General features: G+C 67.7%; 51 protein-coding genes, 1 tRNA gene, 1 pseudogene and 1 riboswitch (1 of these 54 running past the window's edge). Of the genes and pseudogenes, 33 read left to right on the top strand and 20 right to left on the bottom strand.

The window, feature by feature from the left end:
• Nucleotides 1-36: part of an ISL3 family transposase coding region (locus RIE08_06110; GenBank protein ID MEQ8717166.1), annotated on the bottom strand (this coding region is incomplete at its 3' end). The annotated region extends 1,205 nt beyond the left edge of the window; the window shows 36 of its 1,241 annotated nt.
• Nucleotides 37-955: 919 nt separating this feature from the next.
• Here RIE08_06110 and RIE08_06105 point away from each other — a divergent pair.
• Nucleotides 956-2,095 carry an AAA family ATPase gene (locus RIE08_06105; GenBank protein MEQ8717165.1) on the top strand — a complete coding sequence of 380 codons (1,140 nt, stop codon included), beginning with the start codon at nucleotides 956-958 and terminating at the stop codon, nucleotides 2,093-2,095.
• A gap of 125 nt (nucleotides 2,096-2,220) precedes the next feature.
• On the opposite strand, the gene RIE08_06100 is transcribed toward RIE08_06105, so the two are convergent.
• The 3 genes from RIE08_06100 to RIE08_06090 all read right to left on the bottom strand — a co-directional run bounded on the left by RIE08_06100 (nucleotide 2,221) and on the right by RIE08_06090 (nucleotide 6,233).
• Nucleotides 2,221-3,225: a hypothetical protein gene (locus RIE08_06100; protein ID MEQ8717164.1), complete on the bottom strand. Its 1,005-nt coding sequence runs from the start codon at nucleotides 3,223-3,225 to the stop codon at nucleotides 2,221-2,223.
• 3 nt (nucleotides 3,226-3,228) lie between these two features.
• Nucleotides 3,229-3,789 (bottom strand): hypothetical protein, encoded by a 561-nt coding sequence (locus RIE08_06095; protein ID MEQ8717163.1) that lies wholly within the window; start codon nucleotides 3,787-3,789, stop codon nucleotides 3,229-3,231.
• Between the two features lie 2,198 nt (nucleotides 3,790-5,987).
• Entirely contained in the window at nucleotides 5,988-6,233 is a 246-nt protein-coding gene (locus RIE08_06090; GenBank protein ID MEQ8717162.1) for a hypothetical protein, read from the bottom strand.
• A gap of 776 nt (nucleotides 6,234-7,009) precedes the next feature.
• Between RIE08_06090 and RIE08_06085 the strand changes: the two genes are divergently transcribed.
• On the top strand, nucleotides 7,010-7,450 hold the full coding sequence (locus RIE08_06085) for a hypothetical protein (protein ID MEQ8717161.1): 441 nt from the start codon (nucleotides 7,010-7,012) through the stop codon (nucleotides 7,448-7,450).
• Between the two features lie 155 nt (nucleotides 7,451-7,605).
• Here RIE08_06085 and RIE08_06080 read toward each other — a convergent pair whose 3' ends face one another.
• From RIE08_06080 to RIE08_06070, 3 genes are all read right to left on the bottom strand, one after another.
• Nucleotides 7,606-7,980 carry a hypothetical protein gene (locus tag RIE08_06080; protein MEQ8717160.1) on the bottom strand — a complete coding sequence of 125 codons (375 nt, stop codon included), beginning with the start codon at nucleotides 7,978-7,980 and terminating at the stop codon, nucleotides 7,606-7,608.
• Nucleotides 7,980-8,144: a hypothetical protein gene (locus RIE08_06075; protein MEQ8717159.1), complete on the bottom strand. Its 165-nt coding sequence runs from the start codon at nucleotides 8,142-8,144 to the stop codon at nucleotides 7,980-7,982. Before RIE08_06075 ends, RIE08_06080 begins: the two co-directional genes overlap by 1 nt.
• 1,127 nt (nucleotides 8,145-9,271) lie before the next feature.
• A complete protein-coding gene (locus tag RIE08_06070; GenBank protein MEQ8717158.1) occupies nucleotides 9,272-9,799 on the bottom strand; it encodes a hypothetical protein in 528 nt (175 codons plus the stop codon).
• A gap of 107 nt (nucleotides 9,800-9,906) precedes the next feature.
• Between RIE08_06070 and RIE08_06065 the strand changes: the two genes are divergently transcribed.
• Both RIE08_06065 and RIE08_06060 read left to right on the top strand, forming a co-directional pair.
• The gene (locus tag RIE08_06065) at nucleotides 9,907-11,346 is read left to right on the top strand and encodes a hypothetical protein (GenBank protein MEQ8717157.1); all 1,440 of its coding nucleotides are present in this window, start codon (nucleotides 9,907-9,909) and stop codon (nucleotides 11,344-11,346) included.
• Nucleotides 11,343-11,663, top strand: coding sequence for a hypothetical protein (locus RIE08_06060; GenBank protein MEQ8717156.1), 321 nt, complete (start codon nucleotides 11,343-11,345; stop codon nucleotides 11,661-11,663). The genes RIE08_06065 and RIE08_06060 overlap by 4 nt, the downstream gene beginning before the upstream one ends.
• Before the next feature lie 131 nt (nucleotides 11,664-11,794).
• Here RIE08_06060 and RIE08_06055 read toward each other — a convergent pair whose 3' ends face one another.
• The 3 genes from RIE08_06055 to RIE08_06045 form a co-directional block, all read right to left on the bottom strand.
• Nucleotides 11,795-12,217 (bottom strand): hypothetical protein, encoded by a 423-nt coding sequence (locus tag RIE08_06055; protein MEQ8717155.1) that lies wholly within the window; start codon nucleotides 12,215-12,217, stop codon nucleotides 11,795-11,797.
• A gap of 204 nt (nucleotides 12,218-12,421) precedes the next feature.
• Nucleotides 12,422-13,288 (bottom strand): hypothetical protein, encoded by an 867-nt coding sequence (locus RIE08_06050; GenBank protein ID MEQ8717154.1) that lies wholly within the window; start codon nucleotides 13,286-13,288, stop codon nucleotides 12,422-12,424.
• A 162-nt stretch (nucleotides 13,289-13,450) separates the two neighbouring features.
• Nucleotides 13,451-13,525 (bottom strand) — tRNA-Gly (locus RIE08_06045).
• 83 nt (nucleotides 13,526-13,608) lie between these two features.
• On the opposite strand from RIE08_06045, the gene tig reads away from it, so the two are divergent.
• The 15 genes and pseudogenes from tig to rpmA all read left to right on the top strand — a co-directional run bounded on the left by tig (nucleotide 13,609) and on the right by rpmA (nucleotide 30,020).
• Nucleotides 13,609-15,078 (top strand): trigger factor, encoded by a 1,470-nt coding sequence (gene tig / locus RIE08_06040; GenBank protein MEQ8717153.1) that lies wholly within the window; start codon nucleotides 13,609-13,611, stop codon nucleotides 15,076-15,078.
• Nucleotides 15,075-15,710 carry an ATP-dependent Clp protease proteolytic subunit gene (locus RIE08_06035; protein ID MEQ8717152.1) on the top strand — a complete coding sequence of 212 codons (636 nt, stop codon included), beginning with the start codon at nucleotides 15,075-15,077 and terminating at the stop codon, nucleotides 15,708-15,710. The genes tig and RIE08_06035 overlap by 4 nt, the downstream gene beginning before the upstream one ends.
• 30 nt (nucleotides 15,711-15,740) lie before the next feature.
• Nucleotides 15,741-17,012: an ATP-dependent Clp protease ATP-binding subunit ClpX gene (clpX, locus tag RIE08_06030; protein ID MEQ8717151.1), complete on the top strand. Its 1,272-nt coding sequence runs from the start codon at nucleotides 15,741-15,743 to the stop codon at nucleotides 17,010-17,012.
• Between the two features lie 13 nt (nucleotides 17,013-17,025).
• Entirely contained in the window at nucleotides 17,026-18,336 is a 1,311-nt protein-coding gene (locus RIE08_06025; protein MEQ8717150.1) for a Mur ligase family protein, read from the top strand.
• A gap of 83 nt (nucleotides 18,337-18,419) precedes the next feature.
• Nucleotides 18,420-18,830 (top strand): nucleoside-diphosphate kinase, encoded by a 411-nt coding sequence (gene ndk / locus RIE08_06020; GenBank protein ID MEQ8717149.1) that lies wholly within the window; start codon nucleotides 18,420-18,422, stop codon nucleotides 18,828-18,830.
• Nucleotides 18,831-19,036: 206 nt separating this feature from the next.
• Complete coding sequence (locus RIE08_06015) at nucleotides 19,037-20,080, top strand: rod shape-determining protein (protein ID MEQ8717148.1); 1,044 nt, start codon at nucleotides 19,037-19,039, stop codon at nucleotides 20,078-20,080.
• A gap of 14 nt (nucleotides 20,081-20,094) precedes the next feature.
• Entirely contained in the window at nucleotides 20,095-20,925 is an 831-nt protein-coding gene (gene mreC / locus RIE08_06010; GenBank protein MEQ8717147.1) for a rod shape-determining protein MreC, read from the top strand.
• A gap of 1 nt (nucleotide 20,926) precedes the next feature.
• A complete protein-coding gene (mreD, locus tag RIE08_06005) occupies nucleotides 20,927-21,466 on the top strand; it encodes a rod shape-determining protein MreD (GenBank protein MEQ8717146.1) in 540 nt (179 codons plus the stop codon).
• Between the two features lie 42 nt (nucleotides 21,467-21,508).
• The gene (gene mrdA, locus RIE08_06000; protein MEQ8717145.1) at nucleotides 21,509-23,599 is read left to right on the top strand and encodes a penicillin-binding protein 2; all 2,091 of its coding nucleotides are present in this window, start codon (nucleotides 21,509-21,511) and stop codon (nucleotides 23,597-23,599) included.
• Nucleotides 23,599-24,768 (top strand): rod shape-determining protein RodA, encoded by a 1,170-nt coding sequence (gene rodA / locus RIE08_05995; GenBank protein ID MEQ8717144.1) that lies wholly within the window; start codon nucleotides 23,599-23,601, stop codon nucleotides 24,766-24,768. The genes mrdA and rodA overlap by 1 nt, the downstream gene beginning before the upstream one ends.
• Nucleotides 24,769-24,828: 60 nt before the next feature.
• Nucleotides 24,829-26,769, top strand: a complete 1,941-nt coding sequence (locus tag RIE08_05990) for a TIGR03960 family B12-binding radical SAM protein (protein ID MEQ8717143.1) — start codon at nucleotides 24,829-24,831, stop codon at nucleotides 26,767-26,769.
• Complete coding sequence (locus RIE08_05985; protein MEQ8717142.1) at nucleotides 26,766-27,548, top strand: TIGR03936 family radical SAM-associated protein; 783 nt, start codon at nucleotides 26,766-26,768, stop codon at nucleotides 27,546-27,548. The genes RIE08_05990 and RIE08_05985 overlap by 4 nt, the downstream gene beginning before the upstream one ends.
• 15 nt (nucleotides 27,549-27,563) lie before the next feature.
• Nucleotides 27,564-29,369, top strand: a pseudogene (locus RIE08_05980) (Rne/Rng family ribonuclease).
• Nucleotides 29,370-29,446: 77 nt separating this feature from the next.
• Nucleotides 29,447-29,758, top strand: a complete 312-nt coding sequence (rplU, locus tag RIE08_05975) for a 50S ribosomal protein L21 (GenBank protein ID MEQ8717141.1) — start codon at nucleotides 29,447-29,449, stop codon at nucleotides 29,756-29,758.
• A 4-nt stretch (nucleotides 29,759-29,762) separates the two neighbouring features.
• Nucleotides 29,763-30,020, top strand: coding sequence for a 50S ribosomal protein L27 (rpmA, locus tag RIE08_05970; protein MEQ8717140.1), 258 nt, complete (start codon nucleotides 29,763-29,765; stop codon nucleotides 30,018-30,020).
• 63 nt (nucleotides 30,021-30,083) lie between these two features.
• Here rpmA and RIE08_05965 read toward each other — a convergent pair whose 3' ends face one another.
• Nucleotides 30,084-31,187: an HD domain-containing protein gene (locus RIE08_05965; GenBank protein ID MEQ8717139.1), complete on the bottom strand. Its 1,104-nt coding sequence runs from the start codon at nucleotides 31,185-31,187 to the stop codon at nucleotides 30,084-30,086.
• Between the two features lie 106 nt (nucleotides 31,188-31,293).
• Between RIE08_05965 and obgE the strand changes: the two genes are divergently transcribed.
• Nucleotides 31,294-32,589: a GTPase ObgE gene (gene obgE, locus RIE08_05960; GenBank protein ID MEQ8717138.1), complete on the top strand. Its 1,296-nt coding sequence runs from the start codon at nucleotides 31,294-31,296 to the stop codon at nucleotides 32,587-32,589.
• Nucleotides 32,586-33,665, top strand: a complete 1,080-nt coding sequence (gene proB, locus RIE08_05955) for a glutamate 5-kinase (GenBank protein MEQ8717137.1) — start codon at nucleotides 32,586-32,588, stop codon at nucleotides 33,663-33,665. The genes obgE and proB overlap by 4 nt, the downstream gene beginning before the upstream one ends.
• 34 nt (nucleotides 33,666-33,699) lie before the next feature.
• On the opposite strand, the gene murJ is transcribed toward proB, so the two are convergent.
• On the bottom strand, nucleotides 33,700-35,400 hold the full coding sequence (murJ, locus tag RIE08_05950) for a murein biosynthesis integral membrane protein MurJ (protein ID MEQ8717136.1): 1,701 nt from the start codon (nucleotides 35,398-35,400) through the stop codon (nucleotides 33,700-33,702).
• Nucleotides 35,401-35,467: 67 nt separating this feature from the next.
• On the opposite strand from murJ, the gene RIE08_05945 reads away from it, so the two are divergent.
• From RIE08_05945 to RIE08_05935, 3 genes are all read left to right on the top strand, one after another.
• Nucleotides 35,468-36,751: a glutamate-5-semialdehyde dehydrogenase gene (locus tag RIE08_05945; protein ID MEQ8717135.1), complete on the top strand. Its 1,284-nt coding sequence runs from the start codon at nucleotides 35,468-35,470 to the stop codon at nucleotides 36,749-36,751.
• Nucleotides 36,752-36,817: 66 nt separating this feature from the next.
• Nucleotides 36,818-37,720 carry a MoxR family ATPase gene (locus RIE08_05940; protein ID MEQ8717134.1) on the top strand — a complete coding sequence of 301 codons (903 nt, stop codon included), beginning with the start codon at nucleotides 36,818-36,820 and terminating at the stop codon, nucleotides 37,718-37,720.
• Nucleotides 37,721-37,730: 10 nt separating this feature from the next.
• Nucleotides 37,731-39,227, top strand: a complete 1,497-nt coding sequence (locus RIE08_05935; GenBank protein MEQ8717133.1) for a VWA domain-containing protein — start codon at nucleotides 37,731-37,733, stop codon at nucleotides 39,225-39,227.
• 15 nt (nucleotides 39,228-39,242) lie between these two features.
• Here RIE08_05935 and RIE08_05930 read toward each other — a convergent pair whose 3' ends face one another.
• A complete protein-coding gene (locus tag RIE08_05930; protein ID MEQ8717132.1) occupies nucleotides 39,243-39,695 on the bottom strand; it encodes an anti-sigma factor in 453 nt (150 codons plus the stop codon).
• A 136-nt stretch (nucleotides 39,696-39,831) separates the two neighbouring features.
• Here RIE08_05930 and RIE08_05925 point away from each other — a divergent pair, with 136 nt between their 5' ends.
• Nucleotides 39,832-41,301 (top strand): potassium/proton antiporter, encoded by a 1,470-nt coding sequence (locus RIE08_05925; protein ID MEQ8717131.1) that lies wholly within the window; start codon nucleotides 39,832-39,834, stop codon nucleotides 41,299-41,301.
• A gap of 12 nt (nucleotides 41,302-41,313) precedes the next feature.
• Here RIE08_05925 and RIE08_05920 read toward each other — a convergent pair whose 3' ends face one another.
• From RIE08_05920 to RIE08_05900, 5 genes are all read right to left on the bottom strand, one after another.
• The gene (locus RIE08_05920) at nucleotides 41,314-42,003 is read right to left on the bottom strand and encodes a phosphoadenylyl-sulfate reductase (protein ID MEQ8717130.1); all 690 of its coding nucleotides are present in this window, start codon (nucleotides 42,001-42,003) and stop codon (nucleotides 41,314-41,316) included.
• The gene (locus RIE08_05915; protein MEQ8717129.1) at nucleotides 42,000-43,787 is read right to left on the bottom strand and encodes a nitrite/sulfite reductase; all 1,788 of its coding nucleotides are present in this window, start codon (nucleotides 43,785-43,787) and stop codon (nucleotides 42,000-42,002) included. The genes RIE08_05920 and RIE08_05915 overlap by 4 nt, the downstream gene beginning before the upstream one ends.
• A gap of 180 nt (nucleotides 43,788-43,967) precedes the next feature.
• Entirely contained in the window at nucleotides 43,968-45,107 is a 1,140-nt protein-coding gene (locus RIE08_05910; protein ID MEQ8717128.1) for an ATP-binding protein, read from the bottom strand.
• 78 nt (nucleotides 45,108-45,185) lie between these two features.
• Complete coding sequence (locus RIE08_05905) at nucleotides 45,186-46,538, bottom strand: 3-deoxy-7-phosphoheptulonate synthase class II (GenBank protein MEQ8717127.1); 1,353 nt, start codon at nucleotides 46,536-46,538, stop codon at nucleotides 45,186-45,188.
• A gap of 126 nt (nucleotides 46,539-46,664) precedes the next feature.
• On the bottom strand, nucleotides 46,665-47,495 hold the full coding sequence (locus tag RIE08_05900) for a sigma-70 family RNA polymerase sigma factor (GenBank protein MEQ8717126.1): 831 nt from the start codon (nucleotides 47,493-47,495) through the stop codon (nucleotides 46,665-46,667).
• Between the two features lie 323 nt (nucleotides 47,496-47,818).
• On the opposite strand from RIE08_05900, the gene nadD reads away from it, so the two are divergent.
• From nadD to rsfS, 3 genes are read left to right on the top strand one after another with little or no spacing between them, the layout of a single operon-like run.
• Nucleotides 47,819-48,421: a nicotinate-nucleotide adenylyltransferase gene (gene nadD, locus RIE08_05895; protein ID MEQ8717125.1), complete on the top strand. Its 603-nt coding sequence runs from the start codon at nucleotides 47,819-47,821 to the stop codon at nucleotides 48,419-48,421.
• On the top strand, nucleotides 48,415-49,665 hold the full coding sequence (locus tag RIE08_05890) for a LytR C-terminal domain-containing protein (protein MEQ8717124.1): 1,251 nt from the start codon (nucleotides 48,415-48,417) through the stop codon (nucleotides 49,663-49,665). Before nadD ends, RIE08_05890 begins: the two co-directional genes overlap by 7 nt.
• Complete coding sequence (gene rsfS / locus RIE08_05885) at nucleotides 49,665-50,045, top strand: ribosome silencing factor (protein ID MEQ8717123.1); 381 nt, start codon at nucleotides 49,665-49,667, stop codon at nucleotides 50,043-50,045. Before RIE08_05890 ends, rsfS begins: the two co-directional genes overlap by 1 nt.
• A 27-nt stretch (nucleotides 50,046-50,072) precedes the next feature.
• On the opposite strand, the gene RIE08_05880 is transcribed toward rsfS, so the two are convergent.
• Nucleotides 50,073-50,603: a helix-turn-helix transcriptional regulator gene (locus tag RIE08_05880; protein ID MEQ8717122.1), complete on the bottom strand. Its 531-nt coding sequence runs from the start codon at nucleotides 50,601-50,603 to the stop codon at nucleotides 50,073-50,075.
• A 176-nt stretch (nucleotides 50,604-50,779) separates the two neighbouring features.
• Nucleotides 50,780-50,929, top strand: a riboswitch (adenosylcobalamin (AdoCbl) riboswitch).
• A 55-nt stretch (nucleotides 50,930-50,984) separates the two neighbouring features.
• Between RIE08_05880 and RIE08_05875 the strand changes: the two genes are divergently transcribed.
• The 5 genes from RIE08_05875 to RIE08_05855 all read left to right on the top strand — a co-directional run bounded on the left by RIE08_05875 (nucleotide 50,985) and on the right by RIE08_05855 (nucleotide 56,324).
• The gene (locus tag RIE08_05875; GenBank protein MEQ8717121.1) at nucleotides 50,985-52,055 is read left to right on the top strand and encodes an ABC transporter substrate-binding protein; all 1,071 of its coding nucleotides are present in this window, start codon (nucleotides 50,985-50,987) and stop codon (nucleotides 52,053-52,055) included.
• A gap of 3 nt (nucleotides 52,056-52,058) precedes the next feature.
• The gene (locus RIE08_05870) at nucleotides 52,059-53,126 is read left to right on the top strand and encodes an iron ABC transporter permease (protein ID MEQ8717120.1); all 1,068 of its coding nucleotides are present in this window, start codon (nucleotides 52,059-52,061) and stop codon (nucleotides 53,124-53,126) included.
• Nucleotides 53,123-53,998, top strand: coding sequence for an ABC transporter ATP-binding protein (locus RIE08_05865; protein MEQ8717119.1), 876 nt, complete (start codon nucleotides 53,123-53,125; stop codon nucleotides 53,996-53,998). The genes RIE08_05870 and RIE08_05865 overlap by 4 nt, the downstream gene beginning before the upstream one ends.
• Nucleotides 53,999-54,387: 389 nt before the next feature.
• Complete coding sequence (locus RIE08_05860; protein ID MEQ8717118.1) at nucleotides 54,388-55,467, top strand: hypothetical protein; 1,080 nt, start codon at nucleotides 54,388-54,390, stop codon at nucleotides 55,465-55,467.
• A 293-nt stretch (nucleotides 55,468-55,760) separates the two neighbouring features.
• On the top strand, nucleotides 55,761-56,324 hold the full coding sequence (locus RIE08_05855; GenBank protein MEQ8717117.1) for a DUF2510 domain-containing protein: 564 nt from the start codon (nucleotides 55,761-55,763) through the stop codon (nucleotides 56,322-56,324).
• 697 nt (nucleotides 56,325-57,021) lie between these two features.
• Here RIE08_05855 and RIE08_05850 read toward each other — a convergent pair.
• On the bottom strand, nucleotides 57,022-57,671 hold a 650-nt coding region (locus tag RIE08_05850), incomplete at its 5' end, for a hypothetical protein (protein ID MEQ8717116.1).

Genomic DNA, 57,671 nt, shown 5'->3' with positions numbered 1-57,671 from the left:
AAGCGACGACACAGCGCCGCTATCGTCAATCCCCATCAGGGGCCTCCTCTGTTGATGTGCCTTCGAACAGCAACATCAATAGCGAGGCCCCTGACCGCGCCCGGGGACCCTCAAACCCGAACCCCGGCGTCGATCACCACCCCAGCTTCAACGCGGAGAGCCAGTTAACGCAGCGAGCGGCGGCGGGCCTGCGCCACTGCTCACAGTTGATCAACTGGCGGAGCGATGGCACACGACCCGTGGCGCCATCTACATGCTCAGGTACCGGAGCGACTCGCCGCGTGCCGTCAGGATCGGCCGCAGGCTTCTCTTCCCGGTTGACGAGGTCGTCGCGTGGGAGAGGCAAAGGACTACGTAGGGATGAGGGGCTCGGATCGATGGTGGACGACTTCACCCAAACCGCTGCAAGTCCAATCTGTTGGATTGGCCCCATGGTCCTCGGTGACCTCTGCTGCGCGGGTTCACCGCGTGGCCGCCGAAACATTGAGTCACCTGGACGAGGGTAAGAAGCTGATGGTGCCGAGTGTTCGAGAGTGTCCTGCCGGTTGTCCTCGGGTCCCCGGAGGCGGGGTCTTGCGTCCTTTGTGCAGCGCAACTGCTTGTCCTACTAGCAAACGCGGCAGCGGCCCCTTGTAGGGGCCGCTGCCTGGTTAGGGGTAACTACATTGTACAGTAAGAGTGCAGTACGAATCACGCTGTCCGGGTCTCCAAGCGAGATTGGACGGCAGTTGTCGCTTCACCTTGGCGCGAAGGCTCTTGGTATCGCCGGTGAGATGGCAGTCATGCTCGGTGATCGGGCGTCGCCGTTGGTGATCCCAGAGAAGTCCGCCCCGCGCGCCATCTTCACGACAGACCGAACAGATGAGATTGCACGCGCTGTCGTCAGGCGTCTGGGTCCTGAGGCCTGGCAGGTCGTCGACTCGATCGACTTCTGGATGAACCTGGGGAGGTCGGCGTGACCCGGTCGATGCGTGACGTCGGGGTCGATGCCGCCGCCGAGGCCTGGTTCGACGACCCGGTGTCTGTCGAGGGGACCGCACCGGCCGAAGAGTGCCGATATGAGCGTTTGCAGTCGACGGGCGCGTCTGTCATTCGTCTCGGTGACGTGGAGCCCGAAGTTGTTCGATGGATGTGGCCGGGGCGGATGCCGTTCGGCAAGCTGACGATGCTCGACGGTGACCCCGGGGTGGGGAAGTCGACGCTCGCGCTCGACATCGCTGCCCGTGTCACGACCGGCGGCGTGATGCCGGGCTGCGGTGTTGATGGACGCCGTCAACCGGCGGCTGTGGTCCTTCTGTCTGCGGAGGACGGAGTCGCTGACACGATCCGGCCTCGCGTCGACGCGGCGGGGGGTGACCCGGATCTCGTCTACGTGGTCGAGGCCGTGAGGGGTGAGTCGCCCGACTCGCTCACCGAGCTTTCCCTTCCCGTGCACGTCGAACAGGTCCGGGCCGTCGTCGACGAGGTTGGAGCTGTCCTTGTGATCATTGATGTGTTGAACGCCTACCTCCACACGACCCTCGACGTCCACAAGGACCAGGCCGTGAGGGCCGGGCTGCGTCCCCTCGCCGACATGGCAGCCGCGACGGGCGCGGCTGTGTTGGCCCTCCGGCACCTGAACAAGTCCGGAGGTCCCAAGGCGCTGTACCGCGGTGGCGGGTCCATCGGGATCGCCGGGGCGGCGAGATCGGTCCTCGTCGCGGGTGATCACCCCGACGACGCGGGTCTGCGGGTGCTGGCTTCGGTGAAGTCGAACCTGGCCGAGCGGCCTCCTGCGCTCGGTTACCGCTTAGTCCCCGTCGATGAGCACGGGTGCAGCCGCATCGAGTGGGCGGGGGCTGTCGACCTCGACGCTGACGCGCTGATGGGCGGCTCCGACGACGTCCCGGCCCGCGAGGTCGACGAGTTCCTGAGGGCCGAGTTGGCCGAGGGGGCGGTCCCGGCGAAGGAGATGCTCCGGCGGGGACGGGAGGCCGGGTTCTCCGACAAGCAGCTCAACTCGGCGAAGAAGCGAGTCGGGGTCCTGAGTAGCCGCCAGGGGTTCGCGGGCGACGGATCGTGGTCATGGCGCCTGTCCGACGATCAGCCCTCATAGATGCCTTAGAGGCCCCGGCTCAGACGTGGGCGCCTATGGCATCTATGAGCGGCGCTGAGTGGGTGAGGGTGGCGATCTCGGCCGAGGGCTCGGCCGCGCGGAGGTGACCTTCGCACGACCGGTGCTTAGCCGACCGTCGTTCGGGTTCCGTCCGGGGTGATGCGAAGGAGATGGCCTGGCTCGGTTCCGACGACGTAGACGTTCCCCGCGGAGTCGACATCGAGATCTTGCACCCCGAAGATCTCGCCGCCCACGCACGGGCCAGCGACTTCGCGGATCGAGGACTCCTCAACACCGATCCACAAGATCGACCCGATCCGACTGTCAGCCACGACCAGGGCCTTCCCGTCGTTGGTGGTCTCCACGGCGCTCGGCTTCTCGATCGGGACGTCCTCATCGAGACGGTCCCGCAGGCAGTCGCCGATCGCCTCGAATTCGGTCAGGTTGAGGGTGCGCAGGGTGCCGTCGGCGAGCAGTGCGAGGCGACCTGCGTCCATCTCGGCGATCACGACCTCGTCGCCCAGGACGTCGATACCGGACGGAAAGGCGATGTCGGACGTGGTGGGGACCAGGCCTGTTCGAGGCTGAGGCCCAACGTCGAACACCGAGTCTCGACCGGCCTCGACTCTCACCGAGCCGTCTGGGCTGACAGAAAGGACGTGGCTGTTAGCGACATCGGCGACCAACAGCGTCTCGTTGTTCCACTCCACGTCGTGGGGTGTCGGAGTCCTGGTGCGCTCACCGGCGGGATCGAGCGGCAAAGTCACGACGACACCTTCTTCGGGTGATATGAGCCAGATCGTTCCGTCGACCGCGGAACTCACGGCGGCGATCCCGTCGTCGCGGATCGCGACGCCGAAGGGGATCTCGACCTGCCACCACGTCTCGGTCTCGCCGGGGCAGACACCGGGCTCGAACCACTGGCCCCCGCGCTCGTGGAAGATGAGACCGGACTGATCGACGACCCATTTCTCGGAGGCATCCGGTGAGACGGCGACCCCGTTGGGGAACCGGAGGTCGGGCGACGAGACCTGGACCCAACACCCTTCCGCGGCCGCGCTGCTGGAACCTGACCCGCACGCGGCGAGCGTCACGAGCCCCAACAACACGCACCCGACGACTCGATTCACGGTTCAGTCGACCTGGCCGTCGGCCACGAATCCGCAGGGATCAACGGCGTAGGCCACCAGAGCTGAGACGGCCTCGCGAGCCGACTCGATGTCGGCCTCCGACGCCGATGGGTACAACTCGTGGATCCGCAGGATCTCAGCCGCCGACGTGCGGACCTCATCCGGTCCGATCGTGGCGAGTCGGTCCAGATCAGCCTCGAAATGGGGCACGACTATTCGTAGGCCCTCGGACATGACGAGTGGGGAACTCCTGTCGTCCCCCACGACGAGAACAGCGGGGTCGTCATCGAACCTCGACTGGACACGCTCTAAGGCCTCGTCGCCGCTCACGCGCATCCGAACTGACGGGGGTATCGACTCCGCGGTGTAAGGCCCGAACGTGCCATCGATTGACGTCTCGATCAGCCCTGTGATGGTCGGGTCGACTTCGAAGAGCTCGATATCGGTGACCCCTTCGATCTCGGACAGCTCATCCATGATTTCTCGGATCTGGCCCTCTGAGCCGGGTTCGGGATAGATGACGACTTCGGCAGGTTCGCCGCCGAGGGAGCCTACGAACGCCACCTGGATCACCTCTGCCAGTGCGACCGGGTCTTGGGAGATCGGTACAGACCGGGGCGTGACCAGCAACTCGCAGGCGGTTTCGTCCCCGGCGGTGCCATCAGGCCCCTGGGGAGGAGTGGGGGGTGGAGTCGGCGACGGGCTCGGCTCGGTGCCGGGAGACCCGGCACTCGGGGGTGCCGGAGCTTCGGTCGCAGTTGATGACGGTCTCGGATCGGCCGTCTCTCCATCGTCCTGAGTCGACCCAGACCCCCCGCAGGAACCCAACACCACCGCGGCCAGCAACACGACTACTGAACGCCGCGCCGCCAACGACCAGGGACGCCGCCCGGATTCGGAGACTCGCCAGGCCCATCGATCCACGTCGGCAGACTACTGCCGGTCTTCACCGACGGCTCGAAGCGAAGCGCTACCGAGGTACGAAGCAGGACTCGACCCGGGCCGGAGCGGCCATGCCCGTACTCATAGATGCCATAGATGCCCCGATTCTTAGGTGGGCATCAAAGGCATCTATCGGCCAGCCGATGGGCAGGCCACAGCCAGGCAGGGCCGGGGGGAAGGTGATGGGACAGGACCCGCGCCCAAGAATCCCACCAGCAGGTATTCGCATGGAGTCCATATTCCGGCGTAGGTCGTCGATGGCAAGATTCTGCCGAGGTTCACTTCCCGGGGAAGTCAACCTCGGCAAGATCTTGCGGGTATTGCCACCTCAGCTGAGTTAGCCATACGCGTTGCTGGGCCGTGTTGAGGCCAATGGTCAACGCCGAGAAACGGCACGGGAGCGGTGATCGCGAGAGCCGCCACGTCGGCGGACTGGTGCTGGTGTCAGTCGACGGGGAGCGACCGATCTAGTGCGGATTCTGCACTTCACCGAATGTCCTGCGCTGACCTGTGATCAGTCTGTGGCGCGGCGAGCGACTTCGGTTCGACCGGCTCGTGGGCGAGGTGGGCCCTCGGCCTTTCCATCGGTCGAGATGGTTGGGAGGGGATCGCGTGCCTTCGCGAGGATGTTCGCGACCTGCTCGACGGATGACGCCATCTCGTGTCCGCCGATGAAGATACGTCGGCGGGGCACAAGGCCGAAGTTCCGCGGCCAGCCCGCCACGTAGATGATCAGGAAGGGCTCTCGGAGGAGCCTCTTGCGAGGCAGTATCGCTACGCGAATGACCCGCACGAGGGGGAACGTCACGCAGACAGTTGGGGTGTGGACCGTGACTCTGCCATCGCGCAGGGCTAGCGCAGGGCCGCCGCTCACTAGTCGGAGTAACCCACCGACAGCCATCAATCCCGCCATGATTCCGAAGCCGATGCCCAGTGGGAGGGCAACTCTCCATTCGAGGGCGTAGGTCTCGGGCCCACGCGGGTTGGGCAGGAGTTGATCCGACGAGGGGGAGAGCCACCAGGCCGTCGCAAGGATCATGACGATGCCGAAGAGCGCGATGGCCCATGCGTGGTAGGTCGGTCGCCTGGGAACCTCGATTCCAGTCGGAATCCGCCTCGCACGGTTCACATTGGCAGGTTACTGCTGGTGTCAGTCCGACATGTGCGGCGTGACGTAGTGCGGATTCTGTTCAGGTCTGACGTCCACCTGCCGGGCTGGGGTCTCAGCCCAGCGAGAAGCGGCTCCTGAGCGCCGAACAGGCGTTCGGATAGGATCTCTCAGCACCGATCGAGGTCTGCGGCGCTCACAGAGCTTGCCCGTCCGGTTTCCGGCGACCTGGTGAACAAGGAGGTCGAAGAGTGGGTCGACTCGCGACAACAAGCCATGGCGCGGCGCCGAATTCGGGCACCCCATGGCGCGACAGGTCCGTCGAGGACTCCTATCGAGGCCACCTCGGACCTGAACTGGGTGGCGAGTTGCGGGCTGCGCGGCGACGTGCGGGGCTCATGACTACTGCTCGGGGAGCCGAGGCCGTCGGGATCTCTGAGTCGCATCTGAGGGCGATGGAGAACGGCTCACGGCGGCCGTCGCTATCGGTGGCCGAGTGTCTGATCGACGCATTCGGTATTGCGCCTGACGTCGCGAGCGAGTTGCGAGCGGTGGCGGCGATTGATGCGGGGCGTGACTTCCGGTCGCGGTAATGACCGTCTCTGATCTAAGTACCAGCAGTCGAGGATTGACTTTGGCGGTGAGCGGCGCGGTGGGAGAGGCGGTCAGGACGTTCGCTGGGCCTCCACTCCTGTCGTGGCCCGGCGTATGCCTACTCAGGCTTCTGATCTTGCCGCCACCCCGCAAGTCTGAGAATGCCGAGGGGTAGCAACGCTCCGGCGGCCATCCCGACGACCATCGTGGGCAGCGCCAGGACTGGGATGCATTCGGGGTCGTTGGCGTCGCCGATCACGTCGCAGTGGAGCCAAATCCCGAGAACGAGACCTCCAACGGCTCCGGCGACGGCTAGCACAACCTGGGCGAATCGGACCACGACGACGTCTGCCTGAAACCTCACGAGGAGCAATGCTGCCAGGAGGAGCTGGGGAAGGCGAGGCTGGCGCCGGGTGGGCGGTTGGCGGGAGAGGGTAGGAAGGGCACTATCGGTGGCGGCAACCGATAGGAAGGTCGGGTGTCTGATCCTGAGCCCCCGACGGGGACTGGAAACCAGCGGCCCGAGTGTCTGCCGAACCCAGCGCAGGCCAAAGCTCGCGTGAAACCCGGGAGGTTCACGGGGCGGTTCACTGAGGAGTTGGAACTTTGACCCGATTTGCTCCGACCAATCGTTGGGAATTCGGCGTCTTTGCTGTGGGGGTCGGGCTGATAGCGGGCCTTGGTGCAGCGCTCGACACCGGTGAATGGATCGTTATTCCCGCGGGCGGTGTCATCATGGGGACTTGTGCGTTTGTGGTGCTTTCAGTTACCTCGGTGATTCGACGCGTGAGTGACCGCGGCAAGTAGGGCACGCCGTTCTGCTCGTTTGCGCCGACGAAGCTGCCTTCGTCGCGGCTGGCCACAGTCCATTCATGGATCGCGGCTGCTCCTGCCCGACACGGGCGACTGGACTGCCCTGGGGGCTCAGTTGCGATGAGCGGCTCCGCGGGCTGGCCGGGGACGCAGCCGATGGCAGAGGGTCTGATCGAAGCGTTCGTGGTCGCGCCTGACGTCGCGAGCGAGTTGCGAGCACCGGCGGTGATCGGTGCGGGGCGGGACTTTCGGATAGCTCAGGGTTGACGCTGTTCATGTCGCGCCTTCCCGGTGCGTTGCTTGGGCGAACCGTGCCAGTGTGGCTGTGTGCACGGTCGCCATGTTGAGTTCCAGCCGCGGCGCGGTCGGGTCGCGCTGACCGCGCTTCTGTCGATCGGTCAGGGCGCCGTCGTCGTGATGGCTGCTATCACATCGGGGCTCTTCGACGACGAACTCCTCCGCTGGTTCGTGGGCGTGGCCGTCGGGCTCTACGCGCTATTCGCGGTGGGTCAGGCGGCCCGGGCCGTGAGACGAGCGGCGGTCAGCGAGCCAGCGGTTTCCGTGCATGACGATGTCGTCCAGCTCCATGTTCTCGGGTTCAAGGGCAGGATCTCCGGCCAGGACATCACGCGAGCTGACCTCGAAGGGCGTGGCTACTGGTGGGTCTTCTGGAACCCGGCCCCGTCGGCTCCTTGCCTGACGACCGCCTCAGGATCAAGCTCGCGCACTCGCCTCCGCGAAGGGCTCTCCGCGACGGTCGCATCCTGATCCGTCAAAGTGACGTCCGGGAGCCGCTACAGAGGGTGGCGGCGACCATAGGAACCACAGGGGAACACATCGGAGGGCGACGGACCTGAACCAGAGCCAGCGCCCATGGCTAGCCCCGAGCCGAGGACATGAAGTCGCGCTCATCGCCGCTGCCCTCAGCGGACCGATGGCCGAAAAGGCCGCTGCGCGGTCAGATACGCAGCCAGTCCCACGCCGAGGACGCAGAGGGCCGCGCATGCCAGCACTGAGAGCCCTAGCGCCGCACCCGCCTGAGGGTCATCGCCGACCCCGGCTCCGCCGTAGGTGAGCCAGCCCACCCCCAGGACCGCCGAGAAGATGAACCCGGTGGCTCCGATCGTCGAGGCGAGCCAACCCCGGAGCCGTACGTACGCCACACCGACGAGGATCTCGGCGACGCCTGCAAGTAGCCCTAGGGCGAAGGACTCTGTGCTCACGCCCACGCCGAGAAGCGCCGCCCCGACGGTTGGAACCGATGCCTGGATGAGCCGGGCCGGGGACTGTCCCGACATCAGCGCCGGGAGGTCCAGACGAGAGCGGCGAGGCTCCCCCAGCCCACGACCACCACCACACCGATGAGAACGCCTGCAACGCCCCCGACCCTGATGGCCACGCCAACGACGCCCAGGACCAGCCAGATCTCCTCTACCTCGTCGCCACAGCCAGGAAGGGACATATCGTCGGTGGGGGGACTGGATGTACTGGTGGGCGTTACTGGGATCCAGCCGGACCGTAATCTAAACGGAACTAGATCGGTGACGAGCGCGCGCGGGGGTTTCTTCTTTGACGATGCTGTATCTGCCTATTCTGCGGCAGGAAGTCTGGCGATCGATATACTAACGTTTTGCTTGGCAGATGACGCCACCGGTGGCGTCCCTACTCCTCCTGGAACTCCAAATTCGAGCACATGGTCACCTGCGCGATGCTTCCCATAGCGTGGTCGGTTTGTAGGCCACCGGTGATTCGTCTGACGGGCTTGTTAAGCCTAGCCCTTATCGCGGTTGTCGCGCGGGCTCGCTACTCAGGCCTTGGAGACCTCGCCCTCATTCTTGGCGGAGTGGGCGTTCTTCTCACCCTTGCTACTGGGGCATCTATGGTCTGGAAGGCTTGGCGGTTCGTAGCAAGCGCCGGTGCTTTCACATCTGGTTCGGGACGATTGCCCAGGCACATTGTTTCACTATTTGTCATGTGTGACGACCGGAACGATACGGACCGCGATTCGGTTGGGGAGGAGCCCGCAGCATCACCTAGTTCTGCCCTTTCTCCCCCCGAGGTTACGATCTTGTGGCGCGTGACCCTGGGGCCGCATGTGGATGACAACGATCCTCACGCCAGCGGCATCTTAGAGATCGCGACGCCAACGGCATCGGGCCTTGTGGAGCTCGTTCATATCGCACTTCGGGAGCCCTTTAACCCAGACGTCCATACAGTTGCCCATGGTCATGTTTGTGGGCCTACGGACCCACAACGTGGTCCCCTACGGACTTGGCTATTCGCCCGCGCCCTCGCTGCCGAGGGTGTGAGTTCGTATCTTGACGCCAAAGGACAACTGCGCCCCGAGGTGGCAGGCCGAGAGATCGACCTACCGATAAGCGTAAGTTCAGTCGGTGCCACATCCTGCTGAGTGCGTGTCTCCTCTGGCGGGCCTCACGATGACACTCGGATGAACGGTGTGGCCCGTCCGACCCATGCACCGCGTTGACAGGCCGTGGACCCCATGCAACGTGCGGTCCGGAGGAGGGGAGCGGGTCCGCCGACGCCGGGCTGCCCAAAGGAACCGGAGCTTAGGTACGCCCGGCACCGTCACCGGGATCTCCGCCGCAATCTCCAACGCTGCGGCACGATCTCGCGCCGGGCGACGTCGGCGAACCGTGCCGCTTCGGGGTGGGCCTGCTCCTCGACCTTCCGGGGGCTCTGCCGGGCCTCGGGTCCCCACTCGGCTGGGGGCGCGTTCGGGTGTAGGGGTGGGACGTTGCGCAGGTTCGCCCGGATGTAGTCGTCTAGGCGCTCCGCCTCGCCGAGGGTGGCGTCGGTAGCGACGAGCAGGACACGGCCGCGGGCCGCTTCGTACCCACGGAGGCGCTCATCCCACTGTCCCCACAGGTGACGGAGGCGGTCGTCCTCTCGGGTGTCGCGTACCCGGTCGCCGAGCGCGAGCGCGGCCGACTGCAGGCCCGCCCCGGCAGCACACACGGCCAGGAAGGCACTGACGAGGCTGTCGTAGGTGTCGAGGCGGCGGTCCCGGCGGAACTCGAAGGAGCGCACGAAGTAGCCCACCACGACGCCCACGACGAGGGTGGCGGCGGCGGTGATGATCGTCTCGGTGTCCAACCGCCGTCCTCCGCATACTCATGGCAGGCCGTCCCGCACGGCCGTCGTGACCGACCACCCTAGAAGCCGCAGCCGGTGACGTACCGGAGTCGTCCTACTACTGTCAGTTGTCCGGCGACGGGGAGGCGAAGGCGATGGCGGCGACGTGGCAGCGGGCACGGTTGATTCCGACGAGCGGGATCGGCTCCGCGATCGAGGCGGAGCGGCGGGCGACCTCGGCGTTGTTGGCGGTGGTGGAGGCGGTGCGGGCGTTCTCGGTTGAGGTGTTCTCGCCGCTGGGCGCGTCGAAGGCGCAGCGGGCGACGGTCGAGTGCTTCATCGAGGTGCCGTTCGCGGTGGGGAAGTCGACGGTGCGCCCTGACGGGCTCGTGCGGGTCACCTACGGGAACAAGGCGTGGGTGGCGCTGGTCGAGGTGAAGACCGGCGAGAACACCTTGGACACCGACCAGATCAACGCCTACTGGGACATCGCCCGCGAACACGGCTTCGACACGGTCGTGACGATCTCGAACGAGATTTCCCCGGCTCCGGGAGTGCACCCCACTGCGGGGTTGAAGGTTCGTTCCAACTCGAAGGTGTCGGTGCATCACCTGTCGTGGACCGCGGTGTTGGCGACAGCGGTGATGGTGAAGGTCCACCAGGGCGTCGACGACCCTGATCAGGCGTGGATCCTCGGCGAGTTGATCCGCTACCTCGAACACCCCGCGTCGGGGGCGATGGCCTTCGACGACATGGGACCGCACTGGGTCGCAGTCCGCGACGCGGCCCGCGACGACAACCTCCGCAAGAACGACGAGGCCGTTCTCGACGTCGCCGCCCGCTGGGACCAGCTCCTGCGGTTCGCCGCGCTGCGCCTCGGTTCGGAGATCGGCGACGACGTCACCCCGACCCTGTCCCGCGCCGAACGTGACAACCCCACACGGCGCATGACCCACCTCGTCGAGGCCCTGTGCGGCGCGGGGACCCTCGACGGCGGCCTGCGGATCCCCAACACCGTCGGGGACCTTCACCTCGCCGCAGACCTGCGCGCACGGCGCATCTCCGCCGCGGTCGACGTCGACGCCCCCAGCGACAAGGGGGCACGCGGTCGCTGCTCGTGGCTGATCAACCAGCTCGGAGACGTCGACGGCCGCCTCGTCATCGAGGCCTACCCGAAGAACGCCCGCACCCCCCACACCGCGACTCTCGCCGACGCCCGCTACGACAAGGACCTGTTGATCGGCGACGACAAGAAGGAACCGCACCGGTTCCGCCTCGTGTTGACCCGCGAGATGGGTGTCGCCCGCAAGACCGGCAAGAAGACCGCCGGATTCATCGACTCGGTCCTCGACCTCATCACCGACTTCTACGGCACCGTCGTCCAGAACCTCACCCCCTGGACGCCGCCCGCTCCCAGGATCACACGCCCGAAGCCCATCCCCGAACCCGACGCCCGCGCTGACGACGACACCCCCACCGGCACCCCGGACCCCGACGAAGCCCCCGGAGATGTCGCGGAGGCTCCACGGCCGTCTACGAGCAGCTACTGGGACCTCGGGTCACCGTGACCCGTGCGCCAGATCGCGCTGCGCCCGAAGAGGGGCAGTTCGACCCGCCACCCGTGGGCGGACCCGCGTCGGCTGCCTTCGTCACGTGGTTCGTGTTGTCCGCGCTCTCGATCTGGTTGGAGTGTCGGCACGCGGCGGGTGGTGACTGTCTCCCTGCTGCACCGCTCGTGACGCTCCCCGCGGCGGCAGGTTGGGGTTGGGTGGTGTGGCGGTGGTTTCGGAACCGGCCGGTCCGCGGGTTGATGATCGGTGTCGTGGCCTTGACGGTCGTAACCCTCGGATTCGAGGCGTGGGTCGGTGCGACGCAGTTCGACTAGAGGTCTCAGGCCGCGATGAGGCCGCGAGAGGCCGAAAACCAGAGCGAAACGACGACTGCCGATGGTGGTGTTCCCGGGTCGGGGTGAGTCCCTCGACGTTGCGCGGGCTCTGGGCCGAAGAAGCATCGCCCTCACTGCTCGCCGCGGCAGGGCTGCGCTCCTTCTTCAACGTGCTCGGTCCAGCACGGTCCGATGTCAACCCGGCTCTGGGAGCACCACGAGTCGGGGACGAGCACCGTCGAACCGTCAGGCCGGACGAGTTCGAGCCCGTACTCGGCTCTGCAATTCCACTCGATCTCGATGCCGGGCGCGAGGGTCTGCTGTTCGGTCGGACCGTCTCCGAAGCTGTTGTACTCCCGAAGGGAGATGGTGACGTCAGTCTCGTTGACGAATCGAGTACGGCCCGAGCCCGGCAGGTCAGGTAGCCACCACCAGATGAGCACGCCGACGAGTACGACGCAGACTGCGAGAACCGCCACCGTGAACGCCAGCGGCGACCATGGAGGGCGATCGAAGCCGTCATCCCAGGTTCGGGGAGCACGGTTGCGGACCACGCGTCCATTGTGGCTGCTTGGTGCACGCCTCCGCGAGGGGCGGAGCGGCAGGTAGCTGGCTGCTGGTCACAGGTTGGTCACAGACGCGTGATCACGCGGTGCGACGGGATGTCACGGTTGCCGCCCGATGGGGGCCTCTGACCTGCGAGTTTGCCGACACGGGTACACGCTGCGATACGGGCTGATCTGGGATCGGACGGACTTCTAATCCTCACGCGCGGGATGGAACTGACGAGGCTCACCGAGAGGGTGGTGAAGCAGCTCCCAACGTGAGTCGGATTGTGCCGTTCGCCAGAGCCGGTAGGTGCACTTTGCGTCGTAGTAGTCCAGCATCACCCAGAGGACGTCAACCGAGTCGGGCAGCCTCGGAGGCGGTGTCTGAGAAGGGTCTGCACTGACGCTTCGTCCCGGCCACACGACGAGGTGTGTCTCCCGGGGTCGGGCCTCGCGGAGCTTCTCGGCATTCTCGTTGAGCGCAGCTCTCAACGGCACGTGGAAGCCGCCGACCGTGCCAGTCTGGGAGATCGGAGGCTCGACGGTTATGCCCGGCTGGTCGAAGCGAAGCGCGAGTTCGAGGCCGAGGTCGAGCGCATCGGATAGAAGCGACAGGCTTGTCGCATCCAGATCTGTGGGTGCCTCCCGAGTTGAGAACAGCGCCGGTGCATCACGGCTCGACTGACTTCGGAGGAAGTCCTCCAATGGTCTGCCTAGGGCTGCGAGGTCGGAGCCCTGCCGGATCCCGATGTGCCAGCCCTCGAACGCGTTGCGACGAGCTTTCTCGTCGAGTGCGCTTCCGAACTTCCTCAGCTCGGCGGCGAAGGCTGCCGCCGCTGGCAGCGTTAGCGAAGTGACCTCCAACGCGACCGGTTGATCCGTCGACTCATAGGTGAAGTCGACACGCAACGCGTCGGGCGTCGCGGCATCGCACCGGGTTCGCGGACCAAGCAATCGACCGTCGACGTGTTCGAGGGTCAGCTCGATGTACCCGGCAACCTGTTCCTCGGTCTCTCGTGCGGATGGTCCCGGCAGGAACTTGAAGAACTGATCATCTCGTGACGCGGCATCGGTCACAACCTTTCTCCTCGCTCCCTTGCAGCCCGCACCTCGGAGGGTCGGCCCTGGTCCGCGTCTGGTCCGCGACTCACGCCAGATCGGGGGAGATCTGGTGAGGCGGCGTGAGATTCGCCGTGCAGCGAAAATCGCCTCTGACCTGCGACAACGCTGCCCTCTCAATGGAGCGGGTGACCGGAATCGAACCGGCATCATCAGCTTGGAAGGCTGAGGTTCTGGCCGTTGAACTACACCCGCAGAACCCACAACGTTACCCAGACAAGACCCGAGCCGGAACAGCCCGGGGCACAGCGCGACCCAGCCCGTACACTCATGGGCCGATGAAGACTTCCGTCGAGCCCCTCGAGGGCAACAAGGTCAAGCTCAGCATCGGCATCGACGACGACGAGTTCGAAACAGCTCTCAACGATGCCTACCGGAAGATCGCGCGGGAGGTGAGACTCCCCGGGTTCCGCCCCGGCAAGGCCCCGCGTCGCGTGCTCGAGGCCAGGATGGGCAGCGGCTACGCGCGCTCCCAGGCGCTGCAGGACGCCATTCCCGACGCCTACGCCCGGGCCATCCGTGAACACGACGTGGACGCGATCGCCCCGCCCGAGATCGACATCACCGAGGGCGCCGAAGAGGGCCCGATCGTCTTCGACGCCGTCGTGGAGATCCGGCCCGAGATCCTCGTGGCCGGCTACAACGGGCTGCGCGTCGAGATCGACTCGCCCGTCCCCACCGACGAAGAGGTGGAGCAGGCCGTCGAACGCCTCCGCGCGCAGCATTCGGAGCTCGCACCGGTCGACCGTCCCGCGATGAACGGCGACCACGTGACCGTCGACATCGCCGGCACCATCGACGGCGAAGAGGTCGACGGCCTCACCGCCGACGACTACGCCTACGAGATCACCGAAGACGGGGCAATCCCCGAAATCGACAAGAACCTGCGCGGCGCCAAGCCCGGCGACATCTTCGAGTTCACCGCGGCCCACCCCGACGAGAACGTCGACGACGAGATCGACTTCCGCATCCTCGTCAAAGAGGTGCAGGAGCGGGTCCTCCCCGACGCCGACGACGAGTTCGTCGCCGGCTTCACCGAGTTCGCGACCATCGAGGACTTCCGTGCGTCCACCCGCCGTGACCTGCGGGCTCAGAAGGTCGCCGGTGCCGAGGATCAGCTGCGCGGCAAGGTCGCCGAGGCGCTGGCCCAGCTCGTGCCCGAGGAGCCGCCCAAGGCCATGGTCGACGCCGAGATCCAGAACCGCATCCAGGACCTCGCCATGCGCCTGCGCTCCGCCGGGATGGAGATGGAGCAGTACTTCCAGATGACGGGTCAGGACCCTCAGAAGATGGTCGAGGACATGCGAGAGGGGGCCACCACAGCGGTGAAGGTGGACCTCGCCCTGCGCGCGGTCGCCCTCGCCGAGGGGATCGAGGTCGGTGACGAAGAGATCGACGCCGAGATCGCCAAGCTCGCCGAGCAGTTCGGCCAGCCTGCCGATGCCGTCCGTGAAGCCCTCGAGGAGGGCGACCGCCTCGGCGACATCCGCATCGACGTCCGCAAGCGGCTCGCCCTCGACATGCTCGTCGAGTCGAGCGAGATCGTGGACCACGAGGGTCAGCCCATCGACCGTGCCGACCTCGTCCCCGACGAGGACGAAGACGACGCGGACGAAACAGGGGAACACGACGAGGCCTCGGCGGTGTTGGACGACGGTGACACCGACGACACCATCGATACTGACGACGAAGACGACGCCGACGACGAATCATCCGCCTCTGGCGGCGAGGACAAGGAGCAAGCGTGACGCAGGCCTGGAACTACCTCGTTCCCACGGTCGTCGAGCAGACGAACCGCGGCGAGCGGGCCTTCGATCTCTACTCGCGGCTGCTGAAGGAGAACATCATCTTCCTCGGCACGCCCATCGACGACACCATCGCCAACCTCATCTCGGCGCAGTTCCTGCACCTCGAGTCCGAGAACCCCGACAAGGACATCTCGCTTTACATCAACTCGCCGGGCGGCGACATCAACGCGCTGTTCGCCATCTACGACACGATGCAGTACATCAAGCCCGACATCGTCACGTTGTGCTTCGGCCAGGCCGCGTCGGCCGCAGCGGTGCTGCTCGCGGCGGGTACACCGGGCAAGCGTCTCGCTCTGCCACACTCACGTGTGCTGATCCACCAGCCCTACGCCGGGGCCCAGGGTCAGGTGTCGGACCTCGAGATCGCATCCAGGGAGATCCAGCGGTTGAAGAAGCAACTCGAAGAGCTCCTCTCCCACCACACGGGCCAACCCCTGGAGCGCATCGAAAAGGACACCGACCGCGACTACGTCATGACAGCGGCGGAGGCCAAGGAGTACGGCATCATCGACGAGGTCATCAGCACCCGCGATTCCGCCGACACCTCCGGCCCCATTTCCGCGGTCAGCTGAACCGGACGACACGGGGGAGACGGACCTGACATGGCCAAGTTCGGCGACAGCGGAGAACTGCTGAAGTGTTCCTTCTGCGGGAAGTCGCAGAAACAGGTCAAGAAGCTCATCGCCGGCCCCGGCGTCTACATCTGCGACGAGTGCATCGATCTCTGCAACGAGATCATCGAAGAGGAACTCACCGAGACCGCCGACCTCGGCCTCGGTGAGCTACCCAAGCCGGCGGAGATCTTCGAGTTCCTGAACGACTACATCATCGGTCAGGACCAGGCCAAGCGGATCATGTCCGTCGCGGTCTACAACCACTACAAGCGCATCCAGCTCGGCACCAACGACAACGAGGTCGAGCTGTCGAAGTCGAACATCCTGCTCATCGGCCCCACCGGCTGTGGCAAGACGCTCATGGCCCAGACCCTGGCCCGGATGCTCAACGTGCCCTTCGCCATCGCGGATGCCACCGCACTGACCGAGGCCGGCTACGTCGGCGAGGACGTCGAGAACATCCTCCTCAAGTTGATCCAGGCCGCCGACTACGACGTCAAGCGGGCCGAGACCGGGATCATCTACATCGACGAGATCGACAAGATCGCCCGCAAGAGCGAGAACCCGTCCATCACCCGTGACGTCTCCGGTGAGGGCGTCCAGCAGGCGCTGCTCAAGATCCTCGAGGGGACCACCGCCGCCGTGCCGCCCCAGGGCGGACGCAAGCACCCCCACCAGGAATTCATCCAGATCGACACCACGAACATCCTGTTCGTGTGCGGCGGCGCCTTCGCCGGGATCGACCGGATCATCGAGAACCGGATCGGGCGCAAGGGCGTCGGTTTCGGCGCCGACGTGCGCCGCCAGGACGACAAGGACCTCGGCGAGCTCTACACCCAGCTGCGGCCCGAAGACCTCATGGGATTCGGCCTCATTCCCGAGTTCATCGGCCGTCTCCCGGTCATCGGCGCCGTGTCCAACCTGGACCAGGAGGCGCTGGTGCGGATCCTCACGGAGCCCAAGAACGCCCTCGTGCGCCAGTACGAACGGTTCTTCAGCTTCGAGGACGTCGAGTTGTCCTTCACCGACGACGCGCTCGAGGCGGTCGCCGATCTCGCCCTGGTCCGTTCGACTGGTGCACGTGGCCTCCGGGCGATCCTCGAAGAGGTCCTCCTGAACGTCATGTACGAGTTGCCGTCCCGCACGGATGTGGGACAGTGCATCATCGACGCCGACGTCGTCCGGGAGAACGCGAACCCGACTCTCGTCCCACGCGACGAGACCGAGCAGCGCGACCGCCCCAGCCGCGCCGCGTCCTGACCCCGCCGCCCCGGTGCCACCACTCGATCACGCGCTCGCGTGGCTCGACACCCACATCAACCTCGAGGCCACGGCCGGGAAGGTCGAAGGGCTGAGCCTCGAGCGGATGCGTCGCCTCGTCGAACTCCTCGGCGACCCCCAGGGCGACTACCGCGTCGTGCACGTGACCGGCACGAACGGCAAGGGCTCCACCTCTCACCTCATCACGCGCCTGCTGACCGCCTCGGGCCTACGGGTCGGCACATACGCCAGTCCCCACCTCGAACACGTCAGCGAGCGGATCCGGGTGGACGGTGAGGCGATCGACCACGACGTCCTGGCCGACACCCTCGACCACCTCCGTGTCGTCGAGGCGCACCTCTCCGACACGCCGTCGTGGTTCGAGCTGTTGACGGCCGCCGCGCTGCGTTACTTCGCCGACGCGGCTGTCGACGTCGCCGTCGTGGAGGTCGGCAAGCTCGGCCGCTACGACGCGACCAACGTCGTGCACGCCGACGTCGCAGTGTGCACCAACATCGCCCGCGACCACACGGACGGCGCCCCCGGGTGGCGGCGGGCCATCGCCTGGGAGAAGTCCGGGATCGTCGAACCCGACAGCATCGTCGTGCTGGGTGACACCAACCCCGAGGTGGTGGAGGTGTTCGCCGACACCGAACACGCCGAGCTCCTGTTGCGGGGCCGGGACTGGGGCTGTGACCGCAACGAGTTGGCCGTCGGCGGTCGGCTGGTGGACATCCGCACGCCCCTGGGAGCGATCGACGAGGTCTTCGTCTCGATGCACGGCGCCTGGCAGGGCGACAACGCCGCGGCGGCGCTCGTCGCGGCCGAGGCACTACTCGGCGCCCTCCCCGGCGAGGACCTCGTCACCGAGGCGTTCGGTGGCGCGAATCTGCACGGTCGATTCGAGGTCGTCGGACACGAGCCGCTCGTCGTCATCGACGCAGCCCACAACCCCGACGGCGCAGCGGCCGCGGCCGAGACGCTCGCAACCGACTTCTCCGCGACGGGACGGACCACGCTCGTCGTCGGGATGACCACCGAGCGCGATCCGGTCGCCATGCTCGAATCGCTGGGGGCGTCATCGGCCGAACTCGTGATTGCCACCACGGCGCCGTCGCCCCGCGGTCTGGCGGCGACAGAGATCGCGAAGGCTGCGGCCGACGGTGTCGACGTCGAGGTGATCGCCTCGGTCCCGGAGGCCGTGGACCGGGCGCTCGCACTGAGCGGACCGGGAGATGTCGTGTTCATCGCTGGCTCCATGTACGTGGCCGGCGCGGCGCGGATGTCCCTGCGGGGCGTCGTGGACGCCCTGAGCGCCGACTGAGCTTCGTGGCGGGCTGCCACGGGCGCCGAAACAGGTCCGACGGTGTCGTCGCCGGCAGCGGGTCGGGGTAGGGTTCCGCCCCGATGAACAGGACCCTCGTACTCGCAAAGCCCGACGCCGTCGAACGTGGCCTCGTCGGAGAAATCACCGCCCGCTTCGAATCGAAGGGGCTGCGGATCGTCGCCATGCGCATGGTCACGATTGACGCGGACCTCGCCTCGCGGCACTACGAGGAGCACGTCGGCAAGGGCTTCTACGACGACCTCGTCGAGTTCATCGGCCGGAGCCCGTCGGTGGCGATGGTCCTACAGGGACCTGATGACACCTGGGAGATCGTGCGGACGCTGATGGGTCCGACGAACCCCGCGACGGCACCTCCGGGGACCATCCGCGGCGACTTCGGCACCGTGATGACCGAGAACCTCGTCCACGGCAGCGACGGCCCGGAGTCCGCCGCCCGTGAGATCCGACTCTTTTTCCCCGACCTCGTCTGAGGCCCGGGACCGCCTGTCGCCGCCCCGCAGTAGCGCTCGACAGCGCACCCGGCGCGTGGACCATTGCGAATCCGTGACGATGCGGGTCTACACTCGCGCGGATATCGGAGGAGGGGCCGTGCGCGCACGGGAAACCTCTGCACCTCCGGTCCGGGCGTAGCGGACGCCGAATCGACCCTCCGACAGTGTGGGGAGAGCGAGACGACATGGCGAGCCTATTGCGCAACATGGGTTCCTTCATGGGCCGCGACATGGCCGTGGACCTAGGGACCGCCAACACGCTCGTGTACGTCCGGGGGGAGGGCATCGTTCTCGACGAGCCGTCCGTGGTCGCCGTGAACGTCCGTGACGGGCGTCCGCTGGCAGTCGGCGTCGAAGCCAAGCGGATGATCGGCCGGACCCCGGATCACATCCGTGCCATCCGTCCGCTCAAGGACGGTGTCATCGCAGACTTCGACGTCTGCGAGAAGATGCTGCGGTACTTCATCCAGAAGGTCCACCACAGCCGTTTCGCCAAGCCCCGCATGGTGATCTGCGTGCCGTCGGGAATCACCGGCGTCGAACAGCGTGCCGTGCAGGAGGCCGCCGAGTACGCGGGCGCCCGCAAGCCGGCCTACATCATCGAAGAGCCCATGGCCGCCGCCATCGGGGCGGGCCTGCCCGTCCAGGAGCCCTCGGGCAACATGATCGTCGACATCGGTGGTGGTACGACCGAGGTCGCCGTCATCTCCCTCGGCGGGGTGGTCGCCAGCCAGTCCGTGCGTGTCGGCGGCGACGAACTCGACGACGCCATCGTCCAGTTCATCAAGAAGGAGTACAGCCTCGCCCTCGGTGAGCGCACCGCGGAGGAGGTCAAGTTGGCGTTGGCTTCCGCGTGGGAACTCGAAGAGGAGCTCTACGCCGAGCTCCGCGGTCGTGACCTCGTCTCGGGGCTCCCGAAGACGATCGTGACCTCGACCACCGAGATCCGCGAAGCCATCGAGGAACCGGTCGCTGCCATAGTGGACGCCGTGAAGGTGACCCTCGACAAGACGCCGCCCGAGCTCGCCGCCGACATCATGGAGCGCGGCATCTGCCTCGCGGGCGGCGGAGCTCTGCTCACCGGCCTCCCCCAACGCCTCGAGCACGAGACCGGTATGCCCATCATCGTCGCGCCCGACCCCCTGTACGCCGTGGCACTCGGTTCGGGTCAGTCCCTCGAAGAGTTCGAGGCGCTGCGTGGCGTCCTGTTCTCTGACGGGGACAGCTAGCCCGCAGGCCGGCGATGGCCGTCGCCAACCGCACGGGGCGTTCCCGCGCCACCATCGTCCTTCTGATCATCACGTCGATCTTCCTGTTGACGCTGGACTTCCGGGACTTCGGGCCGCTCGAGAGTGCCCAGTCGTCGATCCGCAGCGTCTTCTCGCCGGTCCAGGACGCGGCAGACGGTGTCTTCTCGCCCGTGGGCGACGCGTGGAGTTCCATCACCGAGTACGACGACCTGGCATCCGAGAACGAGAGACTCCGCCTCGAGCTCGAGGCGCTGCAGGGCCAGGCGCTCGCCGACGAGTCCGCCTCGGCGCGCCTCACCGAGGCGCTCGCGCAGCTCGAGATCGAGTACGTGGCCGACATCCCGAAGGTCACCGCCCAGGTGGTCGGCTCGGTGACCAACTTCGACGACTTCACGATCGTCCTCGACAAGGGTTCCGACAGCGGCATCGCGGTCGGGATGCCGGCGGTGACCGACCTCGGCCTCGTCGGCAGGGTCAGCGAGGTCGACGGTGACCAGGCCCGCATCCAGCTGATCACCGAGCCGGACTTCCAACTCGGCATCAGGGTCGTCGGCATCGACGACGTCGCGCTCGCGCGTGGCACCGGCGAGAACCAGCCGTTGTTGATCACCGAGGGTCTCGAGGCGGCCGAGGAGGTCGTGGTCGGCGACCTCGTCGAGACGTCCGGGCTGGAGCGTTCCGTGTACCCCGCGGGTGTGCCCGTCGGCATCGTCAGCGATGTCACGGTGGACGAGGGAACCCTCGAGCGGATCATCTCGGTCCTGCCCACCGCCGACGTGGAGAACCTTTCCCTGGTCTCGATCCTCCTCTACGAGACCGAGTGACGTGAACATCCACGTGCATCCCCTCGTCGTGCTCCGGGCGGCGCTCGTCATCTTCACGGTGGCCATCGTGCACACCGAACTGTTCGTCGAGCTGCGGGTCTTCGACGTCGCGCCGGACCCGTTCGTGCTCATCGCTGTCGCTGCCGGGCTGACGGCGGGCCCGGACCGGGGTGCCGCCATGGGGTTCGCCGCCGGGCTGACCTTCGACCTGTTCCTCCCCACCCCCTTCGGGCTGAGCGCCCTCGTCTACTGCATCACGGGCTACCTCGTGGGCCAGGTCGAGAACACCCTCGTGCGGCCCGCGTGGTGGATCTCCGGTGTGTTCGCAGCCGGGGGAACGGCGTTCGGTGTCACCGGCTACGTCCTGGTGGGCGAACTGCTCGGCCAGAAGCACCTACTGTCGGATCTCCCTGACGTTCTCGGCGTCACGGTCCTGTACAACGCGGTCCTCGCACCGTTGGTCGTGAGGGTCATTGCGTGGGTCTGGCGGGCCGCCGAGGACGCACCGCGCCCACTGCGGGTCGATCGGGTGCTGAACTGATCAGTCGACGATGCGACCCTTCCCCGGCCCCCACGCGCCCACGTGAACAGTGACACGCCGACCGCCCGGATCACGCTCCTCGGCGTGGTCGCGCTCGGGCTCTTCGGCGCGCTCTTCGCACGGTTGTGGTTCCTGCAGGTCCTGACCGAACAGGAGTTCCAGCTCCAGGCGACCGCCAACTCGGTCCGCACCGTCTTCGAGCCCGCGCCCCGGGGGCGCATTCTCGACTCACAGGGACGCGTGCTCGTCGGCAACCGGGAGGTGAACGTCGTCGTGATGGACGGCCTGGTGCTCACGGAGGGCTTCTCGGACACCGACCGGGCGGCCTTCTCGCTGCGCCTCGCGACGGAACTGTCGGCCACCGGGAGCCTCACGAAGGCCGCCGAGATCGCAGAACGCCTCGATGTCGCCGAGGTGCGCCCCTTCGACGAGATCGTCCTCGCAACCGACGTCGACGAACTCCTGACCGTGTTCCTCGCCGAACGGCCTGAGCAGTTCCCCGGCGTCTCGCTCGTGCGCCGCACCGTCCGTGAGTACCCCTACGGGAGCACCGCGGCCCACGTCCTGGGCTACGTCGGACCGATCACCGAGGAGGAGTACCTCGCCCGCGCGGACCGCGACGGCGGCTACCGCCTCGACGACGAGATCGGCAAGGCCGGCGTCGAGGCGGCCTTCGAGGAGTTCCTCCGGGGCACGCCCGGCCAGCGTCGTATCGAGGTCGATGCGCGTGGCGACGTCATCCGCGAGGTCGCCGAGGCGTACGTGCCCCCCCGACCGGGGAACGACGTGGTCCTGTCCATCGACATCGACCTGCAGGCTCTCGTGGAGGACGAGCTGGCCTCGACCCTCGCGGCGCGCCGGCTCGAACAGGATCAGAGCTACGAGATCGGGTTCCGCACGCTCGCCGCGCCCGCCGGCGCCGCGGTGGTGCTCGACCCCTCCAACGGCGACATCCTGGCCATGGCGTCGTACCCCACCTTCGATCCCGCCGAGTTCGTCGGCGGTATCAGTCAGGACGCCTTCGACGAACTCAACGACCCCGACAACGACTTCCCGCTCAACAACCGGGCCATCCAGGGCACCTACGCCGCGGCCTCCACGTTCAAGCTCATCACCTCCTACGCGGCGATCGACACGGGCCTGCTGGGCCCCCGGGGCTTCCTCGACGTGAACCAGTTCACACCCGACCCCGGCTTCTACACGCTGGACAGCTGCCAGGGTGAGGAGTCCCAGTGCACCTTCACCAACGCCGGTGAGGCGCCCAGCGGCGACGTGGACCTGAGACTCGCGCTGGCCGTCTCGAGCGACGTCTACTACTACCGGCTCGCCGAGCAGTTCTCGATCCGCTCCGGCTATCAGGACGAGGACATCGCCGAGGCGGCCCGGGCGTTCGGGTACGGCGCCCGTACCGGCGTGGCGCTGCCGTTCGAGTCGCCCGGACTGATCCTCGATCCGGAGTCGTTCGAGCAGCGCAGCCTGGAGAACCCCGACGCGTTCCCGCGTTCGCAGTGGCTTACAGGTGACACGATCAACCTCTCGATCGGACAGGGCGACGTGCGGGTCACGCCTCTGCAGCTGGTCAACTCCTATGCGGCCCTGGCGAACGGGGGCACGCTCTACTCGCCGAACATCGCCGTGGCGGTCGTGGACCCTCTGAGCTCCGAGGAGGTCCGCAGCTACGGACCGCGGGTGCTCGGCGAGCTGTGGATGCCCGACGAGATCCGCGATCCGATCGTCGAGGGACTCGTCGGTGCCGTGCAGTTCAACGAGGGGACCGGGGCCTTCCGGAAGGGAACGGCCTTCGATGTCTTCGAGGGATTCCCGTTCGCGTCGTTCTCCGTGGCCGGCAAGACCGGAACCGCCGAGGTTCCGCCACTCGCCGACTTCTCGCTGTTCGCAGCGTTCGGGCCGGTGGAGGACGCCCGGTACGCGATGGCGGTCGTGATGGAGGAGTCCGGATTCGGCTCGGAGGCCGCCGCACCCATGACGCGCAACGTGTTCGAGGCCATCGCGACGGACTCGATCCCCGAGGCGCTCACCCTCGCCGAACGGGCGCGCCTGCGGGCCGAGGCGCTCGCCGCGGCGAACGCTCCGGACCAACCGGATGCCGCTGCCGCGGAGGGAAGTTCCTGATGGCGGTCGCGACCTCGAACCGACGTGAGTACCGCCGCCTCAACCCGCGCACCGACCCGCTCGCTCCGTGGTGGCACGTCGACATCGTCGTCGTGCTCGCCGCGATGGCCATCGCCGCGCTCGGCATCGCGGTGATCTATTCCGCCACCCGCGGTGCGGACCCGGAGAGCTTCGACACGTTCTTCCTCCAGCGTCAGACGCTGTTCGTCGTGCTGGGTGTGGGGTTGATGGTGGGTGCGGCGGCGTTCGACTACCGCCACCTGAGGCCACTCGCGCCCGTCGTCTACGGCGGGTCGGTCCTGTTGCTGCTCGCGGTGCTCTCGCCACTGGGGGTCGAGCGGAACCAGGCTCAGTCGTGGTTCGAGTTCGGGTCTCTGCAGCTCCAGCCCTCGGAGTTCGCCAAGCTCGGCCTGATCATCGGTCTCGCCGCATTCCTGTCGCGCTACGGCGGCCGACTCACCTTCGGACAGACCCTCGGGGCCCTGGGCCTCGCGGGCGTTCCGCTGATGCTGATCCTGGGCCAGCCCGACGTCGGCACGGTCCTCGTGATGTCGTCGATCACCGCGGGGATGCTGATCGTCGCCGGAATCCGCATCCGCGACCTGCTGCTGTTGACCACCACCGGCGCGCTCGGCGTGGCGAGCCTGCTCGGCTCGTCGCTGCTCGCGGAGTACCAGCGGGACCGCCTGCTGGTGTTCATCGACCCCGACGGGGCGTCCGAGGCGGCCCGCTACAACCTCGAGCAGGCCCAGATCGCCATCGGCAACGGCGGTCTGTGGGGGCAGGGCTACGGGCAGGGCAGCCAGACCCGGGGCGGTCTGGTACCCGAGCAACAGACGGACTTCATCTTCACCGTGGTCGGTGAGGAACTCGGCTTCGTCGGTGCGGCGGTGCTACTCGGACTGTTCGCTCTGCTGCTGTGGCGGCTCTACCGCACCGCTCGGATCGCGGGCGACCTGTTCGGTTCGCTGCTCGCCGTCGGCGTCTTCACCATGGTGTTGTTCCAGCTGTTCCAGGCGGCGGGGATGACCATGGGCATCATGCCCGTCACGGGTATCCCGTTGCCGCTGGTGTCCTACGGCGGATCCTCCGCCCTCACGACGCTCCTGTCGATCGGCATCGTGGTGAGCGTCCACATGCGCCGGTACGGGGTCGCCGCCACCCATTGAGTGACCCCACGGGGAGGGATCGCGTCCGGCGAGCCCGCAGCGGGTACCATCACCCTCGTAATGAGCTCGCTCTGGCCCCAGCTGGAGCCGTTGCTCAGCGAAGTCGAGAAACCCGCCCGCTACATCGGGTGCGAGGACGGGGCGCAACGGCCACCCCACGACCCAGACTCGGTCGCATGGCTGCTCTGCTACCCCGACACCTACGAGATCGGCTTGCCGAACCAAGGGCTCCAGATCCTCTACGAAATCCTGAACGAACGCTCCGACGCAGAGGCGGAGCGCTCCTACGCGCCCTGGACCGACCTCGAAGCCCAGCTGCGCAGCCGCCGGATGCCGCTGTTCTCGGTCGACACCCACCGGCCCGCCTCCGAGTTCGACGTGGTCGCCTTCAACCTCTCCGCGGAACTCGTCTACACGAACGTCCTGAATCTCGTCGATCTGTCGGGAGCACCGGTGCGCTCGGCCGACCGCACCGAGGCACACCCGCTGATCGCCGCGGGTGGGCACTGCACCTACAACCCCGAGCCCCTGGCCGATTTCGTCGACTTCTTCGTCATCGGTGACGGCGAGGAGGTCGTCGGGGACATCACCGACGTCCTGCACCGCTGGAAGCGCGACGGCCGCCCCCGGGGATCCCGTCACGCCGTTCTGCGTGAACTCGCATCGGTGCCGGGCGTCTACGTCCCGTCGATGTACGAGGTCACCTACGACGGCGCAGACCTCGTCTCGGTCGAGCCCCGCTACAGCGACGTGCCCGCCACGGTCGAGAAGCGCACCGTGGCCGATCTCGCCGAGTGGCCCTACCCGCGCAACCAGCTCGTCCCGCTCACCGAGGTCGTCCACGACCGGCTGAACGTGGAGGTCTTCCGTGGGTGTACCCGGGGTTGCCGCTTCTGTCAGGCGGGCATGATCACCCGACCGGTGCGCGAGCGTCCCTCCGATCAGGTCCGCCAGATGATCAGCGACGGGCTCCGCCGTACCGGTTACGACGAGGTCGCCCTGACCTCGCTGTCGACGGCCGACTACTCCGGGATCGGCGACGTGGTCGCCTCCACGGTGGACGACCCGTCGATGTGTGGCCGGGTGTCCGTGTCGCTTCCCAGCCTGCGCGTCGACGCCTTCACCGTCGGCATCGCCACCGAGATCCAACGGGCGCGCCGCACCGGTCTCACCTTCGCGCCCGAGGCGGGTTCGTGGCGCCTGCGTCAGGTCATCAACAAGTTGATCACGGCGGAGGACCTCTACGCCGCCGTCGAGTCGGCCTACAGCCAGGGCTGGCGGCGCATGAAGCTCTACTTCCTCACCGGGCTGCCCACCGAGACCGACGAGGACACCGCGGCCATCGCCGAACTCGGCCGCAACTGCGTCGAGATCGGCCGCCGCTACAACAACGGGGCATCGGTGACGGTGTCGGTCGGGGGATTCGTCCCCAAGCCGTTCACCCCGTTCCAGTGGTTCGGTCAGAACACGGTGACCGAACTGAACCGCAAGATCTCGCTGCTGCGCGACGACCTCCGGCGTGACCGCAGCGTGCGCCTCAAGTGGCACGATCCGGCCGCCACTCTCGCCGAGGGAATCATGTCGCGCGGCGACCGCCGCCTCGGTCCCGTCATCGAAGACGTATGGCGCGCCGGCGGAACGTTCCAGGAGTGGTCCGAGCACTTCGACCTCGGACGCTGGACCGAGTCCATGGCCCGGCACGGACTCGACCCGGACTGGTACGCCCACCGCCACCGCACCCTCGACGAGGTCCTTCCCTGGGATCACATCTCCGCAGGTCTGCACAAGGACTTCCTCTGGCAGGACTGGCGCGACGCCCTCGAGGGCCTCGGCCTCGAGGACTGCCGCTGGACGCCGTGCTACGACTGCGGCGCCTGCACCGGCTACGGCATCGAACACATCGTCGCCTCGGCGACGCCGCCGGCCGGCGGAAGCCAGGGAACGGGCCAGGACCTCAGTACGGGACACGAGGTGCGCGTTTCGCTCGGAGTCCGGCCGTGACCAACGCCGACACGCCCGCCGGGCGCATCCGGATCGCGTACTCCAAGACGGGCAAGATCCGCTTCACCAGCCACCGTGACCTCGCCCGGATCTGGGAACGGGCCCTACGCCGAGCAGAGGTCCCCGTGAGTTACAGCCAGGGTTTCTCGCCGCGGCCGCGCCTGTCGTTCGGCCTCGCACTGCCCACCAGCTTCGAGTCGGCGTCGGAGTACCTCGACGTCGACGTGGACGCCGACTTCGAGGATCCGGCGGAGATCGTCGACACGGCGGCGCTGTCGCAGTGCCTTCCCGTCGGGATGGACACCATCGCGGTGTGGGAGATCCCACGGTCGTCGATGTCGCTGCAGGAAGCCGTCACCAGTTGCACGTGGTTCGTCGAGATCGACGCCGCGTCCAGCGAGGTCCCCACGGGCCCCGCGGACATGGACGCACTCCGCACGGAGATCCTCGACGCGGACACGATCGAGATCACACGAAAGAGAAAGGGGCGCGACGTCATCGACGACGTCCGCCCGATGGTGGGTGACATCGTTTCGGGAGAGCCCGGCGAGACCGGGCCCACCCTCGTCACCGAACTAGGAACGAAGCCCCGGGCATTGCGGCCCACGGACCTGCTCGCCGGTGTGCGGCCGGGACTCGTGGTGCGCAGGGTCCGAAGGTTGCACCAGTGGATCAACGTCGACGGCGAGCGGGTCGAACCTCTCGACAGCGCCCCCGTCGCAGCGCGTGGGCAGTCCCACGCGCCACAAACGACGCGCGGAGAGCTCTGCGCGACATGAGAAGGGAACTTTCAGATGGCCGACTCGCCGGTTTCGGATCGTCCAGATCCGGCGAAGAACACAGGATCGTCGACGGCTGACGCCGGCCGACGCTCCGACTCCGGCGGCACCAACGGTGCCGCCGACACACCGCCGAAGCCCAAGATCGGCGACACCCGCCCCGCTCCACCGAGTGCGGATGGCGCAGGCGATTCCCGTCGAGACGGCGACGCCGACCGGTCCCGCTCCGGCGACTCGCGTCGCCGGTCCGGCCGGTCCCGCAGCAGGGGAGGCTCCGGGGGAGGCGGCGACCGCTCCTCGTCAGGGGACGGTCAACGCTCGCAGCGACAGACCAACTCCGGTGGAGGTTCCGACTCGGGATCCGGCGGTGGCTCCGGCTCAGGCGGTGGCCGACGACGACGCCGACGCGGTGGCCGTGGTCGGCGCCGCTCCGGCGGTGGATCCGGCGGTGGCGGACGAAAGCCGGTGGAGGCGCTCACGGGCGACCCGGTGGAACTCGACGAGGAGACCATGGCGGCGCGCCGCGGGCGCGAGCGCAAGGGAAAGCCCGTGGGCCGCTACCTCATGGCCGTCCACGTCCAACCAGAGGCGACGCACATAGCGATCCTCGAGGGTCGCCGTCTGATCGAGTACTACGTCAGCCGCCCGGCCGACGACGTCTCGGAGATCCACGGCAACATCTACCTGGGCAAGGTGCAGAACGTCCTGCCCGGGATGGAAGCCGCTTTCATCGACATCGGTACCCCGAAGAACGCGGTGCTGTACCGCGGCGACGTCACCTATGACGCCGACGACTTCGAGAAGAAGTCCACGCCGAAGATCGAGCAGATCCTCAAGCCCCGGCAGTCGATCCTGTGCCAGGTGACCAAGAACCCGATCGCCCACAAGGGCGCCCGTCTCACCCAGGAGGTGTCGCTGCCGGGTCGCTTCGTCGTGCTGGTCCCCAACAGCTCCACCTACGGGATCTCCAAGCGGCTGCCCGACAAGGAACGCAAGCGGCTCCGCAAGATCCTCGACGGCGCCAAGCCCAAACAGCACGGCGTCATCGTCCGCACGGCCGCCGAGGGCATCACCGCCCCCGAGATCGAGGCCGACGTGAAGCGACTGCTGTCGCAGTGGGACGAGATCGAGAAGCTGGCGAAGTCATCGGGTGCCCCGTCGCTGCTCTATCGGGAGCCGGAGATGTCGGTGCGGGTGATCCGCGAGGAGTTCACCAAGGACTACCGGTCGATCGTCATCGACGACCGCACGTTGTTCGGTCAGATCGACGACTACGTCTCGTCGATCACCCCCGCGCTCGCCGAACGCGTCGAGTACTTCGACGTGGGGGAGGAGGCCATCGACCTCTTCGAGCGCTACCACGTTCACGAACAGCTCCACAAGGCCCTCGACTCGAAGGTGTGGCTGCCCTCGGGCGGCTCGCTGGTCATCGAGCACACAGAGGCACTGACGGTCATCGACGTGAACACAGGCAAGAACGTCGGCAAGTAGAGCCTCGAGGAGACCGTCTACCAGAACAACCTGGAGGCCGCCAACGAGGTGGCCCGCCAGCTGCGCCTGCGTGACATCGGCGGCATCATCGTCATCGACTTCGTCGACATGGAGTCCAAGAGCAACCGGGCGAAGGTGATCAAGGAGTTCCGCGAGGCCCTCTCGCACGACAAGACGCGCACGCAGGTCTTCGACATCTCCGACCTCGGGCTCGTGGAGATGACCCGCAAGCGCATCGGCGAGGGACTCATCGAGTCCTTCTCCCGGACGTGTCCGGTCTGCGAGGGACGTGGCTACGGTCTCGACGAGGCCCTCACCGAGGGCATCTGACCCCCCATGACGTCCCGTAGAACCCGTGGGTCCGTGAGGTTGGTCACCGCCCCCCCGACTTGTAGCGTGGTGAAGCCATGTATGCCGTGATCTCATCAGGTGGAAAGCAGTACCGCGTCGCCGAGGGCGAGACGGTCGACGTCGAACTTCTCGGCGTCGACGTCGGCTCGACGGTGGAACTGTCGCCGGTTCTGCTCGTCGACGACGACACCGTGCTCGCCACCCCGGACCAACTCGCCGGCTCGTCGGTCACCGCCACCGTGCTCGACGAGGTGCGGGGCCCGAAGATCAACGGCTTCACGTACAAGAACAAGTCGAACCAGCGCCGTCGGTGGGGTCACCGCCAGACGTACGCGCGGCTCGAGATCACCGGCATCACCAGGGGCTGACGACATGTCGAAGACCAAGGGCGCAGGCTCAACCCGCAACGGGCGTGACTCACAGGCGCAGCGCCTCGGCGTGAAGGTCTACGACGGCACGCACGTGACCGCCGGATCCATCATCGTGCGCCAGCGGGGAACCCGCATCCACCCCGGCGAGAACGTCGGACGCGGTGGCGACGACACGCTGTTCGCCAAGAGCGACGGCAAGATCAAGTTCGGTTCGCGTCGCGGGCGCAAGCTCGTCGACGTCCTCCCCGACACCGAGTAGTCACGGATCGGGCCGCCCGTCGGCCTCAGATGGTGACGGGCAGGTCGGGATAGCCGGTGCGTCTCAGATGGTGACGGGCAGGTCGTCGTGGCGCCACCCGAGGTTCTCCGTGGCGAGGCGCATCGCGAACCTGTCGGTCATCCCGCTCACGTACCGGACGGCGTCCGCCACGGCTCCATCGCTCGAGGGTGGGTGCACCGAACCCGTTCCGATGGCAGCAGGCTCGGTGGCCAGCCACTCCACCAGTTGGCGCAGCATCGAGATAACGAGTTCCGCCTGACGGCGTGACTCGGGTCGCAGGTAGATGTTCTCGTAGTTGAACGCGCGGAACGCGCCGAGCGCCTCGGCCTCCGCGGGGCGCATCGTCACCCGTCCGGTGGACGAGACGGCGTCGACCATCGCCGTGATGAATCCCCCGAGTTGGCTGCGCCGGTCCCGCCCGACCGTGTCGCTCACCATGTCGGGGAGGTCGGCGGGGGTGACGATCGCGGCGTCGACGGCGTCCTCGAAGTCGTGACAGCAGTACGCGATGCGGTCCGCCCAGGCGACCACCTCACCCTCCGGCGTCGCCGGTGTCGGCCGGTTCCACGAGTGGTTGCGGACCGCGTCGAGGGTCTGGGCGCAGAGGTTCAACGGCTCCAGGATCACGTCGGCGCCGTACACCGCGTGGTGGTAGCCGCCCTCGACGAAGGGACTGAGGGCCTCTTCGGACGCGTGGCCGGCGGGGCCGTGTCCACAGTCGTGGGCCAGTGCCGCGGCTGCCGTGAGCGCCACGTTGAGTCCAAGTGGACGAGCGATCGACACGGCCACCTGGGCGACCTCGATCGCGTGGGTGAGGCGCGTGCGGAGGTGGTCGTCGTCGGGGGCGATCACCACCTGGCATTTTCCGGCGAGGCGCCGGAACGGCCGACTGTGCTGGATCCGGTCCAGGTCGCGCTCGAAACAGGTCCGCAGGGCATCGGGTTCCTCAGGGAGAGCCCTGTCACCGGCGCCCACCGCCCGGGTGGCGTGACGGGCCAGGAGGCCGTCCTCGAGTTCCTCGCGAGCCTCGCGACTCGGCGGGGGTGTCGGCCCGTCGCCGACGGCCATGGCGTCGTGGGCGACAGCGAACCCCGTCGTCGGATCGATGCGGCTGCGGTGTCGCGGCGGTATCGCGGCGTCGTCCATGCCCGCAAGGTTAGGAGCTACCGACGCCGTCGCAGGGCCCGCCGGTGATGCCGCGCCACAGGCCGCCGGGGGGCGTGGGCCCGGTGTTCTCGTAGGCTCGGGAGCCGTGTCACAGTTCGTCGACGAGTGCGACCTCAACGTGAGGGGAGGCGACGGGGGAGCGGGCTGCGTGTCCTTCCGCCGTGAGGCCCACGTCGCGCGGGGTGGCCCCGACGGCGGCGACGGCGGCAACGGTGGCCACGTCTGGCTCGAGGCGGACCACAACGTGGCGTCGCTGCTCGCGTTCCGTGACCACCCGCACCGCCGGGCCGACAGCGGCACCCACGGTTCGAGCAAGCGCAAGCACGGGTCGTCGGGCGACGACCTCGTCGTGAAGGTTCCCGTCGGCACCTCTGTCCGGCTCAAGGACGGCCCGGTCGTCGCCGACCTCACCGCTCACGGCGACCGCTGGCTCGCCGCCCACGCCGGAGACGGTGGGCGGGGCAACGCGCGGTTCCTCTCGAACCGGCACCGGGCCCCCTCCTTCGCCGAGCAGGGAGAGCACGGAGAAGAGCGGTGGCTCACGCTCGAGCTCAAGCTCCTGGCGGACGTGGCACTCGTCGGTTTCCCCAACGCGGGCAAGTCCACCCTGATCTCGCGGATCTCCGCGGCCAAGCCGAAGATCGCGGACTATCCGTTCACCACCCTCGAGCCGAACCTCGGAGTCGTGACCGTCGACGCCGACACCAGCATCATCGTCGCGGACATTCCCGGACTGATCGAGGGCGCCGCGCAGGGGCGGGGCCTCGGTCACCAGTTCCTGCGCCACGTCGAGCGCGCCCGTGTCCTCGTGGTGATGATCGACCTGGCGCCGGTCGACGGTGCAGAACCGGCCCACCAGCTCTCGGTCCTGCTCGACGAGCTCGGCTCGTACCGTGCCGAGCTGTTGGATCGACCCCGGATCGTGGTGGGGTCCCGCGCCGACGTGGCCGTCACGACCGTGGCGCCCGATCACCTCGAGATCAGCGCGGTGACCGGTCAGGGCCTCGACGACCTGGTCGGCGCGATGGCCAGGGCCGTCGGCGAGAGCCGACGCAGCGACGAGACGCCGACATCGGCCCCTGTCGTGCACCGGCCCGTCGGTGACGACGACGTGACCGTCGAGCGTGACCTCGACGGCGCCTGGCTCGTACGTGGACGCGCCGCAGCCCGCGCGGTCGCTCTCTCGGACCTCACCAACCCCGAAGCGCTCGCCTACGCGCAGAAGCGCCTGAAGTCCCTCGGCGTGGACAAGCGTCTCGAGCGGGCGGGCGCCCGCCACGGCGAGACCGTCCGCATCGGCGCCTTCGAGTTCACCTGGGCCGACGACGACCTCGTCGACGGGCTCGGCGGTGATCTCGACAGCGACGAGGTCGGCTCATGATCGTCGTCGCGAAGATCGGAACCACGTCCCTCACCGACGATCACGGCGAGGTGGACCGTTCCGCCATCGCCAGGCTCGGTGCACAGGTGGCCGCCGTACGTGCCCTGGGTCACACGGTCGTCCTCGTCACCTCCGGCGCGATCGCCGCCGGCATGCCCCGTCTCGCCATGACCGAACGTCCTGAGGACCCTGTCACCCTCCAGGCCCTCTCCGCCGTCGGGCAGAGCCACCTGATGGGTGTCTACGACGAGGTTCTGGGAGGCCACGGCATCGTCGGTGGTCAGGTCCTGTTGGCACCTGACGACTTCTTCGACCGCGCCCGGTACCTGCGGGCGCGGGGCACCCTCGAGCGACTTCTGGAACTCGGGGTCGTGCCGATCATCAACGAGAACGACGCCGTCGCCGACGATGCCATCCGCTTCGGTGACAACGACAGGATCGCTGCGCTGTTGGCGCACCTCGTCGGTGCCGAGATGCTGGTCCTGCTGACCGACATGGCCGGTGTGTTCACCGTGGACCCCCGCCGCGACCCCGACGCGTCGTTGATCGCCGAGATCGCCGAGGTGGACGACCAGTTGGAGGCCGTGGCCGGCGGTGGTTCACGGCTCGGATCGGGCGGAATGGCCTCGAAACTGTCGGCCGCCAAGATCGCCTCGTGGTCCGGGGTGACGACCGTCATCGCAGCGGCGGACCGGCCGAACGTCCTGGTGGACGCCGTCACCGGCCGCGACGATGTGGGAACGACGGTGCGGGCGCGGGCCGCCCAGCTTCCGGCGCGCAGGCTGTGGATCGCCTTCGCCGTGCGCGCCGCGGGCCGGGTGGCAGTCGATGCCGGAGCGCGCCGGGCACTGGTCGAACGCGGCACGTCCCTGTTGCCGGTGGGTGTCACCTCCGTCGAAGGTGACTTCGGGGTCGGCGACGCAGTGGAGGTGGTCGGCCCCGACGGGTCGGTCTTCGCTAAGGGTCTCGTCGCGGTCACGTCCGTCGAGATGCGCGCCATCGCCGGGCAGCACAGCGACGAGAACCTCCTGCCCGACGAGGTGATCCACCGCGACGACCTCGTCGTCCTGCCCTGAGCAGGACGACGGGACGGGAACTCCGCGTCGGAGCTCAGCGCAGCGGCTGACCCCACAGGACGCGGCGCAGCGGACGCAGCAGTGATCGTGCGGCGATGTTGCCGGCCTTGTTCGCCACTATGAGGAAGACGACGCCCGCAGCACCGACCGCGACGACGGTGGCGAGCAGGGCCGGTGCGCTCCAGACGAGCGCGCCGAGCACGATCATCGTCACGGTGGCTGCCGCTGTGGCCGGCAGGAGCCTCGTCAGCGCCCGTCGGAACGGGGCGGCGTGTCCGATGTGGCGCCGAAGGCGGGCCTGGAGCATGGACAGCTCGATCCAGGCCCCCAGCATCGACCCGACGGCGAGGCCGACAGCACCCAGTCGGGCGAAGTCGCCCGAACTGCGGGCCTCCGAGGCGACCGGTCCGAAGGCCGGGAGGTCTCCCACGCTCAGCAGGTCGCTGCCGATGACGGCGAAGCGATCGAACTGGAACATCAACACGAGCCCGGCGCCGGCGGCGAAGGCCACCCGGAACGCGGCGATCCGGGCCGGCCCGGAAACGTCGCCCACCACGTAGCACGCGTTCTGCAGCAGGCGCGAGAGTCCCGACGGCACCAGCCCCAGGCTGTAGGTGGCCAGGACGACCCACGCGACGATGGCGTCGTCGCGCAGGAACTCCTCCCCGTTCTCGAAGAGGGCGGACACGATGAGGCGCCCACCGAAGACGAATGCCACCGCCGAGAAAACGAGGAAGAGGGCGACCCGCTCGGCGCCGATGGCGAGGCGCCGTGTCATCAGCGCCGACTGTCCGAGCTCCCGGGACAACTCGGGGAGATCGGCCGCGGCGATGGAGAGGGCGAAGACGCTGATCGGCAGGAGGTACAGCACCTGGACCCGGTCGAGGGTGGCGACGGCTCCGGTGGCCAGAAAGGACGCGAGCAGCAGGTCCACGTAGCTCGACAACGTGACGACGCCGCGCCCCGCGACGGCCGGGCCGAAGCGCCGGGTCACCTCGACGACGCCGGGATGTCCCCTGTTCAGGCTCGGTCGCAGGCGTGGCACGAGCTTGATGACCGAGGGGATCTGCACGACGAACTGGGCCAGGCCGCCGAAGAACACGCCCCATGCGGCGGCGCGGGCGATGTCGCCGAGGCTCCAGCCCTGCACCGATCCGGTGACGAGCGCACCGATGATCACGATGTTCCACAGCGCCGGAGCGACGTAGGACAAGAAGAAGCGGCGGTGCGCGTTGAGGACCCCGAGGCACCACGCGCCGAGGACGATGAAGCCGATACCGCCCGCCATGATCCGCGTGAGCGCAACGGTCAGGTCGAACTTCTCGCCCTCGAAGCCGAAAGTGAGTACGGCGGTGAGCGGGCGGGCCAGGACGACGGCGACGAGGACGAGCAGGCCGGTCAGGAACGCCAGCAGGCCCAGCACTGCGCCGGCGACACGGCTCGCCTCGCGTTCGTCCCCCTCGTCGAGCAGCCGTGAGTAAACGGGGATGAACGAGGCGGACAGGGCCCCTTCGCCGAGCAGGTTCTGGATGACCTGGGGAATCCGAAGGGCGGCGCCGAACGCGTCGGCCTCGGCGGAGCGCGCTCCGAGTGTGCGGCCGATGAGGACCTCGCGGCCGAGTCCGGCCAGGCGCGACACCATGATTCCCGCGCCGACGAGCACGGCGTTGCGCCCGCTGAGGCGGGAGCGGCGGCGGGCCCCGGACGGCCCCGGAGCATCGGATGTCGTCGTCATCGAGAGCCCCCAGGAGGCGTCGAAAGAGTATCGGTTCGTCCGGCCCGGTCCCGGTACCCTCGCTGACGTGAATGCAGACGGGAACGGACTCGACGAAGGCGGCCGCACCCGCGCCGCGATGCTGGCCCTTGGTGAGCGGGCGAAAGCTGCGGCGCCGGCGCTCGCCCAGGCCTCCACGGCGCGCAAGGACGATGCCCTGCGTCGGGCCGCCGACCTGCTCGAATCCCGGCGTGACGGTCTCGTGGCCGCCAACGAGGCCGACATCACCGCCGCAGCCGTCAACGGCGTGCCCGAGGCCCTGGTGGACCGGCTCCGCCTCAGCGACGCGAGGGTTGCCGCAATGGCCGCCGGGCTGCGACAGGTCGCCGGACTCGCGGACCCGGTCGGAGAGATCGTCGCCGGCTGGGTGCGACCCAACGGGCTCGAGATCCGTCAGGTCCGGGTGCCCCTCGGAGTGGTCGCGATCATCTACGAGAGCCGCCCGAACGTCACCTCCGACGCCGCCGGTCTGTGCCTCAAGTCCGGCAATGTCGCCTTCCTGCGCGGCTCCGGGTCGGCGATCAACTCGAACATCGCGATCGCGGCGGTCCTGCGTGAGGCCTTCGCGTCGGCGGGTCTGCCCGAGGACTCACTTCTGCTCGTGGAGGACACCCGCCATTCGGCGGCCGTCGAGTTCATGCAGCTGTCGAACCACATCGACTGTCTGATCCCACGGGGAGGTCGAAAGCTGATCGCCTCGGTGAAGGCGAACGCCACCGTCCCCACCATCATCGATGGCGACGGCAACTGCCACGTCTACGTGGACGCGTCGGCGGATCTCGACATGGCCGAGCGGATCCTGGTCAACGCCAAGATGCAGCGCCCGTCGGTGTGCAACGCTGCCGAGTCGCTCGTGGTGCACCGCGCCGTCGCCGAGCGGTTCCTGCCGCGTGCGGTGGCGGCGCTCGAAGGCGTGTCGCTGGTCGGCGATGCCATGACACGGCGCATCGTCGCCGGCGTGGGCGAGGCCACCGAGGAGGACTGGTCCACCGAGTACCTGGACCTCAAGATGTCGGTGCGCGTCGTCGACGACCTCGACGAGGCCATCGCGCACGTCAACGCGACCAGCTCCGGGCACTCCGAGGCGATCGTCACCTCCGACATCGGTGCGGCCAACCGGTTCACCCGCGAGGTCGACGCGGCCGCCGTCCTCGTCAACGCGTCCACACGGTTCGTGGACGGCGAGGAGTTCGGTTTCGGCGCGGAGATCGGCATCTCTATCCAGAAGCTGCACGCTCGGGGGCCCATGGGGCTGACCCAGCTGACCACGACGAAGTACGTCGTCACCGGCGACGGTCAGATCCGCATCTGAGATCGTCGTCTCCCCAGGCGGGAACCGGCTGGGGAATCGGCGGGTCGGCCCCCTAGGTTGGCGGGCATGGATCATCGATTCGAGAGCGTCGCGGCCGTCCGCGAGGGACTGGCGGGCGTCAACTATCTCGCAGACGCGGGCATCGCCGGCGTCGTGCATCTCGCAGACAGGCTCGGTAAGCCCGTGCTCGTCGAGGGCCCGGCGGGTACCGGCAAGACCCAGCTCGCCAAGTCGGTCGCCGAGCTCACCGGGGCGCGGCTCATCCGTCTCCAGTGTTACGAGGGGCTCGACGAGTCCAAGGCGCTGTACGAGTGGAACTACAAGAAGCAACTCCTGCGCATCCAGTCCGAGCGCGAGGCGGAGCGGTCCTGGAGCGAGATCGAAGAGGACATCTTCTCCGAGGACTTCCTGCTCACCCGCCCCCTGCTCGAGGCGATCCGGGCCGAAGACCCGGTGGTGTTGCTGATCGACGAGGTCGACCGCGTGGAGGTGGAGACCGAGGCGCTGCTCCTCGAGGTCCTGTCGGACTACCAGGTCAGCGTTCCGGAACTGGGCACGGTCACGGCCAACCAGATCCCGCTCGTCTTCCTCACGTCGAACAACACCCGTGAGCTCTCCGAGGCGCTGAAGCGGCGTTGCCTCTACCTCCACATCGACTACCCGGATCTGGAGCGCGAGCGGGAGATCGTGCTCAGGAAGGTGCCCGGAATCTCCGAGAGCCTCGCCGACCAGGTGGCCCGCATTGTGCGTTCCATCCGCCAACTCGAGCTCAAGAAGGCACCGTCGGTCTCCGAGACCCTCGACTGGGCCCGCACGCTGGTGCTGCTCGGTGTCAGCACCGTGGATGCGCAGACCGCCAACGACACCGTGAACATCCTCCTGAAGTACCGCGCCGACATCGAACGTGCGGTCAAGGAGTTCGCCACGAACGACGACACGTTCGCCGACGCCGCGGACTCCCCGAGCTGAGGTCTGCCTGGTGAGCGACGCGGACACCTCCGTGGCCACGGGTGCCGGTGACGGCGCCGAGACGCCGCTCTTGGACCTGCTCGGCGGGTTCATCCGCGAGCTGCGGGCTGCGGGGCTGCCGGTCAGCCTCACCGAGAATCTCGACGCGATGGAGGCGGTCACCCACATCCCCCTCGCCGACCGTGATGCGTTCAAGTACGCGCTCGGGGCCACCCTCATCAAGAACCACGCGCACTGGCGGGCGTTCGAGACCGTGTTCGAGGTGTACTTCTCGATGCGCGGCCGCGAGTACGAGGTCGGCGAAGACGGGGCCTGGGCCGACGACGTGGACCTCGCGGACCTCCTCGATCTCCCCGCGGCGCCGGGGGAGCGTGGCGGGGGAGGGGGCGGCGGCTCCGAGGGTGACCCCCACGAGATGGCCGAGCGGCTCTACCAGGCGCTGTTGAAGGGCGACCAGGCCCTGATGCGCGCGCTGGCCCGCCAGTCGGTGCAGCGCTACGCGGGCATGGAGCCCGGTCGACCGGTCGGCGGCACCTACTACCTGTACCGCACCCTGCGGAACCTCGAGCTCGACGCCATGCTCGACAAGCTCATGGACCAGGTTCGCGACGACAGCCCGGAACCGTTGAGCCGACTCGAGGAGCGCCTCGAGCGCGACGAGTTCGAGGACCGCATCGAGAAGTTGAAGAAGGAGATCGAGGCGGAGATCAGGCGCCGGCTCGTTGCCGACCGCGGGGTCGAGGCCATGGCCAAGACGTTGCGGAAGCCCCTACCCGAGGACGTGGACTTCATGCACGCCTCGCGCGAAGAGATGATGCAGTTGCGCCGCGCGATCGACCCGCTGACCCGCAAGCTGGCCGCCCGGCTGAGCCGCAAGCGACGTCACGGGCGACGGGGGCCGCTCGATTTCCGCAGTACGGTGCGCCACTCGCTGAGCTACGGCGGCGTCCCCGCGGAGCCCAAGTTCCGCTACCCGAAGCCGTCGAAGCCCGAGATCATGGTGATCGCCGACGTGTCGGGGTCGGTCGCGGCGTTCGCCCGGTTCACCCTGCACCTCGTCTATGCCATCTCGAACCAGTTCTCGAAGGTCCGGTCGTTCGTGTTCATCGACGGGATCGACGAGGTCACCGAGATGTTCGAGCATGCCGACGACATCGGTGAGGCCGTCCATCGCGTGAACACCGAGGCCGACGTCGTCTGGGTGGACGGCCATTCCGACTACGGCCACGCCTTCGAGATCTTCTGGGAGCGTTACGGCAGCGGTGTCGGGCCCAAGACGACGGTCATGATCCTCGGCGACGCCCGCAACAACTACCACGCGTCAGCGGCGTGGGTGGTCAAGGAGATCGAGAAGAAGGCCCGCCGGGTGGTCTGGTTGAATCCCGAGCCGAGGTCCTACTGGGACACCGGCGACTCGATCATCGGCGACTACGCCGTGCACTGCGACGGTGTCCACGAGGTACGCAGCCTGCGTCAACTCGAAGCCTTCGTCGAGACGCTCGTCTGAGGACGGGCTCGGGCGTCACCGGGGGGTGGTGACGTCGAAGGTCGCGGCGTAGACGACATCTCCGGAGCGGACCGGGTCGCCGTCGAGGGGTTCGGCGGTCACGAGGACCGTCGCGAACCGGTCCAGGTCGACGCCCGTCGGCAGGACGTTGCGTCCCTGATCGCGCACCGGGCCGAGTGACTGGCCCGGTGCGTCGGCAACGGCCCGGTCGGTTTCGACGAGCCAGACCTCGAGAAACGTGCCAGCCGGGACCGTCGTCTCGGCCAGATCGACCTTGAGTTCGGGTTGCCCGTCGACCGTGATCAGTTCGACCCGACCGCCTGCGCCGTTCCCGTCGGGTGATTCGAGGGGTGCCGCGTCGAGGATCTCGATGTCGGGAGCGTCGTCGGCCACGAGCGCGACGACGATGGGGACAGCGAGCGCAGCAGCGCACAGGAGCGCGGCCAGCGCTGCGACCTTCAGAGACACGCGACGACGATACGGGGCGAGAGCGCCCTCGCGCCTTGCGATCGGCCCGTTTCGGGAGGTTCCGGGCAGGTTACATTGTCGCCATGTCGGCCTTGCCGTACCGGACCCGGTCCTGTTCGCTGCGGGTCGGGTCGGTGTGACCTCGGGATTCCCGGTCGACGTCGGCGTTCTGATCGCCGGGGGACTGCTGTTCATCGGAGTGATAGCGAGCGGCCTCGCAGCCCGCTTCCGCATTCCGAGTCTGTTGTTGTTCCTAGGTCTCGGGATGCTGGTCGCGGACGAGGGTCTCGCGCTCGTCCGTTTCGACGACGCGGAGCTCGCGCAGAACATCGCGACCGTCGCGCTCGTGGTCATCCTCTTCGAGGGTGGGCTCGGCACCGATCGGGCGGCCTTCCGTTCCGCAGGGGTTCCCGCCGCCTTCCTCGCAACCGTCGGCGTCGTGATCACGGCCGGGGTGGTCGCGGTGGCGGCGTGGCTCCTGGTCGGAAAGGACCCGACCACGGCGCTGCTGCTCGGCTCGGTCGTCGCCTCCACCGACGCGGCCGCGGTGTTTGCCGCGCTGCGCTCCGAATCGCTGCCGACGGGTAGTCGTCGCCTTCTCCAGCTGGAGTCCGGGATGAACGACCCGGTCGCCGTCCTGTTGACGGTGGGCATGGTCGAAGTCTGGCGCGGGGACCCCTCGGCGTGGGACTGGGTCGGGTTTCTCGTCGCACAGCTCGGGCTCGGGCTGATCGTCGGTGTCGGTGTCGGTTGGTTCGCCCGCGTGCTGATCGGCCGCCTGACGGGGCCCGCAGTGTCGTCTCTGGGTGTGATCACGCTCGCCATCGCAGCCCTCTCTTACGGGACCGCTGCCGTCGTCGGGGGTTCCGGGTTCCTCGCGGTCTATCTCACGGGAGTGGTCGTCGCGAGCGCGGAGCGCTCGTCGAGGGGGATGCTCTACTTCCACGAGGGGCTCGCCGCCACGGCCCAGGGCGTGTTGTTCCTCCTTCTGGGCATCCTCGTGTTCCCGAGTGACCTCGCGAACAACATCGGGTCCTCGGTCGTGCTCGCGCTCGCGTTGGTCGTAGTCGCCAGACCCCTCGCTGTCGTGTCGGTCCTGGCGTGGTCGAGGACACCTCTGCGCAGGATGGCCGTCATCTCGTGGGCGGGTCTGCGCGGGGCGGTTCCCGTCGTGCTCGCCACCATCCCGTTCACCGCCGGTCACCCCGACGGTGCCCTCATCTTCGATGTGACCTTCGTGGTGGTCGTGGTGTCGGTTGCGGTTCAAGGTCCGACCGTCGGGCTGCTGGCACGGCGCCTCGAGGTCGAGGCCGACGGGCCCGTGGCGGTTCGACCGGAGATCGTCCCCATCGACGCGCTCGATGCGGACCTCGTCGAGGTCACCATCCCGGCCGACTCCGCACTCGTCGGGGTCACCCTGCGAGAGTCTCCCCCGCCGGGGGGTGCTCGAGTGGCAGTGATCAGGCGCGGTGGCGAGACGATCGTCGCCGCAGGCCTCAGTGAGCTCGCCGCCGCGGACGTCCTGTTGGTGATCACCCCGAAGCGGTGTTCGCTCGACGACCTCGAACGCTGGTGTGGTGGGACCAACTCCACAGCGTCGGGCTGATCGCTCACCGGCTCAGAGGTGCAGACCGCACTCCGTCTTCGCCATGCCGGACCAGCGACCTGAGCGAGCGTCCTCACCGTTGCGCACGGGTCGGGTGCACGGCATGCAGCCGATGGAGAGGTAGCCGCGTCGCAGCAGAGGGTTCACGACGATGTCGTTCTCGGCGATGTACGCGTCGACCATCTCGTCTGACCAGTTGGCGAGCGGGTTGACCTTGATGAGCCCCCGCAGGTCGCGGCTGATGATCGGCGCGTCGGCGCGGGTCTCCGACTCCGCACGTCGCAGTCCGCTCATCCACGCCTGACGACCCGCGAGGGCCCTGTCGAGCTGGCCGACCTTGACGGCCGAGCAGCAGTTCACGGGATCCGCCTGCCACAGCTGTTCGTCATGACGGGGGACCGTCATGATCTTGAGGTTGAGTCCGTATCCGCGCCGGACCCGTTCGAGGGTGTCGAGCGTCTCGGGGAAGTGGTACCCGGTGTCGATGAACACGACCTCGACGCCGGGATCGACCTTCACGGCCAGGTCGATGAGGACGGCATCGGTCATCGACGCCGCGAGCGACAGGTGCGGGGCGAACCGGTCGGCGGCCCACTCGATGATCTCGGTGGCCGACGCCGACTCGAAACTCGACGACAGTGCGGCGAGGTCCGCGTCGCGCAGGCGCTCGTGCGTGTCGTTGCGGATCGTGAGTGGCGTCACGTGGCGCACTCCGAATCGCCCACCAGGACCTCGTAGGGGCCCGTCTCGCCGAAGTCCGTGTAGAACTCCGGGGCGCTGTCGGGGGAGGGGAACTCGTCGAGGTCCTTCAGGCCCCGGGCGACCTCGGCCGCACCTCCGACACGCGCCAGCCACTCCTGGAAGGCCTCGCCGGCTTCGCGCTCCGCGGCGAACCGACCGACGACGCGCACCGCCGCCGTCGGAGCGTTGCGAGCCGGGAGCCGCAGTGCCTTCTGGCCGAACTGGATGCTGGCGTCGCCGACGTGGCCGCCGAGCAGCATCTGGTAGCCCGGTGCGGACTGACCGTGGGCGCGCCGTTCCGCCCCGAAGAAGCCGATGTCGGACGCGTGGTGCTGACCGCAGCTGTTGGTGCAGCCGGAGATGTTCGTGCGGACGCCGCCGACGTCGGCCAGGCCGGCCGCCTCGAGGGCCGTGCCGATCTCGTCCGCGAGGCCGCGGGACTGGGTGACGGCGAGGTTGCAGGTGTCCGCGCCGGGGCAGGCGACGACGTCGCGTGCCAACTCGGCACCTGGCTCGGCCATGCCGATGACCGAGAGTCGGTCGAAGAGGGGCCGCAGCTGATCTTCGCGCAGGTCACGGAAGACGAGGTTCTGACGGTTGGTGACCCGCACGTCGGCGCCCAGCTCGCGCTGAATCGAAGCGAGCGCACGGAACTGCGAGGCGGTGATGTCGCCGAGTCGGGCCCACGCATAGGCCGAAACGGTCTCCTTGGCGACGCCACGCACGACGTTCGCGTCCTCCCACCGCTCGTAGTCGCCACGGCGCACGAGGGTGACCGGGGTTCCCGAGCCGACCGGGGTCGCCTCGGTGGTGGCATGGCGCCCGGCGGGGGCGTCGCCGGCCTCGAGGACCTCGGCGGGGATGCCGCCGGGCCAGGTGGCCGAGGCGACGAGCAGGTGGCGCTCCTTGAAGATCTGGCGCTGGAGTTCCTCGAAGCCGAGGAGGTCCACGAGCCACTTCATCCGGGCCCGCAGCTTGTTCTCCCGGTTGCCGTTGTGGTCGAAGACCCGCAGGCACGCCTCGATCGTCGGCAGGAGGTCCTCGCGGGGGGTGAAGTCCTCGAGCGCGAGCGCGGGGTGCGGTGTGGCGCCGAGGCCGCCAGCGATGAAGACCCGGAAGCCGGGCTCGACGGTGCCGTCGTCGAGGGTGCGCGTGGTTGCGATGACGCCGACGTCGTTGAACATCGCCTGGCCGCAGTCGGTGGCGCAACCCGAGAAGTTGATCTTGAACTTGCGGGGCATCCGCTGGGCGTGGGGGTTGCGCAGGAAGTGGCGGTAGGTCGCCCAGGCCCAGGGCGTGATGTCGAGAACCTCGTGGGGGCAGGCCCCGGCGAGATGGCAGCCCTGCACGTTGCGGACGGTGTCGCCGCATGCCTCCCGGGTGGTGAGGCCCACCTCGGCGAGGTCCCGCATCACGTCGGGAACCGAGTCCAGCTGTACGAAGTGGAACTGGATGTTCTGGCGGGTCGTGATGTGACCCCAGCCCCGGCTGTGGCGCTCCGAGATGTCGGCGAGGCGGTCGAGTTGGGCGGCGGTGACGATGCCGGCGGGGATCTTCACCCTGACCATCTGGTTGTCGCCGCCCTGACGCTGGCCGTAGATGCCGTTGTTCAGCCGGAACACCCGGAAGGCGTCCTCGGCGAGGTCGCCGGAGCGGTACCGGACGAGTTGATCCTCGAACTTCGCGATGTCGTCGGCGATGTCCGGGTCGATGAGCGGGTGGTCGTCGATCGCGATGTCGACCATGGGGGCGGTCCTCTCGGGGGTTCCTGTCTGACCGGCGCGACCGCACCGCCATGAATCATGACGAATCCGATCGGCTTTACTGGGTTCAAACTCTACTAATCCGATCGACTTTTGCAAGAACACCCGCGAAAAGGCCCTCTGACCAGCCTGTGTGTCCGGGTTGGACAGGGCCTGAGGTGGTCAGTCGTCGGGAAAGTTCGCAGCGGCGTAGGCCGCCTCGTCTCGTAGCCACTCTCTCGTCGCATGGTGGGCGAAGTCGATGCGCCCTCTCCCCGTCGCCACGATCATTCCCGCTCCGAGCAGGCGGTGGCGGTAGACCCCGGCATAGCCCACGTCCACTTCCAATCGGGCGGCGATGTCAGCGAGGTGGGAGTCGCCGTCATCACGGGCCATGGCGATGAGGAAGCGCCGGTCGACGTCGGAGAGCGTCCGCCAGGTGGGTGCGAGGACGAGTCGACCGATACGGGTCTCGGCCTCGGCGATTCCCTTCTCCACTTCCTGGTGGGTGATCCCGGCGACGGGGTCGGCGGCGGCCTTCCAGGTGTGAAAGCCGACGAGCTGGACCATGAACGCATAGCCGGAAGTCGCTTCCACCGCCCTGGACAGGCTTTCGTCGTCGATGCGACCGCCGCGCTCCTCGATCGGCCCCGACAGCGCCCTCGCCGTGGCCTCGTCGCCCAGTCGGTCGATGTCATGACGAGAGCAGCGCTGGAGGAACGTGGCCGCCTGATCGGCGAGCAGCGTGCCCTCGATCTGGGGTAGGCCCGCCCCTGCGAAGGCGATGGGGCGTTGTTCCCGCCGGGTGACGTGCTGGAGAACACCACCGAACTCTCGCAACTCGTCGAGATCGCCGCTCTGCAACTCATCGACCGTGATGATCAGGCCTGAGTCCCTTTCGGCGAGTACGTCCCCGAGGGCGGTCAGCGACCGACGCAGGTCCGGGGGTTCGTCGGTTGCGTCCACGACGTCGAACTCGACGCCGAAGCCGGCTGCGGCCACTCCCGAGAGTCGTCGACGCGCCGTTGGGTCCTGCATCGACGTCATGTGCTCACGGGTGGCCCTCAGCATCCGCTCGAGCAGTCCCGTCGGGGATGCGTTCTCGGAGATGGTCAGCCAACCACGCTCACGAGCCAGGTCCTCGACGGCGTTGAGCATCACCGTCTTTCCGGCACCTCGTACTCCGACGAACAGCGAGGTGTAGTCCGGGTGCGTCGGACCGACCTCGAGCGCATCGTCGATGTCGGTCAGGATGTCGTCACGGCCGGCGAGGACGGGGGGCGAGGCGCCGAACGTCGGGGAGAACGGATTGGCCTTGGCCATCTGACTTCCCTTTAAGGTCCTTTATGGTTTTTGGGAAGTTTAGTGTGATCCCGGGTACGCGTCGCCGCGCCCGAGACGTCAGCCCTTGAGCAGCGACGAGATCCGGAAAGCGAGGTCGATCGACTGCGAGCCGTTGAGGCGGGGGTCACACACCGTCTCGTAGCGCACCTCGAGATCCGCGTGATCCAGGTCCTGGCCGCCGCCGAGGCACTCGGTGACGTCGTCACCGGTCAACTCCACGTGTAGCCCGCCGGCCCAGGTGCCCGCAGCGTCGTGAGCGGCGAAGTAGCCCTCGATCTCGCGCAGGATGTCCTCGAAGTGGCGTGTCTTGCGGCCCGTGTCGGAGGTGAACGTGTTGCCGTGCATCGGATCGCACGCCCATACGACGGGATGACCCGCATCGCGGACCGCCTCGAGCAGCGGCGGTAGCTTCTCGGCCACGTTGTCGGCACCCATGCGGGAGATGAGCGTGAGCCGTCCCGGGACGCGCTCGGGGTTGAGCTTGTCGCAGATGGTGAGGGCGTCGGCCGGTGTGGCCGTCGGGCCGAGCTTGCAGCCCAGTGGGTTCCCGATTCCCCGGACGAACTCGAGGTGTGCGCCGTCCAGTTGGCGTGTCCGCTCGCCGATCCACAACATGTGCGCCGAGCAGTCGTACCAGTCGCCGGTGAGTGAGTCGCGTCGGGTGAGCGCCTCCTCGTAGCCGAGGATCAGGGCCTCGTGGCTGGTGAACAGATCGACGGTGTGCAGAGAAGGGTCGTTCGCGGTCTCGATACCGCAGGCCTTCATGAAGCGGAGCGCGTCGGCGATTCCCCGCTCGACGTCCGCGTAGCGCTGGCCGGCGGGGGAGTTGGCGACGAACTCCTGGTTCCAGGCCTGCACACGCGACAGGTCTGCGAACCCGCCCTTCGTGAACGCCCGCAGGAGGTTCAGGGTGGATGACGACTGGTGGTACGCCTGCAGAAGGCGCTCGGGATTCGCCACGCGGGCCGACGTCGTGAACTCGACGTCGTTGACCATGTGGCCGCGGAACGACGGCAGTTCCACGTCGTCGATGGTCTCGGTATCGGACGAACGCGGCTTGGCGAACTGACCGGCGATGCGACCCACCTTCACGACCGGGAGGCCCGCCGAGTAGGTCAACACGACGGCCATCTGCAAGATGACCTTGAGCTTGTCTCGGATGACGTCAGCGGTCAGCGCGTCGAAGGACTCGGCGCAGTCTCCGGCCTGGAGGAGGAAGGCCTCGCCCCGCGAGACCCGCGCCAGGTGAGAGGTCAGCGCGCGGCACTCGCCGGCGAAGACGAGCGGAGGGAGGCTCGACAGGGTCTTGAGCGCGCGATCGAGGTCGGCCCCGTCGGGCCAGTCAGGCTGCTGGCTGACTTCGAACCGTTGCCAGCTCGCGGGGTTCCAGGGCGCCGTGTCGGTGGTCACGTCGGACATGGTCGTGCACGCCTTCCGGTTGTCACAAGCCGATTCGCCGCCCGACGGGTGGACCCGGGGCGGCGAAGCGGTGTGGTCGCCGCGGGCCGGAGCCGACGGCGATGATCGGGATGTGGATCAGGCGGCGTCGATGCGCTCGGGTGCGTTCTCACGCACCGTGCTCACCGCGCGCTTCACGAGGCGCCGTGCGGCCTCGGCGGTCACACCGAGTTCCTCGCCGACCTCGCGGTAGGACCGCTTGCGGCCGTCGATGAGGCCGAACCGCTGCTCGACCGCGTACCGCGCCCGTGTGTCGAGCACGTCGAGGAGACCGGTGACCAGTTCCTCCTCGGCACGCTCCATGACCGTCTGTTCCGGGCCGGGGTTGGAATCCGGAAGAAGGTCCACCAGTTCGTTGGAGTCGTCGTCACCGATGGTGCGATCCAGCGAGGTGGGCGTGGTGAGGCGGTGGAGCCGTGCATGCTCCTCGTCGAGCTCGTCGCCGTCGCCGGAGGCCTGGCGCAGCGCAGCGCGCAGGCTGGCGGAGCGGTCACCGGGAAGACGCACGAGGCTCGCCTTCTGGTCCAACGCGCGGCCGATGGCCTGGCGGATCCAGAACGTGGCGTAGGTGGAGAACTTGAAGCCCTTGCGCCAGTCGAACTTGTCGACGGCGTGCTCGAGGCCGAGGTTGCCCTCCTGGATCAGGTCCAGGAGCTCCATCCCGGGGGGGAGGGGGTAACGGCGGGCGACGCTCACGACGAGGCGCAGGTTGGCACGGATGAAGCGGTCCTTCGCCCGGGCGGCCTCACGGACCGCGCGGTCGAGGTGACGGCCCTTCTCGCCCGCCTCCTTGGCCTCAGCCGCATCGCGGCCCTTCTCGATGATCTGCGAGAGCTCACGCTCCTCGGCAGCGGTGAGGAGAGGCACGAGGCCGATCTCGTTGAGGTACTGACCTACTGAATCGCTCATGTGTTTGTCGTCTTCGTCGTCGCTTGGCGGGGGTTGTCCGGGTCAACGGTTGAGGGCGGGGGATTGTTCCCTTCGCCACCATCCGCCTCCGGGGCGTTCCCACCCCGCGCGAATCCAACACATGGTTGGAATCGGGCCGGGGGGAGCGGTCGACCTCTCTATGGTGCTTCGGGCGCCGGGGCGTCCCGTGCGGCCCAGATCCCTGCTGCGCAGGGGAGGTCACCGGGCAGAGATCAACAATAGAGAAAAGCGCGCGAGAAGTCCAGTCAATCGGGCCGCGCGCCGGAAGGGGTTCGCCGGGCCGGGGTCGGTAGGATCCGCCCGTGTCCCACGGCGAACGCATCGGGCTGCTGGGTGGAACCTTCGATCCCCCCCATATCGGCCATCTCGTCGCGGCGACAACCGTCCGCTACGAACTAGCGCTGACAACGGTACAGCTCGTCGTCGCCAATTCCCCGTGGCAGAAGCTGGGCGAGCGCCCCATAACCCCGGCCGCGGACCGGCTCGCGATGGTTCGTGCGGCCGTGGAGGGAGTGGACGGCCTGGAGGCATCCGACGTCGAGATCGAGCGGGGCGGGCTCACCTACACGGCCGACACCCTGCGCGCCGTGGGTGAGGCCCATCCCGGCGCCGAGTTGTTCCTGATCGTCGGGAGTGACCTCTCCAGGGAGCTGCCGGGGTGGGAGCGCCACGAGCTGGTCGCGCAGATGGCGACGATCGTCGTCGTCGACCGGCCCGGGGCCTCAGGGGATCGCCCCCCACCGGGATGGCGTTGGATCTCCGTCACGTCGCCGCTCCTCGACGTCTCCAGCACGGACCTGCGCGACAGGCTCGCGACGGGTCGACCGGTCGACTACCTCATCCCGCGTCCCATTCTCGACGTGATCGACCAGCACGGCCTCTACGGTGTCGCCCGACGATGCTGACCGAGACGGACCCGTCCGATCCGGGACGGGACAGCGCCGTGGACGCGCCAGGGGACGATCCCGACGACGAGACACCTCCGCCGCCGCCCGCCCGTCCCATCAGGCCCGGCCGGCGCTCGGCGCTCCTCGCGCGGTGGGGCTTTCCGCTCGCTCTGGTGCTACTTGCCGTCGTGACCGTCGTGTTGGCGCTCATCGGGCGCGACGCGATCCTCGACAGCACCGAAGGCGACGTGGTCCGGGTCGTCACGGACCCCGCTGCGCCGGGATTCCGCGTCCTCGTCGAACCGACACCGTCGGCCCTGTGGGTCCTCATCGACGACGACGACGCTCTGATCGGCCTCGTGGTCGCAGGTCTGGCGGACCCCGAAGGCGGCGGCGGGATCGGTGTCCTGCCCGCCCGCGCCACCACATCGGACCTGGACGGGCGCACCTTCGCGGACCTCTACGCCGAGGAGGGACTCGACTCGCTGGCGCCGACGGTCGCCGCCACCCTCGACATCGGCTTCGGGGACGTCGCTGTGATCGACGCCCGCCAGTGGGAGGCCCTCTTCGCGCCCGTGGCCCCGCTCACCGTCAGCCTCGCTACGGACCTCGTTGCCGAGGACGGGACGGTCGTCTATCCGGCCGGGGACGTCGAGGTCGCCGCCGCGGACGTGGCGGCCGTACTGGCGTGGGAGTCGCCGGGCGACCCCGCCCAGGCGCGCGTCATCCGGCAGGGGACCATCTTGTCGGTCTACCTCGACGCGCTCTCGGAGGTGGGCCCAGACGTCGTGCCCGGCGAGGGCGACGTCGGTGTTCCGCTGTTCCTCCGTTCCTTCGCCCGTGGGTCCCATGTCGTGCTGGTTCCCGAGACCACGGAGAGCGACGGTGCGCTGGTCGCCGACCTCGACGAGGTCAGAGACCTCGCGATCGACCTCGTGCCGTTCCCGCTGCCCGCCGAGCCGGGCGGCCGCCCGACGGTGCGTCTTCTCGACGGCGTCGGTGACCAGGCGATGACGTTGTCCATCGCGGACACTCTCGTGCGTGCCGGGGCGCAGGTGTCGGTGCTCGGCAACGCCGAGGAGTTCGATGTCGTGGCCACCACCATCGAGTACCACACCGAGGCGGCACGTCAGGTCGCCGAGGAGTTCCGATCCGCGCTCGGCGTGGGCACGGTCACGTTCGTCCCCCTCGCCGCCGATTCGGAGACCTCGTTCGTCTCGGTCACGGTTACGGTCGGGTCTGATGCCGGGGAGGCAGGCTGATGGGCTCGCAGACGAACACCGATGAGATCCGCGCCTGGGGTGTGGCTGCGGCGCGCGCTGCCGACGCCAAGCTGGGCGCCGACACGACGATCATCGACGTCGGGGACGTCCTTGCGATCTGCGACCTGTTCATCATCACCTCGGGCGGCAACTCCCGTCAGGTCCGCGCCATAGCCGAGGCGGTTCAGGAGGGTGTGGCGGCCGCCGGTGGGCCCACGGCGCCCCGCGTGGAGGGGCTCGACGGGCTCGAATGGGTCCTCATCGACTACGGGTCCCTCGTCGTTCACGTTTTCGCCGCTGCCGCGCGCAGCCACTATCAGCTCGAGAAACTCTGGAGCGACCGGCCGGTCGTGGAGTGGAAGCCGCTCGAACCCACCTGAGCGCGCCAGGGTCGCCGCGTTACGCGGTCAGGCCCTGTCGGCCATCTCCTTGAGTCGACGCCCGAGCGCTCGCTGTTGCGCGGCGCGACGCACGATGGCGTCTCGTGCCTGTGACGTGGCCGGGTCCAGCAGCGCCACCAGCCGGTGGCGCACGGCCTGGGCCTCGAGTCGCAGGCTGTGGGCCAGCACGGCGACGTCCTCGTGGCGCAGCGACTCCGGGGGGATTGCGGCATCGGCTGACATCGCCCGCATGGATCGGATGAAGGTGAGGTACTCGCTCAGGATGTCGTCGATCGACAGACGCTCGGCGAATCGGTGGATCACCCCGCCTGACGCCATCCAGCACCTGGTCAGGTTCAACTCGAGGACGTCGCGCTCGGGGAGCAGGTCATCGGGCGTGACCTCGTAACCCGCGAGCAGCGTCTGGACCTGTTCGGACGGGATCCGGTAGCCACCCCCTTCGATCATCCGCAGCACGGTGGGGGTGAACGTCCAGTCCGTCCGGGTCGCCACGTCAGCCAGGGACGCGCCCTGCCGCTCTCTGGCACGCGCGAGCATCGGGCCCAGTCGGTGGACCGGAGGGACACGGTGGACCGGTTGCGATGACGTTCTCCCCGACATCATGGTTCTTCATCGGTCGGTCTACGTTGGACCTTTAATACCGGTTTCACTGGATGATCTCCGATGGCGCGCAGGCGGTCCGCGGCCTCTGACGCCACGGGACGGCTTCGTGTAGCCTTGCCCTTTCCGGTCACGGAGACCGAAGTCCGGTGAGAACCCGGCACTGTCCCGCAACGGTGAAGCCCCGAGTGAGATCGGGGACGAGTCCGGTCGAGTTCCGTAACCGGCGCGAGCCAGTAGCCCTCGAGGAGGGGCCGGCTCGGCCGGCAGGCTCCCTGTCGATCGAGCGCCCGAAACCTCGACGACAGGAGGAACACCATGCCATCGCCAACCCGGGCCGTCGTCGTGACGGTGCTGATCGTTCTCGCTCTCGTCGCCTCTGCCTGTGGCAGCGACGGGCCCGACGAGACCCTCGGGACCGGGTCCGACCCGACCCCGACCGCGGAGGCCACGCCCACGGAGGGCCCTTCGTCCCCGACGCCGGAGCCCACCGTCTCCCAGCCGGACTCGACGCCCGAGCAGACGCCTGAGCCGACGACGAACACGGACGACGGCGCCGCCTTCCCGGTCACCGTCACAGCGGCCAACGGTGAGGTGACCGTCGCGACGCGTCCGCAACGGATCGTGTCCCTGTCACCGGTCGCGACCGAGATCCTCTTCGCGATCGGAGCAGGTGACCGTGTCGTGGCGGTCGACTCAGCCTCGGACTTCCCGGCTGAGGCGCCGACGACAGACCTCAGCGGCTTCGACCCGAACATCGAGTCGCTCGCCCAGTTCGACCCCGACCTCGTCGTGATCACGTTCGATCCCGGCGAGCTGATCAGCGGCCTCGACGCCCTGGGGGTGCCGGCGCTGTTGCAGCCTTCGGCGCTCGGCCTCAGCGATGCCTACTCTCAGATCGAGCAACTCGGCGCGGCCACCGGACATCTGGCCGAGGCGACGGCGCTGGTCGCCTCGATGCAGTCCGACATCGCCGAACTCGCCGCGATGGTGCCCGAACGGCCTGAGCCGCTCACCTACTACTTCGAGCTGGATCCGACGCTCTACACGGTGACCACGGGCACGTTCGCCGGCGAGGTCCTCGCCCTCGCGGGTATGGAGAGCATCGCCGACGCGGCCGATGGCGCGGCGAGCGGGTTCCCCCAGCTCTCCGAGGAATTCATCCTCGACGCCGATCCCGACGTCATCGTCCTGGCCGACACGGTGTGTTGCGGTCAGAGCGCCGACACGGTGGCGGCGCGCCCGGGCTGGGATGTGTTGTCAGCGGTCGGCGCGGGACGGATCCTGGCGATCGACGACAGCCTGGCGTCGCGGTGGGGTCCCCGGGTTGTGGACTTCCTCGCGGCCGTCGTGGACGAAACCGCAGAACTCACGGTCGGGGCACGCTGAGTCGTGACCGCGACGACCGCGACGACCGCGCCGACCGCGCCGACGCGCCTGCGGGCGGGACCAGTCATCGTGGCGGTCGCGAGCGTGGCGGTCGCGGGCGTGGTCGGCGTGGCGATCGGGCCGGTCGCGATCAATCCGTTGAGGACCGCAGCCGAACTGATCGACATGATCCCCGGGATCCACGTGGACTCGGGTCTCTCGCGCACCGACGCCGTCATCATCCGCGAGCTGCGGCTTCCCCGGGTCACGCTCGGCCTGCTCGTCGGTGGCCTGCTCGCGATGTCCGGGGCCACGTTCCAGGGAGCGTTCCGCAACCCGCTCGTCGATCCCTATCTGCTCGGCGTCGCGGCTGGAGCCGGTCTCGGGGCCACGATCGCAATCGTGGCCGGTGCCGGGGACGCAGTGGGCGCATTCGATCCGGTCCCGCTCGCCGCGTTCGGTGGGGCGATCGTGGCGATGCTCGCGACCCTTGCGCTCGGATCGGGCGGGGGTCGCTACGGGTCACCTGCGGCGCTGGTACTCGCCGGGGTGGCCGTCACGGCGTTCTTCACGTCACTTCAGACCTATGTGCAACAGCGGGACTCCGAAACGCTGCGACAGGTCTACACGTGGATCCTCGGGCGGCTCGCGACGTCGGGTTGGGGTGAGGTCGCGATCCTGCTGCCCTACGCGGCCGTCTCGATCGCCGTGATGTTCGCGTTCCGTGGGCACCTCGACGTCCTCGCAGTCGGCGATGACGAGGCGGCGAGCCTCGGGTTGCGCCCCGCGCGGGTCAGAACGATCGTGGCGGTCGCAGCGTCGTTGGGGGCCGCTGCCGCGGTCGCTGTCAGTGGCCTCATAGGTTTCGTCGGTCTCATCGTCCCGCACGCGGTGCGTCTCGTCTTCGGCGTCTCCAACCGTGTCGTCGTCCCGCTGTCGCTGCTGTTCGGTGGTGCCTTCCTCGTCCTGACCGATCTGCTGGCCCGCACCGTCGAATCGCCGGCAGAGCTTCCGATCGGTGTGGTGACAGCGTTCTTCGGAGCTCCGTTCTTCCTGTTCATCCTCACCTCGCGATCGAGGCAGCTCACGTGATCCGGTCCGCGCGTCGTCGCATCGGGCGCCCGGTCGAGCATCCCCGCCGCGACGTCGGCGTCTCGTGTCGGGGTCTCGAGGTCGGCTTCGACGGTGTGGAGGTCCTGCGCGGGCTCGACCTGGACGTCGCCCCGGGCAGGTGGCTCGGCATCATCGGCCCCAACGGCGCGGGGAAGACGACGTTGCTGCGCGCACTGGCCGGTCTCGTCGACCACTCGGGCGTGGTGACAGTGGGATCTGACGCCGTGTCGGCCGGGGTCCTGTCGCCCCGGGCCCGGGCGCGGTTGGTGGGATTCGTGCCCCAGGACCCCGTCGTGCCGCCCGGCCTGGGGGTGTTGGACTACGTGATGCTCGGGCGCGCCCCGCATCAGGGTTTCGGGTTCGCCGCGACGGGTGAGGACGAACGCCTGGTGTGGGCGGTGCTGCAGCGCCTCGAGCTCGAGGGCTTCGCCGACCGGACGGTGGACACGCTCTCGGGCGGTGAACGCCAGCGGGTCGTCGTGGCACGAGCGGTGGCCCAGGAGTCGCCGGTGCTGTTGCTCGACGAGCCGACCTCCTCCCTCGACGTCGGACACCAGATCGAGGTCCTCGAACTACTCGACGAGATCCGCGTCGAACGCGGCCTCACCATCGTGACGACGATGCACGACCTCGACCTCGCCGCCCAGTTCGCCGAGGAGGTCGTTCTGATCGTCGACGGCCGCGTCGCCGCGGTCGGCGATGTCGCGACCGTGATGACCGAGCCGATCCTGACCCGCTGGTTCGGCGCACATGTCTCGGTGGACAGCGTCGACGGGGAGATCAGCATCAAGGTGCGCCGTCGCCGTGAGTCGCGCTCCGATGAGGCGGCGATCGGCGAAGTACGTCGTTGACTGCGGACGACGCGATTCACGCGCCGTCGTGGGAGCGGTGAGGGATTCACGTCGGCGCGCCGGCGGCGGCGCGCAGGGCCCGGGACGCGACGTCGCCCGGACCTGCGGCCCGGGCGATCGAAGTGGAGCTGATGGGAATCGAACCCACGACCTCTTGCATGCCATCTAAGGCCATTCCGTTCGTGGGTGTTCGCCCAGGTGCGCCGATGTATCGCTGACCTGGGGTTCTATCCGTCAGCGTCCGCCGACGTCCGTGAACGTGTGTGGTCGTTGGCTCCCCACTTGGCTCCCCACGTTCCGCACAGTCGTCGGTCTGGAACCAGGGCAGGGGCCGAACGGTCGACTCCTACTCAGGTGATTGATGGCACCCTGGTCGGCCGGAGGTTCTCATGTCACAGAACGATGGACCCGGCATTCTGCTCCGACACGGAGAGGGGCCGTGGCGTGCGCCTGATGTCGTGCACTATCTCGACGAGGCCCATCTCCAGGCCTTGCTCGTCGCTCAGCCATCGTTGTTGCCCGAGGTGGACGAGTTCACCGTAGCCGTGTCCGAGTTGCACGTGCCCGAGACGGGCTCGGTCGATGTCGTCGCGGTCAGTGCAGACGGAGACATCACGCTCTGCGAGTGCAAACTGGCCAAGAACTCTGAGATTCGCCGAACGATCGTCGGCCAGGTCCTTGCCTACGCGTCGGGACTCGAGGGAGCGACCTTCGAAGAGTTCGACCGGGCATGGCGTCAGCGTTCTGACGTCGGCCTCGCAGAGTCAGCGGCGTCGACGTCGCCGGATCTGAACGAGGCGGAGTTCCTCGATGCTGTCGCCTCGAACCTCCAGAAGGGGGCCTTCAGGCTCGTCCTGGCGGTGGACCGGATCGACAGGGAACTCCAACGAATCGTGGAGTATCTCAGTCGGCATACGACATCGGACACCACCGTGGTGGCGTTGGAGATGCGCTACGCCGCCGAAGGCGAAGTCGAAGTCATGGTGCCTCGGGTCTACGGCGTCGAACTCGCTCGACAGAAGCGGCCGAGAGATACGAATCGGTGGACAAAGGACGACGTCATCGAAAGAGCCACCCAGGTCGACCCGGAGCACGGAGCCGTCGTCACGCGCATTCTTAACCACTTCGGTCCCCGGGTGGATCGCTATTACCTCGGCCGGGGAAACGACCCCTCGATCACGGCAATCATCGAGGACCCGAAGAGCCAGCCGTTCTCAATCTGGGGTGCGAAGACCGTGACGATCAGCGTCAACTTCGAGTATCTGGTGCGCCTTGGACGAGATGTCCAGAATGCACTTCTGGAGCGCCTCCGGGGCATTGACGTTCTCGCGCCGCACGTCGTCGGCGTCGCCGAGGCCGACTACCGGAAGCGGCCGGGCATCCCTATCGCAGACCTGACCGACCCCGGCGTGCTGGATCAACTCATCTCCGCTCTCGAGATCCCATTCGACATGGCCGAGGCGCAGTGATGAGTCACGGTTGATCCGTCCCAGCTCATCCAACACCACGCCGTCCGCCAGCACCCGCGGACGTCCGTGGGTACATGTGACTTACATCTTCATGCCGGCGCCCGCAGCGTCCGTGGACCCGTGCGGTCGTTGGCTCCTCACATGGCTCCCTGACCCGATCAGATTCACTTCGACAGCGCCGGCGCTGATGCCGCTTCGCCAACTGGCCTACTATCCGAAAGTGGGTGCAGGTCGACACTCGCGCAACGGCCTCACGACATCGACGAACCCGGCTGGAGGCGCCAGTGGGCAAGATGCGCAAGATCACGGGACGCCTGACACTAAAAGGCATCGGTGGGCAGCTGGCGGTCGACGATCACTTCGTCACGATCCACCGCCGTGGCCTCAACGCCAAGTTCTCGCACGGTCTCAAGGGTGAGAAGCGGATCCCGATCAAGCAGATCACCTCGGTTCAGCTCAAGAAGCCAGGTCTGACCAACGGGTACATCCAGTTCAGCCATGGTGGCGGTACCGACAACAAGAGCGGAATTTTCTCGGCTACCAAGGACGAGAACAGCATCATGTTCACGACTTTTCAGGCTGAGGACGCCTACGCGATCAGGGACTACATCGAGCATTACCTCGTCCACGGGCAGGCACCGACTGAGGTGTCGGTCGAGGAACCTGAATCATCGCCAACTGTCGAGCCAGCGGAGCCCGAGGAGCCAACTGCTGCCCCCGGATGGCACTCCGACCCATACGAGCGACACGAGTTGCGCTACTTCGACGGCCGGGCCTGGACGGCACACGTCAGCGACGGCGGAGTCCAATCCGAGGACGACCCCCAGCGCCCCCCCGAGGCTCCGATCCAGTTCTAAGACGCGCTCGAGTTCGAGTGTTCGAGAACGCCGTCTGTGGTTGCCAGGCGAACCGACTGGTGCTCGGAGCCAACCCCTCCACAGCGCAGCGCCCCGGGGGTCTTCAAGGTCCGGCGAGGCCGCGGTGGGCTCCTCGCTCGTCAGCTGACGTTGTTCCGGTAGTTGTTTCAGGCCCACGCCCGAAGGGCAGGGCTCCCGCGGGGATCTTGTCGGCTGTCAGGATGGAAGGATCCTCTAGGCGGCGTGCAGCGCCATGAATCGCAGCGGCGACGATCACGCTCTAGGTCCAGTCCCAGGTGTTGTCCGAAAAGCCCATCGTGCTTTCAGATGGCAGAGTCCACCGTTGGACACACCGGCCCTGTGACGATCCGAGCACATGGGCCGTCCGCAGGAGTCGCAACGCTCGATCTGCGCCGACCCTTGGAGTGTCAGCGCTAGTTGGAGGCTGAGGGCGACCTGCACGAACACGCCCCCGCGAACAGCAGCTACGAGTTCGGCGCGACCGCTACGACGTCACTCGCCTCTATCTGGGAAACCGGCCACCAGGAGACGGCCTGCTTTCACTTCGGTTGCCTGCAAAGGATCGCGAGGCCGCGCAACACCGCAGGGTGATGCGCGGCCCCGTGCTGGGAAGATCAATGACGGGTGAGCCCGACTGTTGGGACGCTCACCGGCGGCGTGAGGGTGAACCGCGTCGCTAGCCGTCCTCCGTGCTGGCCAGGAAGAGCCGGTCGCCCTCGTTGGAGTCCAGGGTGAGCAACACGCCAGCTTCGACGTCATCAATGGGGGTGGCGTAGCAGATCGTGCCCGTGAGGGTCCCGCCTGCGAATACCTCGTCGAACCCCTCGAATGGGTCAGGCTCGACGCCGCAGGATGTATCAATCCCGAAGTCGATGATCGCCAAGGTCTCAGCGCCGAAATACTCGAACTCGATCCCGAATCCGGGGCTTAGGGGCTCCTTGTCGCCCGATTCCAGTGTCAGCGAAATCGGGATCCCGTAGAAGACGGTTCCCTCTGGCGGCGGGTCGTTGAACTGGTTCTCAGCAGCGATCGCCCCAGAGATATCTGAGCCGGGAGCTGTGACGGTGAGGGTCCAAACGGAGTTGTCGAGGTCGCCGAAGAAGTCGACCGTGAAGGTGACCGGCTCGCCGACAGGAAACGGGTTCTCGCGGCTTCCCGGTTCGGGGGTGGGTTCCTCGGTCGGTGTCGGTGTGGACTCTTCGGTTGGCTCTTCTGTGGCTGTCGGTGTGGACTCTTCGGTTGGCTCTTCTGTGGCTGTCGGTGTGGACTCTTCGGTTGGCTCTTCTGTGGCTGTCGGTGTGGACTCTTCGGTTGGCTCTTCTGTGG

Source organism: Acidimicrobiales bacterium (assembly GCA_040219085.1).
GTDB lineage: Bacteria > Actinomycetota > Acidimicrobiia > Acidimicrobiales > JAVJTC01 > JAVJTC01.
Note: the sequence above shows the minus strand (reverse complement) of the source record. Positions and strands in the feature narration are given on the sequence as shown.

What these genes read in the sequence shown, in the direction of transcription:
- RIE08_06080 (MEQ8717160.1), bottom strand. Translation starts at nt 7,980, where the DNA reads ATGTCGGGACAGTCCCCGGCCCGGCTCATCCAGGCATCGGTTCCAACC.
- RIE08_06075 (MEQ8717159.1), bottom strand. Translation starts at nt 8,144, where the DNA reads ATGTCCCTTCCTGGCTGTGGCGACGAGGTAGAGGAGATCTGGCTGGTC.
- tig (MEQ8717153.1), top strand. Translation starts at nt 13,609, where the DNA reads ATGAAGACTTCCGTCGAGCCCCTCGAGGGCAACAAGGTCAAGCTCAGC.
- clpX (MEQ8717151.1), top strand. Translation starts at nt 15,741, where the DNA reads ATGGCCAAGTTCGGCGACAGCGGAGAACTGCTGAAGTGTTCCTTCTGC.
- ndk (MEQ8717149.1), top strand. Translation starts at nt 18,420, where the DNA reads ATGAACAGGACCCTCGTACTCGCAAAGCCCGACGCCGTCGAACGTGGC.
- RIE08_06015 (MEQ8717148.1), top strand. Translation starts at nt 19,037, where the DNA reads ATGGCGAGCCTATTGCGCAACATGGGTTCCTTCATGGGCCGCGACATG.
- mreC (MEQ8717147.1), top strand. Translation starts at nt 20,095, where the DNA reads ATGGCCGTCGCCAACCGCACGGGGCGTTCCCGCGCCACCATCGTCCTT.
- rodA (MEQ8717144.1), top strand. Translation starts at nt 23,599, where the DNA reads ATGGCGGTCGCGACCTCGAACCGACGTGAGTACCGCCGCCTCAACCCG.
- RIE08_05990 (MEQ8717143.1), top strand. Translation starts at nt 24,829, where the DNA reads ATGAGCTCGCTCTGGCCCCAGCTGGAGCCGTTGCTCAGCGAAGTCGAG.
- rplU (MEQ8717141.1), top strand. Translation starts at nt 29,447, where the DNA reads ATGTATGCCGTGATCTCATCAGGTGGAAAGCAGTACCGCGTCGCCGAG.
- rpmA (MEQ8717140.1), top strand. Translation starts at nt 29,763, where the DNA reads ATGTCGAAGACCAAGGGCGCAGGCTCAACCCGCAACGGGCGTGACTCA.
- RIE08_05965 (MEQ8717139.1), bottom strand. Translation starts at nt 31,187, where the DNA reads ATGGACGACGCCGCGATACCGCCGCGACACCGCAGCCGCATCGATCCG.
- proB (MEQ8717137.1), top strand. Translation starts at nt 32,586, where the DNA reads ATGATCGTCGTCGCGAAGATCGGAACCACGTCCCTCACCGACGATCAC.
- murJ (MEQ8717136.1), bottom strand. Translation starts at nt 35,400, where the DNA reads ATGACGACGACATCCGATGCTCCGGGGCCGTCCGGGGCCCGCCGCCGC.
- RIE08_05940 (MEQ8717134.1), top strand. Translation starts at nt 36,818, where the DNA reads ATGGATCATCGATTCGAGAGCGTCGCGGCCGTCCGCGAGGGACTGGCG.
- RIE08_05915 (MEQ8717129.1), bottom strand. Translation starts at nt 43,787, where the DNA reads ATGGTCGACATCGCGATCGACGACCACCCGCTCATCGACCCGGACATC.
- RIE08_05910 (MEQ8717128.1), bottom strand. Translation starts at nt 45,107, where the DNA reads ATGGCCAAGGCCAATCCGTTCTCCCCGACGTTCGGCGCCTCGCCCCCC.
- RIE08_05900 (MEQ8717126.1), bottom strand. Translation starts at nt 47,495, where the DNA reads ATGAGCGATTCAGTAGGTCAGTACCTCAACGAGATCGGCCTCGTGCCT.
- RIE08_05890 (MEQ8717124.1), top strand. Translation starts at nt 48,415, where the DNA reads ATGCTGACCGAGACGGACCCGTCCGATCCGGGACGGGACAGCGCCGTG.
- rsfS (MEQ8717123.1), top strand. Translation starts at nt 49,665, where the DNA reads ATGGGCTCGCAGACGAACACCGATGAGATCCGCGCCTGGGGTGTGGCT.
- RIE08_05880 (MEQ8717122.1), bottom strand. Translation starts at nt 50,603, where the DNA reads ATGCTCGCGCGTGCCAGAGAGCGGCAGGGCGCGTCCCTGGCTGACGTG.
- RIE08_05875 (MEQ8717121.1), top strand. Translation starts at nt 50,985, where the DNA reads ATGCCATCGCCAACCCGGGCCGTCGTCGTGACGGTGCTGATCGTTCTC.
- RIE08_05860 (MEQ8717118.1), top strand. Translation starts at nt 54,388, where the DNA reads ATGTCACAGAACGATGGACCCGGCATTCTGCTCCGACACGGAGAGGGG.
- RIE08_05855 (MEQ8717117.1), top strand. Translation starts at nt 55,761, where the DNA reads ATGCGCAAGATCACGGGACGCCTGACACTAAAAGGCATCGGTGGGCAG.